Raw genomic sequence first — 41,411 nt, forward strand, 5'->3', positions numbered from 1 at the left:
CATCCTATTTCATTTAATGTAGGTCTGAAGAAGCTCCTTTGAATAAATACTTAGTATTTGTTGGTACTTTAATACCTATCAGAAGATGTAAGATTGCTAAATTTGAGTAGCTACCCTTTACTCTTATTTCGAATCAGATAAAACAATTCATTTGAAGATATATGAGAAGGCTTTGCAAAACTCTGACTGTCAACCTGAACCTGTCCGCCGAAGCTTAGCGCAGGCAGACTTGTTTCAGGATCTCCAAATACTGGCTATTAAGACGAATGGAGAATCTGAATCGAGTTCAGATTGACCGATAACCACGGTTTTGAAAACCCTTCTATGAATCATTATTTATTTGATATGTTTTTTGATTTTGCCAGTCTTGAGATTTACTTGAAATGTATCATCAGGCAAGCGATTTTTGAAAATAGACATTACCTCGAAAACAGTTCTGAACTTTTCTTTAAAAGTTTCATGAAATTTTTGTTGAGTATTTTGGTTGGTAGAAATTTTTATCGTTGATTCAAACAGAGTTTTAGCAATAAATATGTATTGATTAAATCTTTTTATAGTTATATCAGGCATTGCCAGTTCCCCGGCATTTCTTAACCTGTAAAAATCAACACTCAAATCTGTTCCATTCCAATTTTCAAAATCTGAAAGTTTAAACCCTGCTTCCTGGGCAAGGAGATCTGCTTTTGTTTTGGCTTTATTCCAATCATGAGAAAAATTGGTGGTCATGTTTTCGATATCTGAATTACTATTTTTCAGCCACCTCTTATAGTCTGCGAATAATACAGAACTTTGTAGTTGAGTTGCAATTAGCATATCTAACCCTGTCATACCTGATAGCAGAGATCTAACATCGTCCGGCCACTCTCCTGGCAAAAAACGTAATCTGGATAGTTCTTTAATATGCCAATTTGTAAACTCAGAATAGTTTTTAGATTCTAAAACAGATTTATCCCATAATCTATCATAACCAATGCTGTTCAGGTAGTTCCACTCATCTTTGTAATGTGGAAAAAGCGTATCGAAGTTGGGGACATTCTCAATAATTATCGTTTCTACTTCAACTTGATTTTGGGCTTCATCTGTCGTTCGAACAATTTTGTACGCAGGAACGTAGGCCGCTACTGATGGCACCTGGATGTTTGTCAATACATTGCCGGACAAAGAGTCTCGTACAATAGATGTTCCATTCATATGCATGTGGCCCGCCACGTGAAAATTTAACCCGGTTCTTGCAAGTGTGATACTTGTATTTTCTTTTGGTACACGTGTCAATTGAAATTCATTTTCCCCCCATAATTGTTCAATTTTGGGTTTTGCACCATTATAGAAATCAACAGCTGGGAAATGACTGAATGCAATCAATGTTTTCCCTTTTTTCTCAGCTCTGTTTGAAACATCGGTTATCCACTCTAACAAATGTTTTTTATGAGTGATTAATTTGTTGTAACCGGTATTACCGGAGCCCGAAAAATTTCTTGCAGGATTGGAATTATTTTCCTTGTGAGGGATATAAACATTTGCATCGATAGCCAGCAGCCAAAGTCCTTCTACTGGTTCAACGAGATAACTCATATCCATTACTTGTTGGCAATTCGTATAGTTAGCCTGTTTATATTGACCTCCTGATCCTTCATGGCAGATTTCATATTGACGCTGTTCAAAGCTGAAATTATTTACTTCTTGTGAAATCGAATTCCGACCATCTTGATATCTTGAAAAGGGAGTTTCATAATAGATAGTATTCTGATCTGGTATTAGTCCAAATTCCCCCATCAAGTTAAACAAATCCTGATAGCCAAGATTTTTGATCTTATCACTGCAAACAACAGTGTGAGGTGCCGGTTCAGTTGAATGAGATGTCTGTGGAGAATAGGATGATTGGTCACTGCACCGCCGATGGTTATTAGAATATATTGGCTGCGGCCTGCCATCTGTTCCTAAAAAATCACTTTCTCCAGCTTCCATTGTGAAGGGACGAACCGGATCATGATTTCCCGGTGTTACAAAAAACTTCAGGTTATATTTGTTTTGATAACGGTTTAAAATTTCCACCAAACCCTTTATGTGAACCGGTTGTCCATCATCACTAAAATCTCCCGGGAGGGCAATTAATTTGATACCCCGCTTGACGGCATCATCCAATGCAGCTACAAAAGCAAAATAGTTTTCGTTAAACAATCTTGTTGAAGTAAGCTGGGCTTCCATTGTACGGATTGAAGCTGTTCTGTTCTGACCATTATATTCGGTCCTTAAACCTTGAAATCCGTCATTGCTAAAATCTGAAAAAACATCATGGAAATGTATATCCGGCATAAATGCAATTTCAAATTGAGGAGTTGAAATAGTTTTTGACTGAGATTCCGCTTCAATACTTTTACACAAAAAAATGATAATAGAAAAGAAAAACAGAAAAACTGATGAAAATCTCATAAATAAAAGATGGTTGTAAATATATTGTTTGAATTTATGAATGTGCTATTATTCTTCGAGAAAAAGATTTTGACAACCTATTGGAGCACTGATAGGATTACAGCGAGCAATTCCATCGGTATTCGGAAATCTTACGATATATCCTGAACCGAAAGGGCTAACTTCCGGGTAATCTGTACTAAGGTATTGTGCACCACTTTCGAAAGCAATTTCCATTCGTTTCGTACTTCCCGAACGGGCTTCGTTTGTTGGAGAATCTGTTCTTGTTCTTATAAGATATCCCTGAGATATACGTTCTTTTATTAAATTAGCTTGACGTAAAGCATCATTCATTTTGATAAAACCACCTGTTGGTTCTTCTGGTACAGAACTTACAAACATAACCCGACCCTCCAGGTTTGGATTTCCTTTGAGGTACATCGATTTATGTTCATCAGTATTATCAAGTGCAAATAGCACCTTTCCCCGACTTTCTGCAAGTGTTGGCCAGCCTTCATCTTGAACAGCTTCAGTTAATGTATCATAATTATTTCTAACATCATCAGGAGTGATGATATGATTGGGTTCAAATACCTCAAGAATTTCGTTATCAATTTCATGCATTAAAGAAGTATTAAAAGCGATAGGTTTAACAAATTTCATTGCTTCCCAATCACGGCGTTCTCCATCTTTTGCTTCCACCATAATCATGATGGGCAAATGATTGGGATTTTTATCAGACCAGTCGCCAATATCTGTCAGACACGATTTGAACGTGAGGCAGGTTGACCGGTAATCGACATCAGGAATGTGGATAATTTTAAATCCTGGCTGCATCATCTCTTCTGATTCAAGAAATTCTTCATCATCTATTAAAACAGCTCCGGATGGCTTAGCATATCGGCCGCCATTCGGATCAGCATACAGATCTAATTCAAACTGACGAATACCGAGATTTTCGAGCTGAATAGCTAAAGGTTTATGCTCGTATTCAATATCTTTTGCCCAACCATCTAAGTGATTATTTAACGCGGTAATAAGATCAGGGTGGGGGAGACGCTTATAACTGTTATGAGTACCGAGTACCTGGACATGATTCAGACGAATACATTGATCCGCATTATCGGCCGTGATTATATCACAATTGATATTTGAACCCGATATATCATCCTGGTTACCCGAACATCCATAACCCATAATCGAGATTAGCAGGAGAATCGAAAATCTGAGAGACATTTTTAGAAAATACATTTGCTTAAAATTTTACATGAAATTTTTAAAAAAAGAAAAGCCCGCCAATAGATTTTAATTCCATCTGACGGGCTTTGAGGTTATTAAATCGGTGTGATGGATTAATAACCTGGGTTTTGTTCTAAGTATCCTGGCTCCGAATTAGCTAAATCAATAGCTTCTTGGGGGATTGGAAAAACCCTACGAAATTCATCAGTAATTATGTACTGATTTAGATAACAAATCAATAATAATGTAAATGAACGCCAGTGATTGATTTAGTCTAAATTGATAAATCAGGATCTGATAGTTGATATAAATCGTTTGATATTTAAAGTAAAATTATTCATTCAAGTAATGAAAACGATTTCAATTTAACAAATAAATCTTGCCAGTTTTAAAAATAATGGGAGTGATAAAGCGCTTCTATTCATCTTACATCTTAGTGTTTTGAAATCGTAGTAGTAAAAACAAATTTTATATTGATTACTTAAAATGAGCTGGATACTACTGATTTATTTTACATAAAAACAGCAAAAAAGTTGCTATTAGAAAACGTTTTCATATCTTCAGAAATATTATTACTGTAAAACAGAACGTATTTGAGCTTTACCATATGAATATTAAGATACTTATTCTCTTTGTAACTCAGATTTTAATTCATTCTACACTTTGGTCACAGAATAATTTATCCGAGTGGCAACCGGAACACACTGAAACTTGGGATCCTGTTCCTGAAAAAGTGTATCAAAATCAAAACAACGGAATTCCATCCGATGCACTGGTTTTGTTTGATGGAAAAGATATGTCGCAATGGGAATCGAATGAGTGGCAGATTCAGGATGACCTATTAATAGCAGAGCCAAAAACCGGTGGCATTACAACAAAAAAATCTTTTGGTGATGTTCAGTTACATGTGGAATGGCGTATTCCCGAAAATGTAGATGGCGAATCACAGGGCAGGGGGAATAGCGGGATTTTTCTACAAGGGCTTTACGAGGTTCAGGTTTTAGATACATATGATAATCCCACATATACCAATGGTCAGGCAGGAGCGATCTATAAACAGTACCCTCCCGAAGTAAATGCTTCATTGCCAGCCGGAGACTGGCAAAAATATGACATCTATTTTGAAGCTCCTGTTTTCAGAGAAGATGGAAAGTTACTTAAACCGGCTTATATGACGGTCTTGCATAACGGTGTTTTTATACACAACCATGTAGAAGTAAAAGGCCCCACTATTTTAACAGGCCTCCCAAGTTATGAAAAACACGCTGACAAATTACCCCTATACATTCAGGGGTCTGGTCATCCTCTTGCGTTCAGAAATATATGGGTGCGGGAATTATAATTTTTTGGAATTGAAAGATTCAATTTCTACACAATGAAAAAATCTGGTTACAAACTTTCAAGAATATGAAACCACGAAAACTATTAATGATTTCTCTTTGCATTCTGACATTTTCATGCAATAGCGAAACGCAAAAGTCAGATCCCGTTGAACTAAATATTGCCGCTTACAATGTGGAGGTAAGCAGAAATGCAACTGCAAGTGAAATCGGGGAGGCACTTCAAGAATACAATCTGGATATTGTTGGTTTTTCTGAAGCACCGGGTGGCAACTGGACAAATGAAGTTGCTGAGGTTCTTGACATGGATCATGTTGTTGTAGGACAGTATACAACTGCAGGACACGATGATAAGTATAAAAGTATAATCAGTAGAACACCTTTATATAATATTGAAGAGTTTTTAATGACTGATACACTTCATACCGTTACAGAAGCAAGAACAATGATTGATGGACGAGAGATAGCAATTTATTCCGTACACTTTCCATTTGGCTGGAGAGATCAGGCACATATTGATGAAACAACAGCTAAAATTTCATCTTTTGTGGACTACCTGAAAGAAAAACAAACAGATGAAGTTTCAATTGTAATCGGTGATTTCAACTTTATCCCATCAAATGATAATTCAGAAAGTATGTACCATGAAATGTTTAAAGATGCAGAACTTGATTTTAGTTGGGATGATTTGGGAATAGATGTCACAAATAAAAATACACATAATGCACTCGAAGCTGAAGATGAAGGTAATGGAAATGTAATTGATCACATTATGTATAATCCGGATAAAGCAGAAGCAACAGATGGATCTATTATAGAGATGGAACAACCGCTTTCTGATCATAAACCGGTATGGGCGCGTATCCGTATCAAACCGGAGTAAAAAATTTAAAATCATAACTTTGTTTAAATATGAAGCATTTTTTCATCCTTCTGATTATAGGTTTTTCTTTGAGTTTGTTTACAGCCTGTAAAGAAAAAGAAGAGGTATCAAACTACTCTGATGATAGTCTCTACCTTTGGTCTCATAATGATTATGAACAAGAAGAACCGCTATTTGGAGCTCTGAATCATGGATTCCAAATGATTGAGGTTGACGTTCATTTGATTGATGAGGAATTGTATGTAACTCATGACCACCCCCAAAATATTGAAGGAACTCCGCTTTTGGAGGATCTATACCTACAGCCGCTTGTCAAATTTATCAAGCAAAATAACGGAGAGGTTTTGCCTGGTGATTCTCTTCCATTTTATCTGATTGTAGATATCAAAACGGAAGCTGATTCTACATATCGAACCCTTTTAGATCTTCTGGAAAATTACAAAGAATATTTCTATCGGAAAGAATCCGGCCGATGGATAGATGGCCCAATCCGTCTTCTTATATCTGGAAATCGACCTGAATTAAAGGTAGATGTAGCCAACCGAATTATTTTTCTTGATGGTCGAATATCGAATTTGGGTATGGATTTTTCTTCAGATCTTTATCCATTAATTAGTGATAATTGGTCAAATTATTTCTCCTGGGATGGAAATGGAGAAATGCCAAATGATGAACTTGAAAAACTTCGCACGTATGTTTCCAGAGCACATCAAGAAGATAAATTAATACGTTTTTGGGGTACAATTGATGACGAAAATGTTTGGAGTACTCTAATAGAAAACGGGGTTGATGTCATAAATGTAGATGATATCGAAAGAATGAAAGAGTTTCTTGATGAGAATTATGATGAACTGTGATGAATCTCTTTAAATACCTATTGGATAGTTTTTTATTGAAATCCACTACAAAACATTAAACAGAATAGTAGGGATTTATTGAATTATGTCCCTGTTTGTTCCATAACCAAATAACAGCCAATTTATGAATCAATCAGAAAACACATTAGCGGGGATCCAGCGAAGTCGGATATTTACGGGGATCTGCCTGGCGTTGCTGCCGACAGCGTTTACTTTTGTACTGGTTAGCAACATCTTGCAACAGCTCAAAACCGAATTTCTTCTCACGAACGCACAAGTCGGTTACATCGGCGGAGCAGCCCTGTGGGGAATGGCGCTTTCGTTATTACTGATTGGACCAACACTGGAAAAAATTGGATTTAAAACCTCCGTGAAGGGAGCATTTATAGCGCACCTTAGTGGTGTTACATTATTCCTGGCTGCATACGGATTTAGTGGTGCTTCCTATGCATTTTGGATTTTGTTCCTCGGTGCGGTGGGGTTCGGTTTAGGAAACGGTTTGATTGAAGTAGTAGGGAACAATCTGACGGCTGCACTTTTTCCGGACAATAAAACAACCAAACTCAATCATTTTCATGCTTTTTTTCCGGGAGGGATGGTATTTGGAGGCGTACTGGGCTGGGCAATGGTCCAGGTTGGCAGTTTAGGTGGAATCAATATCGGTCACTGGAGTGTTCAGATTGCAATTGTCTACATTCCGGTACTGATCTACGGATATCTGCTGCTGCCGGTGAAGTTTCCTCCAACTTTGACCCGTGAGGCGGGAATACCTATCAAAGAGATGTTCAAGTATACATTTACTCATCCGTTGGTATGGGCACTAATCATTTTGAAGATGATCACCCTGTCACTGGAACTGGGGCCTGGCCGGTGGATTCCGGAGGTGCTGCAGGCTGCCGGTGTACATGGCATCCTGGTGTTTGCCTGGATCAGCGGAATTATGATGCTGCTGCGATTTTTTGCCGGCCCGTTTGTGGAGAGGCTTTCGCCTCCCGGGATGCTGTTTGCCGGTTCTCTTCTGACAGGCATCGGGCTGCTTCTTTTTGCCTTTTTTGAAAGCGGACTGTTGATATTAATGATTGCAGCCACGGTGTATGCGGCCGGGATCGCCTTCCATTTTCCAACGATGGTAGGATTGATGAGCGAACGATTTCCGAGGGCGGGATCGCTGGGAATCGTCTTACTGATGGGAATGGGATTTTTTGGGGCTGGAGCTTCTAATGCCATTATGGGAGGGATTGCGGATCAATACCTGCCGGATGCCCTGGATGAGCAGAAAACTGTTCAGATCCTGCAGGAGATCGATCAGCGCTTCCCCGAATACATAGCCATTGCCGAGCAGGCCGAGGGCGACCCGCAACAGATACAGGAGTTAGGCTATACCCGCACAGACCTGGAGAATATTCTAAGCCAGGCCGAACAAGCGTTGGCCTATTACGAGCAGAACGGATCTTTTGATACGGAGCATACACCAGAAGCTTTGCGGGCTTTGTTGGATGCGGCCATATCTCAGGAAAGCGATTTAACAGACCGTGCTTTTGCAGTGCTTCGACCGGCAGATAACTACGGGGGGCGAATGTCGTTTTTATACATCGCTCCGGCGGCCTTTTTATTGGCATTGATCTTTTTGGGCGTATATATCAATGACAAACGAAAAGGCGGTTATAAGATCTCAAAATTGTAAAGTAAACATTGTAAGTAATCCTACCGATGGAGAAAAGAACTTACAGGGTAACAGGTTTATCAGTTGTTATTAAATAAACTGATAAGACTAATTATAAACGCTTTGATATGCAAAGTTAATCCAAATAGAATTTCCTGGTCAAAAGAAATAACATATACATATAAAGCATATATGTCAGTAAGTGCCCGATTATCTGTATGGTTCATCTGTACAATGGTTCTATTTATATCTTGTACCGGTTCCGATAGCGAACCAGCAAGAGCTTTAGAGAGTGAGAACTATATAAATTGGAAGGTTACAGGTGGTGATAAGGCGAATACCAAATATTCATCACTCGATCAGATCAACAAAGAGAATGTACATAGACTGGAAGTAGTCTGGGAGTATCGTACCGGAGATAATACAGATCAGTCCACAATCCAAGCCAATCCAATTGTGGTAAATGGAGTGATGTACATCAGTTCACCATCGTTGAAAGTTATAGCTTTGGATGCAAAAACAGGTGAAGAAAAATGGGTATTTGATGCAGAAGGCCCGGAGCATCAAAACAGGGGGGTTGTATATTGGGAAGGTGATGAAGAGGATAGAATTCTATTTACAAGAGGGAGCTACCTGTATGCTCTGAATGCAAAAACAGGTGAACAAATTCGGAGTTTTGGTAAAAATGGAAGAGTGGATCTGAGAAAAGGTCTGGACCGTGAACCCTGGCAGGAACTGTCGGTTAGCGCGACATCTCCGGGAATAATTTTCGAAGATTTGTTGATCATGGGAAGCCGCGTCCCTGAAGGTCCACAGCAAAATGCACCGGGCCATATTCGCGCTTATAATGTTTTAACCGGAGAAATTGAATGGATTTTTCATACCATTCCACATCCGGGAGAACCGGGCTATGAAACGTGGCCGGAAAATGCGTGGCTAACGTCCGGAGGGGCCAATAGCTGGGGAGGAATGAGCCTCGATGAAGAACGCGGAATGGTATTTATACCCACGGGTGCACCTTCCTATCACTTTTATGGCGGCGACCGTATCGGTTCAAATAGATTTAGTACGTCCGTTATTGCATTGGATGCAAAATCAGGTGAGTTGATTTGGGATTTTCAGACGATCCGACACGATATCTGGGATTATGATCTTCCTACACGTCCAAACTTGATTACTGTGACCCACGACGGAGAATATATTGATGCCGTGGCCCAGGTAACCAAAACCGGAATGGTATACGTGTTGAACCGCGAAACCGGTGAGTCATTATTTCCTATTGAAGAGATGCCGGTTCCGGAGTCATCTCTGATTGGCGAACAGGCATCGCCTACGCAACCTGTTCCCGTAAAGCCAAAGCCTTTTTCACGTCAGGGATTAACCATCGAAGATCTTACAGATCTATCATACGAAAAAAATGAATGGGCCCGTGAAGAGTTTAAAAAATTCAGTGCCAGGGGATTATATGATCCTCCGGGAAAAGGCGAAGGAACCATTTTTATGCCGGGTCTCCATGGTGGTGCCTGGTGGGGAGGGGCTTCAGTGGATCCTGCATCAGGCATTCTTTACATCAACGCAAATAATATTCCGTACGTTATTTCTATGGTAGAAACAGAGGGCCTCCGGGCGAATATGTCATCCTACGGCGAGTATGTGTATACGGCTACCTGTGCCGCGTGCCATGGCATTGACCGGAAAGGCGTTGCTCCGGCACCAGGTCTTGTTGATATTAAAGAGAGGTTGACGGAGCAGGAAGTGACGACAATCATCCGGGAAGGAAAAGGAGGAATGCCGGCGATGGCATCCGTAGTAGATAACGATCTGAATGCCCTGCTTGCATACTTATTTGAAAAAGAACGTGAGGTTGCAGAAGCCGATGGTGGAAATGAGAAAGTGATGTCGCCCTATATCCATCAAAACTACTATCAATTCAGAGATGATGAAGAGTATCCAGCCATTAAACCGCCATGGGGAACACTGAATGCCATTGATCTGAATAAAGGTGAAATTCTGTGGCAGGTTCCTTTGGGGGAATATAAGGAGCTGACTGAAAGAGGTATTCCGCCAACGGGCACTCAAAATCTTGGAGGCCCTATCAACACGGCAGGAGGGTTGGTTTTTATTGCTGCCACCCGTGATAAAATGTTTCGGGCATTTGATAAAGATACAGGTGAAATTTTATGGGAAACGGAATTGGAAACGGGCGCTTTTGCTACCCCAAGTACGTATGAAATTGAAGGAAAGCAGTATATTGCACTCGGTGTGGGTGGGAATTGTAAATATTGCTCGGAAGGTCATAGTGGACAATTATCAACTCCAACAAGCGATCTGTTTGTAGTATTTGCTCTGTCAGACTAATATGTAATTTCAATCAATCTTCAGAAAACTCTATTAATTCAAATTTAATATCGCTAATTATGAAAAAATCCATCACATTATTACAGTATCTATTCATATTAGTAATGGCTGCTTTATTTACAGTTACAGGTTGTGAAAAGAGTGAAAATTTTGAGACATCAAATGCAACCTCTTCTGCAATTGAACCCATTCGTGTGATGTCCTTCAATATCCGATACGATAATCCTGAGGACGGGCCTGATGCATGGCCCAATCGCAAGGATTTTGTGGCAAGTACCATACAATTTCACAAATCAGATATTATTGGAATCCAGGAGGGACTGGTTCATCAACTTCATGATCTGGACGGATTTCTCGGAGAATTTGATCGTGTTGGCGTTGGACGGGATGATGGTAAGGAAGCGGGTGAATTTAGTGCTATTTATTACAAGGCAAATCGGTTTGAGCCGATTAAAACCGAAACGTTTTGGTTGTCAGAAACACCAGATGTAACAGGAAGCAAGAGTTGGGATGCAGCCATTACAAGAATTGTTACATGGGCCTACTTCAGAGATAACGTAAATAATGAAAATTTTTATCTGTTCAACACCCATTTTGATCACCGGGGCGTGGAAGCCAGAATAAACAGCGCGAAGCTGATTGTAGAAAAAATTGAAGAAATTGCCGGGGATGAACCCGTTGTTTTGACCGGGGATTTTAATACAACCGATGATCGGGAACCATACAGCATCCTAACCGAAACCGATAGAGAGGGATCGGATTTGGTGCTATATGATGGCTTTTATCATTCTGAAAATGGCCATCATGGCCCAACATCTACTTCCAATGGATTTGAAGAGATCCGGCCGGACCGCCGTATCGACTATATTTTTGTAAATGATGGATTTAAAGTGACCTATCACGGTATACTTGCAGATGTTAGAGATGGACATTTTCCATCCGATCACCTTCCTGTACTGGCAGAAATTGTACTCAGTCAGCCTTAATTCCAACAAAACCTCTATCAATCATGAAAAATATGATAAATCGACGTCAGTTTTTACAATCATCGGCAGCATTTACAACCGGTCTGGGATTGTCACCAATTTTTTTAGGGTCCCATCAAACAGATAGACATTCCCATTCAAAGGAAGATGGATATGTTTCTCTGTTTGATGGAAAATCTCTTGATGGTTGGCATAAAAACGGAGCCCGATGGACCGTGCAGGATGAAATGATCATAGCGGAGCAGGAACCTCCCGGTTCTGGAAACGGCGGAATATTACTTACGGACAAGACCTATAGTGATTTTGAATTGCTAATCGATGTGAAACCAGGCTGGGGATGCGATTCAGGAGTATTTTTGCGATCTCAGCCAAGCGGTGAGTCTTACCAGGTATATGTGGATTATCACAGTGAACCAAATAACGGAGGTATTGTGGGGTTTATATATGGACAAAGCACAGGTGGATGGCGTACAGAACCTTTTAGATATGATGGTGTTTTTGAGGGAGATGAATTAGTTGATCTGGAGATGAGACCGTTTACACCCTATGAAGGATACGATGAAAACCCATTACGGTATGCATGTACAGCCGAGGAATGGAGAACTGCATGGAAATTAAACGATTTCAATACGCTCAAAATCCGGTGTGAAGGCAAATATCCGATTATTACGACATGGATTAACGGTACAAAGATATGCAAGTTCGATGCAGCCGGTAGTAAGAATCCTGATTTTGATAAGGAAGAAATGTATCAAACCGTGGGAGATGAGGGACATATTGCGCTTCAGGTACACGGAACCGATACATGGTGGGGAGATGAAGTACGCTGGAAAAATATTCAAATCAAAGAGTTGTAAAAAATACCTTTGATAGAAAATAAACTGATTTCAATTTTTAAATTAACTATAAAAACAGATGAAAGATAAGAATAACGCGATAGTCAATTATGTAAGCGGAAGCTGGAAGCAACCTGAATCGGGAAAAGAATTATCGGTAACGAATCCTGCCAATATGGAGAAGATCGGTACGGTTTATCTATCCGGTAAAAGTGATGTGAAAGAAGCTGTAGAAGTTGCTGATAAAGCATTTTATGAGTGGCGCCGAACACCTGTAACAAAGCGAATACAATACCTGTTTCACTTCAAAAGTTTATTGGAAGATCATATCGATGATCTTGCAAAAATTATCACGAATGAGTGTGGAAAAACGTACAAAGAAAGTGTGGGCGAAATCCGCCGGGGTATTGAAAACGTGGAGAATGCCTGCGGAATGCCAACGCTTATGCAGGGTTATAATAATGAAGATATTGCAACCGGAGTTGACGAACATATGATTCGCCAGCCGCTGGGTGTGGTCACGGCAATTACGCCATTCAATTTCCCCGCAATGATTCCACTTTGGTTTTTACCCTATGCAATAGCAAGTGGTAACTGTTTTATTTTGAAACCAAGCGAAAAAGTGCCGATGTCGACACAGTACATATTCAAGCTGCTCGATATGCTGGATCTGCCCAAAGGTGTGGTTCAACTTGTCAATGGCGATAAAGAAGCTGTTGATGAATTATTGGAAAACCCGGCCGTCAAAGCGATCAGTTTTGTGGGTTCTACAGCGGTGGCACGAAAAATCTACAGTACAGGGACGGCTCACGGAAAACGAGTGCAGGCACAGGGCGGGGCAAAAAATATGGTTATTGTTCTGCCCGATGCTGAGATGGATATGACTTCCCGAATTGTCGGAGATTCAGCTTTTGGCTGTGCCGGCCAGCGTTGTCTTGCAAACTCGCTGGCTGTAACCGTTGGTGATGCCCGGGAACCGTTTACGGATGCTATCACAGAAAAGGCTGCAAATTTAAAAGTCGGTTACGGGTTAGAAAAAGAAACAGAAATGGGGCCGGTCATTACTCCAGAAAGCCGAGAGCGGGTGGAAACGTTTATAGAGACCGGCGAAAAAGAAGGCGGAAGAGTTTTGGTGGATGGACGTGGTAAAACCGTGGACAATTACAAAAATGGGAACTGGTGTTGCCCGACAATTATCGACGATATTTCGCCCGAGAGTTCTTTAGCGAAAACGGAAGTATTTGGACCTCTTTTTGGCTTGATGCATGTGGATACCATTGACGATGCGATTGCATTGATTAACTCTCACGAGTATGGAAATATGGCATGTCTGTTTACAAGCAGTGGGGCATCTGCACGGCAGTTTCGATATGAAGCAACGGCTGGAAATATCGGCATCAATATTGGTGTAGCTGCTCCCATGGCTTACTTTCCCTTTAGCGGATGGAAGGAGAGCTTTTTTGGTGATCTGCATGCCCAGGGAAGCCATGCCGTTGAGTTTTATACACAGACCAAAGTAGTTGTGGAGCGCTGGATTCGCGATTGGGGCCGCGTTTTTTAAACTCGACATGAATTATGATTATGTATAATCGTTTTCAGATTTCGGCCGTACTCCTGATGTTTCTCCTGATCCTGCCCGGGCATCTTTTCGGGCAGGAAAATGGGGAACTTGAGGCAAATCTCATTGCCCACAGGGGAGGAGTTGTGGATGAACATCGAGCCGAAAACTCAGCGTCAGCCATGGAAGAGGCAATACATCGTGGATACAGGATGTTGGAGGTGGATCTGCGAAAAACACGAGACGGACGAATCATTGTGCAACATGACCCGACGTTTGAAAAGGATTATGAGCATTCCGGAGCTGTTGCAGAGATGCACTGGAGTGAGATCAAACAATTGAGATCAAAAAAGGATGGTCATCGGCCCTTACTGTTTGAGGAAGTTGTACAGAAGGTGGAAGGCCAAGCGGGCCTGATGCTCGATGTAAAAGGAAATCACTACGGAGAAGATTATTACAAAAAAATCGAACAGATATTGGATCGCTACGACCTTCTCTCAGATACATTTGTATTAAGCGGATCGGAAGCACAGGCGTATTTCAAAAATAAAGTCTCACTATCGGCCGATTTTGAGAAGCTGATAGAAGAAAGGAACAACGGGGTGGATGTAAAACATGTGTATCATCTCTTTGATCTGGGAAGCAACCTGGATGAATCGATGATCAAAAAAGCAAATGAACTTGGCGTAACGGTTGTAGCTGCCATAAACGTTTTCAGGTATCGGCAAGCCGGCACTGATGTTTGGGAAGGTGCCCGCCAGGATGTGGATCGGCTGATGGTATTGGGTGTGCGCTATTATCAAATAGATTCATTTTATGAGCCATTGTTTTACGCAGAATGATTTCATCTATATCAACATATTCAACTCATACAAAACATAATTCAAATCAATTTTTCCAGATATGATCAGAACCTGTTTATTATTCATAATACTGGTCGGTATTAGTATTACGGTATTTGCACAGCCAACCCTGAAAACCGAAAACGTAATTTTAATTTCACTGGATGGATTGCGCTGGCAGGAACTATTTTCCGGGATTGATAAAAAATTGATGATCCACGAGGATTATGTCGAAAATGGCGAAGATCTCAGACAACGTTTTTGGGATGAAGATCCCGCTGTACGAAGAGAAAAACTGATGCCATATTTTTGGAATACTATCGCTGAAGAAGGACAGTTATATGGCAATCAAGAACTTGGAAGCCAGGTGCTGGCTACAAATGGCTTGTACTTTTCATATCCCGGATACAGTGAAATTTTAACAGGCTATGTTGATGAAGAAATTGACAGCAATGATAAAATCTGGAATCCTAATACTACTGTACTTGAATTTATTAACAATCAGCCAGAGTATAATGGTAAGGTAGCTGCTTTTGGGTCCTGGGATGTGTTTCCATATATCATCAATAGTAAAAGAAGCGGAATCCCAGTAAACGCTGGTTTTGAGCCTGTTGAAGGGGAGAATCTAACCGATCGTGAAATATTCCTGAATGAATTAATTCACCAAATCCCAAGCCCGTGGAGTTCGGTTCGGCTCGATGCATTCACCCACCATTATGCCCTGGAGAGATTAAAAAAAGAGACTCCCAGACTACTTTATATCGCTTATGGAGAGACGGATGATTTTGCTCATGACGGAAATTATGAAGCTTACATAAGATCGGCCCGGCAAACAGACGAATTTATATCTGATTTATGGGAGTTTGTGCAAAATCATGAATCATATCGAGATAAGACAACGTTTATCATTACAACAGATCACGGGAGGGGAACCATGCCAATTGAAACATGGAGACATCACGGAAGTGATATTGATGGGGCTGATGAAATTTGGATAGCCGCTATCGGTCCGGATACACCGGATCTTGGGGAGATCAGCAATGGTGGCGCTATTTACCAGACCCAAATTGCAAAAACAGTTGCGTATTTGTTAGGCCTGGATTACCGGAATAAAAAACCCGTAGGTGAAGTGATTGAAACAATAGTTAAACATTAAAAACTTACTACAGGGTATCTTTCATTAAAATATCTGCTTTGAACCTTATTAAATAATGTTTTTTCACATAAACATTCGCCGAGATAAATTTGACAAGCCAATTTTATTTGATTAAAATGGAAACGTTTTCAATCAGATGCATAAGTAATAATCATGATTGGTCTTGCCGGGCTTTATAAAAATATAAAAAAGCGCTTTCTTAGTGACTTAGATTTGAAGATAATTATCAAAGTGTGCTATTGAAAATGTTTCTGGTAAATGCATTAATTATGTGTTGATAGAAGACATGCTGTTTTGTTCCAGCGCATAACAAAGCAGGTGTTGAAACCTGGATCATAGACTGAGATCGAAAGTTATAAACTGCTTATAAATATAAAAGGATACGTCAATGTGGATACTTACTTCCTTCGTGGGATTTACCTTATTCGTGGCTATTTATTCCTGGTATAAGTTACGGGGTGAAAACTTATATACTTCTGACGGCTATTTCCTGGGAGGCAGATCACTCAGTGCCGGGGTGATTGCCGGTTCTATGATGCTGACAAATATCTCCTCCGAGCATCTTATAGGGATGAACGGTTCGGCCTATAAAAACGGCATGATTATTATAAGTTGGGAAACAACGGCCACTATAGGATTGATTTTCGGGGCGCTCTACCTGGTACCCCGTTATTTAAAAATGGGACTTTCAACCATCCCGAAATTTCTTGAGCTACGATTTGATCGGGCGACCAGAAGCCTGGCTGCAGTCTTATTGGTATTTTCTTTCGTGTTTACACTTCTGCCGATTGTCTTATATACGGGGGCTATTAATTTTGAAGGGATTTTCGAGATATCCGAGGTCTTAGACGTAACCCATCAGCAAAGTATCTGGATTCTCGTAGTTACCATTGGAGTTATCGGCGCATTATATTCTATACTTGGTGGTTTAAAGGCTGTAGCCGTAGCGGATACCGTGAATGGTATCGGCTTGATTATAGGCGGATTATTGATACCCATTCTGGCTCTTTGGGAAATTGGTAATGGTAATTTACTAAGTGGAGTTGACACGGTTTATACCCATGCCCCAGAAAAATTTAGTATCGTTGGAGCTCCTGATTCTGTACTTCCCTTTAGTGCAATATTTACCGGTCTTGTGATCAATCAGATATATTTTTGGAGTATGCATCAATCTATTATACAACGTGCGCTGGGTGCCAAAGATTTAGCTTCTGCACAAAAGGGATTATTACTTACAGGGCTTTTCAAGCTCCTTGTTCCCGTTATTATCGCATTACCGGGCGTAATTGGTTTTTACTATTTCGGGGATACCTTATATGAAAATCAGGATTTTATTTATCCTATGATGATTCATGAAGTGCTGCCGGTATTTTTTATTGGCATCTTTGCAGCGGTTTTTATGGGAGCTGTTTTGAGTACCTTTAATAGTGTTATAAATAGTGCCGCCACAATTTATACCATAGATATCTATAAAATATATATCAATAAAGATGCAAGTGAGAAGAGGATGGTAACCGTGGGTACATTGGTTTCTACAATTGTTGCAGTATTTGCAATTTTTGTGGCCCCGTTTATGGCCTATGCACCAGAAGGGATTTATCAATTACTTCAAACTCTGAACGGCTTATTTTTTGTACCACTGGGTACGGCAATTATTGCCGGTTTTTTCTTGAAAAGTATCTCGGCTGCCGGCGTCAAAGTTGCACTGATTATAGGTATGGTTTTTTATGGAATTACAGAATTAGCCGTAGATATTGGAATTCATTTTGTTCATGTATGGGGGATTATGTTCGTTGGAATGATCATAATTATGTATATCGTATCATATTTTTATCCGGTCGAAGAAGAATTCAAGATTACCGATGTTGAAGTGGTTGACATTAGTGAATGGAAATATGCAAAAGGCGTGTCTATTTTTCTCATTTTAGTAACCATCGGAATCTACATCCTATTGTGGGGTCCGCCAAATTGATAAAGACATCATTTCATTCATATGAAAAAATCAAGATGGTTAAATTTTGTTCTAAAATTATATTTAAAAGCGAGTTTGAAATAATGGATTAATCTGGATGTTTATTTGACTATAGTACAATTTTTGATTAAAATGATAACGTTTTCATTACTATTGTTTACTGTTTTAAAAAGTTCTGAAAACACTTTTTAAAACTCATCTGGAAACTTTCTTTTTGCATATACCTTTTTTGTTAGTAGGCGTCGCAAAACAGAATCTTACATTTTAATTAATTGGTGGAGTTACACAAACAAATTAATTACAAAATGCTTTTCAGTTAATTAACGGTGATGTTAATCAACGTAATTCAGTTAATATTAAACTGCGACGTCTGAAACCCTTGATGAATAACTTAAACTATTTTAAAGGAGACTTTTATGAACTCAAAAATCAATATAGGAATTGTCGGGTTGGGGCGACTCGGGAGTCTATATGCTGAATATCTGTCTTATCAAATACCGCGAGCAAATGTTCTGGCAGTAGTGGATGCAGATGAGGAAAAAGCCACGGGAACTGCCGTTGATTTTGGTATTAAACATTGGTTTACCGATTATAGAGATATGCTTGAACTGGATGAACTCCAGGCGGTTGTAGTTGCAAGTCCCACAAGTACGCACAAAGATATTGTCATTGATTCAGCCGAAAGGGGGTTGATGATTTTCTGCGAAAAACCTCTCTCTATCTCCCTTGAGGAAGCAATCGAAATGAAGGAGGCTGTTGAAAAGAAAGCCGTATTTTTCCACATGGGATTTATGCGTCGGTTCGACAGCGGATATGCAGCGGCTAAAAAACGTATAATAAATGGTGAAATTGGTGATCCGATTGTTTTTAAAGCTACATCACGTGACCCGGAACGACCCAGCCTGGAGTTTGCCGATCCAAAGAAAAGCGGCGGGCTCTTTCTTGATATGGGAATTCATGACTTTGATTTGGCCCGGTGGTTTATGGGGGATGTTTCTGAGGTTTACAGCATTGGAAATCGGTTGAAATATCCCGAGATGGAATCGATCAACGAAATAGATAACGCCATCACAAATGTTACTTTTGAATCAGGTACTCTTGGATCTGTTGATATGAGCCGAAGTGGTATCTATGGCTATGATATAAAAACAGAAATTTTGGGGACCGAGGGTACCATTCAGGTTGGGTATCTGCGAGAAACACCTATTTATGTGATGAAGAAAAATGCCATCACGCATGATACGGTACCATTCTTCATGGAGCGATTTGAAAAGTCATATATTACACAGTTGAAAGATTTTGTAGATAAAGCAGTGGCAGAGGAGGAACCGTCCATAACTATTCAGGATGGGGAGCGTGCTTTGCTGGTTGGTCATGCCGCCAGATCTTCCTTTGAAGAGAAGCAACCGGTAGTTATCAACAATTCAGAAATGGAATTCGAATCGAAATTTGAAACCAAAGAAAAAATGGTGAATTGAGTATGAGTAAAAAAAATGTACTGTTTAAAAACACAGCTGATCAAAATGGCAGGAACTGGATTATCACTCCGGAAAATTCTGAACTGGAGAGTCTTGGCTATGCCAGGATAATTTTAAATGCTGAAGAATCGGAAGTTGAATATAGCAATCCTGATTTTGAATCAGCTTTGATCTGTTTAGCCGGAGAAGGGGAAGTTACGCTGAATGGTGATTCCCATTCAATGAAGCCCTACGATACGCTTTTTGTACCGCCCGGAAATGAGGGAACGATTAAAACAGGCAGCAATTTTGACCTGGTGGAATGTACAGCACCATCCGATGAAACTGGCTCTGCCGTTTTCGTTCCGTTTGCTGAGCTGAATGAAGACGAAGAATTAACCCAGGATCTTGGATTTGATGGCTGTCATCGAAAAATTCATCGTTTGATTGATAAAAATGTACCTGCAAAAAGATTGTTATGTGGATTGATTTTCAGCAAGGAGGGAAACTGGACAAGTTGGGCACCGCACGAACACGCGGCGACCAAGGAGGAGATCTATTTATACTTCGAAATGCCTCCACCGTCGTTTGGAATACAGCTTGTGTATGAGGATATCGAGACCCCCGAATATCTTGGACCGGTTTATAACAATGATGCGGTTGTGATCAAAAAAGGGTATCACCCAAATGTGGCTATTCCGGGATACCCCATTAATTTTGTCTGGATTATGGCAACGCTGGATCCGTCGATGGAACGATCCTGGGGTGATGTAAATACGCAACCTGAATTTGTGGACGAATGACTGACGAACCATCATACGATCTTCTTTGCATGGGTAGAAGCTGTATCGATCTCTACTCAAATGACATTGGTGCACCATTCGAGCAGATCACGGAGTTTTCTGCGTTTGTTGGCGGATGTCCGACCAATATTAGTACCGCGGCTCGAAGGCTGGGGGTCAAGTCCTCACTTTTTACCGGTGTGGGAGAAGATCCTGTTGGCGATTTTATCCTGAACTTCCTTGATAATGAAGATATAGACCGTCGATATACCGTTCGCAAACCAGGACGTCGGAGCAGCGCAGTTATCTTAGGGATTGAACCGCCGGATAAATTTCCACTGGTTTATTACCGGGATAATTGTGCCGATATTGCACTGACAATTGAAGATGTACAGAACATTCCTATTGAAAAATTCAAAGCTCTGTTAATCAGCGGAACAGGGTTAAGCAAAGAACCCTCCCGAACCGCTACCATATATGCGGCAGAGGTTGCAGCTGAACATGATGTAGCTGTATTTCTGGATATTGATTTTCGGGCTGATCAGTGGCCGGATATTCAAACCTTTGGATCAGCCGTTCGCTCGGTATTGTCTTCGGTAGATTACTTGATTGGAACTTCTACCGAAATTAAAGCAGCCGCTTACAAAGGAACCGGTAAAGCGCAGATTGAGCACTCGCAAGTGAATGAATCCAGGGTAGAAGCCGATCTGCTTGAAAGTATACAAACACTGCTACAGAAAGGTCCCAAACGGCTGTTTCAGAAAGCGGGAACTGATGGATGCTATATTTATGAACATGGAAATAATGAGAAAATCCATGTCCCCGGATTCCCCGTAGAAGTAGTGAACACCCTTGGAGCCGGGGACGGATTTGCCGGAGGACTATTTTATGGCTTTTTAAATAACTGGGATTGGTATAAAACAGTTCGATTTGCAAATGCCTGCGGAGCCTACCTGGTTACCCAGCACGGATGTGCCAATTTTATGCCGACCCAGGAAAACATACAATCATTTATAAAAGAACATGGCGGACTATGAGTTCCTTCGATAAAGAAAAGATCATCTCAACAAATTTATTCACGCAGATAACCAAAAGACGGTTACAAAATCCAAAATATTCGTTAACGGTTGCCTCAAAACGAGAACGACGTGAAGGATTTGTTCAAACAAAAAATTTAAATATTGTTGCGGCGGATCATCCGGCCCGTGGAAGTTTGAAAGCGGGGAATGATCCGTTGGCGATGGCTGACCGTCATGATCTGCTGGCACGACTGACTCAGATCCTACAGTCTGAGTGGGTGGATGGCGTATTAGGTACAATGGATATCCTGGAAGAGCTGCTGATTTTGCACGGATTAAAAAGTGAGCAGGGAAACGGATTTCTTGACAACAAACTTTTAATTGTCAGTTTAAACAGGGGGGGACTTCCCGGATCAGCCTGGGAATTGGATGATCCGATTACCGGGACAAATGCCGATACCTGTGAGCAGTATGGTATTGATGCCGCTAAATTGTTGCTTCGAGTCAATTTTGGCGATAAAAACTCTCTGAAAACTATTCAGTATTGTGCCGGGGGCATTCGGGATATGAATAGGATTAATCGCCCGATCTTTGTTGAACCACTTCCAGTTGAACCTTCGGAGGGCGGTTATAAAGTTGTTTCCGACCCGGACAAGTTGATTCAATTGATCACCGTGTCTTCGGCATTGGGGGACAGCAGCAGGAATGTATGGCTGAAAATACCGTTTACAGAACAGTTTAACCGCGTTGTTGCATCCACGACCCTTCCAACGGTGATTTTAGGTGGTGGGAAGAGCCGATCGAAAGAAGCATTCTTAGGTAATATTCAAAAGGCATTGGATACAGGATTACAGGTTCGGGGGACGATGATAGGCCGAAATATGTTGTACCCAAAAGACTCTGAGCCGTTGGATATGGCTGAATCTATTGGCAAAGTGGTACACGGAAATAAAGTTCCTGCATTGTAATTATCAATCAAAGGGATCCATATTATGAGCAAAAAAACAAAATTAACGACTGCCCAGGCACTCATTCAGTTTTTAAAGAGTCAATATGTAGCGCGAGATGGAATGGAAACACCATTTTTGAAAGGTGTATGGGGAATTTTTGGCCATGGAAACGTAGCTGGTATTTCCCAGGCACTGCATCAATATCCACAGATGCCGTATTACTTGTGCAGAAATGAGCAGGCGATGACTCACACCAGTATTGCCTATGCCAAGGCGATGAATCGTATGCAGACTTTTGCCTGTGCATCTTCCATAGGTCCGGGGGCTACAAACATGATCACCGGTGCGGCTACGGCCACCATCAACAGGATACCATTGTTGCTCCTGCCAAGTGATTTTTTTGCACGCCGAAATGTAGGTCCTGTGCTACAGCAGCTTGAGCATCCGCTAAGCCAGGATATTTCTGTCAATAATGCGTTCCAACCTGTCTCGAAGTATTGGGACCGCATCAACCGTCCGGATCAACTTCCTTGGTCAATGTTGGAAGCAATGCGTGTATTAACTTCACCTGCAGAAACCGGTGCTGTGACGTTGTGCTTGCCGCAGGATGTACAGACTGAAGCGCATGAATACAACACCGATCTGTTTGAAAAACGAGTGTGGACAATCCACCGCAATCGACCGGATGAGGAATTATTCAGAAAAACAGTTTCACTAATTAAACAAGCTGAAAAACCGTTTATCATTGCAGGTGGAGGAGTTTTGTATAGCGAAGCAACAGAGACTCTCAAGTCTTTTGTGGATTTGACTGGAATCCCTGTTGGAGAGACTCAGGCTGGTAAAAGCAGCCTTCCGTTTGATCATCCGCTCAATCTTGGATCGGTAGGTGCTACAGGTAGTTTAGCCTCGAACCAAACAGCATCTGAGGCTGATTTGGTGATCCTGATTGGAACTCGTCTAAGTGATTTTACGACCTCATCAAAAAGTCAGTTCCAGCACCCGGATGTTAAATTTATCAGCATCAATGTGAACTCTATGGATGCACATAAACTCTCGGCCTTATCACTTATCGGAGATGCAAAAGTAACCCTTGAGATGCTGGAAGATGCCATGAGTGGCTATGAGATCAACTCATCATACCGTTCAACGATTAACGAAAGAAAACAGCAGTGGACCGAAGAGATCCATCGTGTGACCCACCTTGAAACGGATGATCAATTGCAGCAGCCGAATGTTATTGGAATTGTCAATAAAGCAGCTGGAGAAGATTCTGTAGTGATCTGTGCAGCAGGAAGTCTGCCGGGAGATCTTCATAAACTTTGGAAGGCCTATCAGCCTGGAGGATATCACCTTGAATATGGATATTCTACAATGGGATATGAGATAGCCGGGGGACTCGGAGTAAAGATGGCCAAGCCAGACAAGAGAGTTATTGTAATGGTGGGCGATGGATCCTACCAGATGCTTTCATCGGAATTGATAACGGCAATTCAGGAAGGCATTAAAATTACCGTGGTGCTTTTGGATAATCATGGATATGGAAGTATCGGATCCCTATCTGAATCGGTAGGATCACAGGGATTTGGTACCAATTACCGATTCAGGGATGAAGATTCCGAACAGCTGGAAGGGGAGTACCTGCCGCTGGATTTTGTGAAAAATGCAGAGAGCTATGGAGTTGGTGTTCACACTGCGAAGAGTTACAAGCAATTAGACCATGCTCTGAAGAAGTCATTCAAAGCGGAGAAAACGCAGGTGATTGTGGTTTCCGTGGACAAAGAGCAGAAAGTGCCCGGTTATAACTCTTGGTGGGATGTACCGGTGGCTGAAGTCGCAGAAACGGAGTCTGCTAAAAAATCCAGAAAGGAATATGAAAAAGAACGACAACGTCAGCGGGATTATTTTAAGCAAACGAAATGATAAGAATATTATAAATAACGTATTTGCCGGTTAATATTGGTTACTATAAAGGACTTTACTTAACTGAAATTAGGTCTTTTAGCGTTTGTTTGCTCCCGACAGCGACTGGAAAAGATACCCAAAATTTCCTCATCCGAAGAAGAATGGGGGATCAATTAGAAAAAATGTACCTCATTCAATTTATACGTGCATAGTTTTGTGATTTCAATAGGTAAACACGTAATAAATAGTTAATACAATTTAAAAAAAGGTAGAATTTTAAGTTTTAATACCAATATTAAATTTTGGAAAATTTCATGATTTTAATGAATTGGTCAAAGAATATTTTATTGGGTGTTTTTATAGGGCTATCAATTATATTCAGCACAGTTGAAGAGATAACTGCTCAAGAAACTCCAAATATTGTAATATTACTTTTGGATGATGTAGGGTATGGAGATTTGAGCAGTTATGGACATCCAGAGATAAAAACACCTAATATGGATAGTTTGGGTGAACAAGGTATTCGATTTACTTCTTTTGTTACAGGAATGTGGTGTATACCTTCAAGGACTCAACTTCTTACAGGCCGTTATATGCCACGGATTGAGTTTGGAGGGGAAACCGGATCTGACGGAAAAGGAGGCCTTCCTGATAGTGAGGTTACACTTGCCGAAGGTCTTAAGAAAGCAGGTTATGTTACGGGTATGGCCGGTAAATGGCACCTCGGCTACATGGAGGACAAATTTTTACCCCCAAATCAAGGATTCGATGAATGGTTTGGCCTTCCTTATTCAAATGATTATCGAAAACCATGGGTTCAAACAGAAGAACCATTGGCGTTATATCGCGATACAAATATTGTTGAATATCCATTGAATCAAAAGACACTTACAAAAAGGTATACAGAAAAAGCTGTTAAATTTATAAATGATAATAGTGGTTCTGATCAACCTTTCTTCTATTATTTAGCCTATAACATGGCGCATCTTCCAATATATACTACAGAAGAATTTCATGGATCTTCAGAGGCTGGTTTATATGGAGATGTAATGGCAGAGTTAGACTGGAGTGTAGGTGAAGTACTTCGGGCGTTAAAAGAAAATAACATTGATGACAATACCATCGTTTTTTTAGCATCTGATAATGGGCCCTGGTTAAATTTACCGGAAAGAATGTTAGCAGAAGGTGTACGTCCTTGGCATCAAGGGACCACCGGGCTCCTCCGCGGTGCAAAACATACAAGTTATGAAGGAGGAAACCGTGTGCCTGCTATAATTCGATGGCCATCTAAAATACCCGCAAAGCAGGTTAAAAGTGAACTTGTAGGTATGCCAGATATTTATCGGACACTTATGGAGGTTGGAGGTGCAGTACTACCTTCTCACGCACTTGATGGATATGATATAATGCCGTTTCTGATAGGTACAGAAAACAAATCTCCTCGAAAAGAATATGCATATTTCCGTGGTAATTTAGAAGCGATGAGAATTGGAGACTGGAAATTGAGATTAGCCAGTGGGAAGCCAGAACTATTTAACCTGAAACTCGATCCTTCAGAGCTTTACAATCGAGTCAATGAAGATCACAAAATTGCCGTTAGCATATATCAAAGAATGCTTGAACTTACCGAGGAAGTAGGAGTGGAAGTTTCTGAATCCAACATTAAAGTTTACGAATAGTTAAAATTAATTGTAAGATTGATATGAGTAAGTACAAAATCCAATCTGCCTTCATTTTTTTTACAATACTCGCTTCTATTTTTGGGGAATCCAAAGAAAAAGATTCAATAAAGCAATCATTTGAAAGCATACAAACTATTGAAATAAAAGGAGTAGTATATCCCGAGGATCAGCATACCTATCGTCTTGAACCATTTTTCGTACCTGAGGGAATTGGTGCTATAGAAATAGATTTTGATTATACCGGTAAGAATGAATTTTCAGAAATGGAAATTGGTCTATTTGATCCCAATGGATTTCGTGGTACAAGCAGATTTTCAAAACGGTCATTTTATGTGAGTGAAATCCGGGCAACGGCATCATATTTTCCTGGTCCAATTATAAATGGTGAATGGAACATTTCACTTGGATTTCCAACCATCCAAAAGCAATCTGATTATAAAATCAAAATTCGATTGATACCCGAGAATCACCCTGAATTTACAGGCCCTTCAGAAGTGTCGTTAAATGAAAGTAAAAAATGGTATAGCGGTGATTTTCATACACATACAGGTCATAGTGATGGCTTTGGATGTGAGGATATGGATAGAAATCGAGCGCCTTGTCAAGTTTACCAGGTTGTGGAAGCTGCTAAGAAGAATGGGCTTGATTTTCTATCGATAACAGATCACAACACTGTAAGCCATCATCAGGATATGAAAGTTATTCAGCCAATATTTTCAGATCTACTACTTATTAGAGGCCAGGAAGTAACGACTTTTTATGGACATACAAATGTATATGGAACAAGCATACCAATAGATTTTCGGATAGGATATAAAGGCCGAACCTTCGAAGAGATCCAAAGAGAAGTCGAAAAAACCGGTGCAATGCTATCAATAAATCACCCTGGACGTGAAACCGGCCCCAGTTGTACGGGTTGTGGATGGAGTGCAGAACATACGAATTACGATAAACTTGAAACTATTGAGATAGTAAACGGAACAAATATAGAAAATGATATTGCAGGAATTCCATTTTGGCACAAGTTATTAAATAAGGGTTTTAAAATTACAGGCATAGGCGGTAGCGACGATCACTCAGCCGGATTTGGAAATTCTAAACCGGGAATTCCAACAACTGTGGTTTATGCGAATTCGTTGTCAGAGAAGTCGATTTTGGAGTCAGTAAAAAAAGGTGAAGTATATTTAAGAACCAGAGGCCCAAATGGACCGGAAGTTTTATTTCAGGCTATTTTGAAAGGCAAAACTTGGTCGATGGGTGATACAATAAATTTAAAAGATCTAAAAGATCAACCGCTTGAAATTCTGGTGCAGTACTCGCATTCTTCAAAACAGCAAGTGGAATTTATTTTTAACGGTGAAATCATCAATCTGGATACCAAGGATAAATATGATAACGATCACATATATACTTTACTTGGTGAACTCTCAAATCCAAGTAAAGGTTGGTTACGGTTTAATTTACGTGATAATAAAGGAATTACAGTAGTTTCTAATCCTATCTACTTAAAATGATTTAATTAAATAGATAAATCTAAAAGGTTATCATATCCTTGATTGGTTCTATATGGCGATAATCCACAAAATTTCCCAACAGCTTTTAGATAAATAAATGGGTTCTGAACACATTTATATTGAAAAGCACTTATCCTTATGCTTTGTTAAGCTTAGTAAATTATTACCATGCAATAATGAAATATAATATACATTTCTCTTAAAGCAGTTTGCATTTGTAGAACAATTTTTTTAAATACACATGAAAACGTTTTCAGCTTTATATGACAAATAGTTCCTGATGCAAATTGTTAAATGGCTGTTAACGTTTTCAATGCCTTAACATTATAATCACGCTTTGATAATAATGGGGTATTACTTTTTCGTCACATTGTTTTTGTATAACTAAAAACGAACAAAATTCCGTAAACAGTATTCAGAACTGTAAGCGCTTTTTATAAATAAATAATCGTTAAAACGTAAAATCATATCAGTGATTTCACCGAAAAACGATTGAATTCTAACAAAACATAAAAATGAATGGAGTTATGATACAAACAGAAGGATTACTTCCTAAACTCAAAAGGTTAAAGCTCGTTTGGCTTGTAGGGATTTTCAGCATATATGCTGGAATGGCACAAGCTCAAACGGTGAGCGGCGTAGTTACTGACGAAGATACCGGAGACGAACTTCCAGGGGTAAACATAGTTGTCCAGGGAACAACTATTGGAACATCTACAGATTTAAATGGAGAATTCGAATTTGATGTTCCTTCACTGGATGAAACTTTAGTGATCTCCTTTGTTGGATATCAAACGAAAGAAATACCTATTAATGGCCGGGAAAATCTTGAGATAACCCTTGTATCTCAAACAGTCATGGCAGACGAACTGGTTGTAGTTGGTTATGGTGTTCAGAGAAGGTCAGATGTAACAGGTTCTATATCCTCTGCAAGTGTGGAAGAATTTAACAAGGGGGTCACTGCAAACCCCGGCCAATTGCTTCAGGGTGTGGTATCCGGTGTAAATGTTACTGCTTCAAGTGGTGAACCGGGTGCTTCACAAGACATTATTATTCGTGGTGTGGGTAGTTTGCGTTCTGGTACTCAGCCGCTTTTTGTAGTGGATGGATTTATGCTGGACAATTCGGGAACTGGAGTTGCCAACAATCCACTCAATTTCCTCAACCCTGACGATATAGAAAGTATAGAAGTGCTGAAAGATGCATCGGCTACAGCACTTTATGGTGCAAGAGCTTCTAATGGCGTGGTGGTAATCACAACCAAAACAGGACAACAAGGCGAGACCCAAATGACGCTTTCAACGTCTGCTTCCATGTCGACCCTGGCTAATAAAATTGATGTATTCAGTGCAGATGAGTTTCGTAACAGGGTACCTGATGCGGGTGGAACACTGGAAGATTTCGGAGCAAACACGGACTGGCAGGATGAGTTGACTCGGACAGCTGTATCCAGTGATGTTAACTTTTCTCTGGGAGGAGCTGTTTCTGAAAATTTGGACTACTTCGCCTCGCTTGGAGTGCAAGAACAAGAGGGAATCTTGAGAGGGAGTCATCTCGATCGCTATTCAGGCAGGTTAAATTTAAATCAGTCTGCCCTGAATGGAAGGTTAGATGTAGACTACCGTATCAATGCTGTTCATACTGAAAATCTAAGACCGAACAACAATGAAATAATTAGAGATATGTTGCAGCTCAATCCAACAATACCTCCTACAACAGATGGTTCTCCAACACCATTAAGCCAATTTGAAAATAGGTTAAATCCCCTTCAGAGATACGATATCTATTTAGATGAAGCTGTAAACAACCGCATCATTGCCAATGTTGCACCTTCGTTAGAAATCGTTGATGGTCTTCTCTATAAACTAAATCTTGGGATCGATTACTCGGTAACAGACAGAGATGTACAAACATCTCCCTTCCCACAACTTGAGGGTTTTGAAGAGGGTACGTTATCTGTTTTTAACAATAAAAACACCAACAGTCTTGTGGAAAATACCCTTACATACATTATGGACACAGACGTTCATTCTGTGAATCTGCTTGCAGGACATTCTTTCCAGCGGTTTCGCATTGAGCAAAGACGTTCCGATATGGAAGGGTTCACAAATAATGGTATCGAGCCCCGGTATCAGGACCAGATAAGTACATCAACGAATCCGACCAATATTAGCACCTTTGCGGTGGAAAATAAACTACTGTCGTTCTTTGGAAGGGTAAATTATAGCTACGACAGTAAATATTTGCTAACTGCGACCATACGGGCCGATGGTTCGTCCAAATTTGGGGAGAACAACATATATGGCATTTTCCCTTCTTTTGCTTTGGGATGGAACATATCTCAGGAAGACTTCTTCAATGTTGATTTTATTGATAACCTGAAAATCAGAGGTAGTTGGGGGCAGACAGGCAATCAGGAAATCCCAAGTAAAATCACAAAGGAAAGTTTCAACGATAGCAGAAGTGGCAATAATACCTATCCTTTAGACCCCAATGCAAGCGGCTTGGGTGATTATCCATATGGTATTATCTTTGCGCGAGTTTCGAATCCGGATATCCAGTGGGAGGTATCTACACAAACCGATATAGGCCTCGACTTTGAGATGTTCAATTCCCGTTTGGTAGGTACATTTGACTACTTCAATAAGGTTTCGGATGACATACTGTTAGAAATCGTGCCAGCTGATCCTATCCAGCCAACTACAACGTTTTGGACCAATATTCCCGATATGGAAATTCACAACTCAGGTTTTGAATTGTCGCTTGAGTATAGAAATGTTGTATCGAATAATTTCCAGTACAGCATCGGGGGTAACATTACTACGATTAATAATGAGGTTCAGGATTCTCCTTTTTCCGTTGTAACCACGGGGGCTGCCCAGGGAGCGGGGCAAACCGGGGCCACGATTAATGGTTACATTAATGGAGAGCCTATCGGAGCTTTTTATATGCTGGAACATGATGGCATTGGCGAAGATGGACTGAACCAGTTTGTAGACAGAAACAATGACGGAGAGGTCCTGGATGACGATCGTTTTGTTCCGGGCAGCGCGCTTCCGGACTTGCTCTACGGATTTCAACTGAACCTGGACTATAAAAGTTTTGGCTTGGGTTTGAAATTTAATGGTGCTTCGGGGCACAAAATCTACAACCACACCGCAATGACGCTTTTCCAAAAGGGAAGTTTGGTCGAAAGTTTCAATACCACAGAGTTTGCCACTGAATTTCCGGATGAAGCTCCCACCAACTCAAATACGGTGTCTACGAGATATCTTGAAGATGCTGATTTTCTAAGACTGAATAATGCAACGTTATCCTATAACATTATGCCGGAACAGATAGGTCTTGATGGTATGATTCGGAACATACAACTTACCTTAACGGGGCAGAACCTGTTTACGATTACAGATTACTCAGGCTATGACCCTGAAGTAAATACGGGTACAAGCACGGGCGGTATATCGACCTTTGGTATCGACCGATTCACGTATCCTACTGCAAGAACATTCACATTGGGTGTGAATCTTTCATTCTAAATAAGTGAATGGATTTTATATACAGATATCCAATTTTGGTATCATTTAAAACATTTACTTCTGTAAAAAAACAAACAATTTCTCTCAATATTTAAAGAATCAAAAAAATGAAAAAACAATCATTAATCATATTTTTTATAGGTTTATTGATCGTAACTATTTCAGGATGTGAAGACATTCTGAATGAACCAGTTCTTGACGAATCACTGACAGGAGCCGGACGTGCTGAAACCGTAAGCGGGGCTATTGCTCCTGCCTACGGACAGCTTGCCTGGACATGGAGGCATACCAATTACTTTGGTCTGCAGACGGTTGCTGCAGATGAAGGTATTCTTCCGTATCGGGGAGGTACAGACTGGTTTGACGGTGGTAAGTTTATTGCCGTACACCAGCATTTGATGACGCCAACGAATGAGTTGATAACAGATCCCTGGAATGAAGTTACCAAGAATATTTCAAGAACGGTGTCTGCTATTGAGGTATTAAGACCTCTTTCAGAAGATGGAGATGCGGAAGCCACAGGTGCTCTGCATGAAATGATTGCCTTGCGGGCTTATTTGAATATGTTGATGCTGGATAGTTGGGGACTTGTTTTTGACAAAGAGACAGCGGATGAGACATCCACTATATTAAGGGGACAAGAGGCTGTTGACTATCTGCGCAGTGAGCTTGAATCCGTAGTAGATGTGATCAACACAGACAAAGGTCCGGGCAGAATGACACAAGGAGCTGTTTGGGGGTTGTTGGCACGGCTGCACCTGAATTCAGCAGTTTACAGAGATCCTTATGGTACTCCCAACTTTACCACGGAAGATATGAATAAAGTGATCGAGTACACGGACAATATTATAAATTCAGGCAATTACTCTCTTTCTCCGGAATATTTTGATCTATTTAACGATTCAAATAACAGCAACCCGGAGCTTATATTTGCGATTGATCAGCGAGGTGTACTTAATAATGAGCATAACCGCTGGGCGTATTGGTCGCTTGGAGGTGACTTATTCCCAAGGCTTGAACATCCAAGCGCAGACGGGACGGACGCTACGGCGGCTACTCCTGATTATGTTCAAACCTGGGCAGATGCGTATGGCAGCTTTGATGAGGCTGCTGAACAAGATGCACGTTTCTTTAGTGACGAATTATTGGTCCCTGAGGAATTACAGGATCTAAGCGAGGTAGATCCTGCGAATGACGAAGATCACTATTTTTGTATCACAGCTGAAGAGTTCGAAATAGACAAAGGGTTTCTTCGGGGGTACATTTGGGGGCCCAGGAAAGGAGGGGATGGACAATTCCTTAGATGCGATGACGGAAGATATAGAATTTATCCGGTCATAAATGAAAGAACAAGAGGGGGAGACCTTCAGTATGTGGATCACACATTCAACGTAGACTTTTCAGTCGAAGGAAGATTACATAACACAGGCTTTCGCTACTCCAAATACCAATGCAGCCGTACATCTGATGATTGTAACAATTTCAGCAGTGTGGATATTGTTCTGCTTCGCTTGGGCGAAATTTATCTGATGAGGGCTGAGGCGAAATTCAGAAATGGTGATACTGCCGGTGCACTGGAAGATTTGAATGCGCTAAGAGCAGCAAGAAATGCTCGTCCGGATCAGATTCCTCCGGAATTGACATCTATCGACGAAGATATCCTGTTTCGTGAAATAGGGTTTGAACTCTACTGGGAGGGTCTCAGACGGACCAATCAGATTCGTTTTGGTAAATATGAGGATTCCTGGACCGAAAAGACGGACAGCGATCCAAATAAAAGACTGTTCCCAATTCCACAAAGTGCTATTGATGGGGCAACCAGTGCCGGTGGTGATTTCCTCACACAAAATCCTGGTTATTAATATTTAACTGCTTAAATTTTGTTAGAGGTTGTCTCAGTAATATGAGACAACCTCTTTTTTTCTATAAAGAAAAATGTAATTGAGAGTATATTGAATAACTCGATCTGAAATATATACTTTACGACTTTTAGTCAATTGAGTCTTATCTACTACTCTACCCTCATTGATAAGAACAATTTAATAAGACTTCATTTTATAACTTGTCCGCTCTGATTCAGTGTAAGAGGTGTAACTGTAAGAATAGAACGGTGATAGTAGGAGGAAGATAAACAGGTTGTTCGGTTGATGAATTATCGTCAGCACCTAATGATTTTACTAAATAAATTCAGAACGAAATAAGTAATTTCAATAGGTAATGGGGAAAGGAGGGATGCCAATGATTAATTAAAAGTGGTGGTCTGAACGGTCTGATTAGAATCGTGTTTTAATGATCCAAAATTTTACGATCCATTCGAATGGAACCTGTCAGAAATCTATAAATTCGCAGCTTCTTTCCAGCTATTCTAAATACCAATCGATCTTAAAAACTCACGATTTCGTTGGGCACTCTCTTTCGGGCTGCCCATTCCCGGTAAAATATCTTGCTCTACTACAATCCAACCATCATATTCCTGAGATTTTAACTCTTCTAAAATCTTTTCAAAATCAATAGATCCTTTTCCAAGTTCGCAGAATATTCCGTTTTTAACAGATTCAAAATAGTCCCATTCATTCTTAGCTGATTCAGCGGCAATTGATTGGCTCCAATCTTTAAAATGGACATGCTTTATTCTTTCTGAATATTTTTTTAGTCCTTGTATAGGATCACCTCCACCAAAAGCATAATGTCCTGTATCAAAACATAAACCTACCAAATCTGAATTTGTCCTATCCAGCAATTTATCTATCTCATTTGGTGTTTCGACATATCCTGCACAATGATGATGAAAAACGGATTCTACCCCCGTTTCTTCAAAAACTCTTTTTGCCACGAAATTAACACCTTCTGCAAAAGTGCTCCAATTGGAAATATTTAAACTATGCCTGGGTTCAATTCTGCCAGCCATTTTTCTTCGAGTAGAATTCTTCCCATTCTCATCAGATAGTACGATTTTTGCCTCTTCAGGATTTATAGCACTCAACAGTGAAGCTATTTTAATCGCCGTTTTGGCTCCACTTTCATGAGCAACGGCATTAATAAAATTCACAGGCACAAAGGCTCCGATGAGATCAAGATTATATTTAGACAGGATATCTTTCAAAATGGCTGGATCAGTAGGCATAAAACCCCAGTCACCTAATTCAGTACCCATATAACCGGTGTCAGACATCTCTCTTAGAACAGTTTGATAATCCGCTGTTTTACCTTCTAATCCAAATTCAAGAACTCCCCAGGAGCAGGGGGCATTGGCAATTTTCATAGTCAATCGCTTCGATTTTTATTATTTATTTGATTTATGACGTAAATAGTCAAGTCATTTTTCAACAAGATAAATCGTTTCCCATGATATCAAAGACCCGCTCACTGGCTCCGCGTTTGTTGTAGAAGGCAACAATTTCCTCCGGGGAGCTCTCACGATCGTTGGTTAGAATGGCCCGGTAGGTGTAAGCAGACTCGCTGAACAGATCGCCCTGCTGGTCGTCTCGTTTGATGCGGCTGACGATCAGCCGATAGGAGGTTTGCCCGTCAAAGGGCCGCCAGTCAGCCAGCTCGGCCACATCCATCGGCTGCCAGTTCAGTTTTACCGAGGTCCAGTCGTCCTGGTCGATCGCCGAAATCTGTCGGAGCATCTCTGCCGAGCGTTTGGCCCGGATGTAGAACTGGTTGGTATGGGGTTGCACCAGATCAACGACGTCCTGTTGATAGGAAGCTGAATCGGCCCGAAAGCGGTCAATGCTCACATCATGAGCATTCAGCCGTTCGAACAGTCGGTCGAGGGTTTCGTGCTGGGCAAAGCTCGCCTGGCTGTTGCCGCTTCGTCCTTCGATGGTTACCGGCATGCCGTCAATGCTGGCAACCCCCGGCTGGTAGCCGGTGCACTTTTTGTAGGTTCGCACCGCATCCCATTTCTCGGTTTCAATAATCTGGTTGTCATAGTCCAGAGTATAGCAACCCCGGTTGCTGAGTTGTCCGGTGGTCCGCAAGGCTTTCACCAACAATTCGTTTAGCGGCTCATTGATGTTGAACGTGTGGTTCACACCGCTGGTTGGATGAGTAAGCTGGCGGGACTCGCAGGCCAGCTGCTTGACCCCGCGAAGCAGCGTGTCGGGGCTGCACGGCGAGAGGCCCCGCGTGCGATGCAGAGGCTCGCGCAGGTGCTCGGCCAGATCCTCGGCGCAATCCCCGCCGGTAAACAATACGCTCATGAGATTGGCAACAATATCGCTGTAGGAAAACCCGGCCGTTTGACCTCTCGGGCCGAGGTGCCGGTCAATCAGTCCCGCCAGCCCGCTACGTGCGAAAACTTTCCAGGCAAAAATCTAATCCGCCAAATGGTGTTATCTTATCCGATGATTTTTTTACTTTATTAGAACTCAAAGGTTTTCCAACCGATTATAGGCTAAACGGTTATGAAAAAATTTGTATATTTATTGGTTGTAATTCAATTAATTGAAAACGTTTACACAAATACAATCTAATATAAGATAATTTTTAAGTACATTCGAAATTCTTTATAGACCTGTATTAAAAAATTGACAAAGAATAAACTTTTTCAAAGACGATTAGATCACACATTATTTATTTAACAATTTAAAATTATGTCAACGTTAAAAGAAGTAGCCAAAAAAGCAGAAGTTTCGATAACAACAGTTTCAAGAGTAATTAACGGTTCAAGTAAAGTGAATGATGAAACGAGAGAAAGAGTCCAAAAAGCTATGACAAAGCTGGACTATCAGCCAAACAGGGTGGCTCAGCGATTACGTAATTCGAATGGCCGGTCCAAGTTGCTCGGACTAATCATTCCAGACATTCAAAATCAATTCTATTCGAATATTGTCCGTGGTATTGAGGACGTAACCTATGGCAATGATTTTGCCGTAATACTTTGTAATTCTGATGAAAATCCAAATAAAGAAAGATTTTATCTGGAGGTTTTGAAATCTGAATCTGTCGATGGGATTATTTTACCACCTATTCATCAATTTGGGGATGAGATCGATAGTATTATTGAGCTTGGAATTCCAATTGTTTGTGTTGACCGAAAACTGATGCGGAAGAAAGTAGATACTGTAGTTATTGGAAATGACAAAGGAGGATATGATGCCGTGAGCCATTTAATTGAATTAGGCCATAAAAAAATAGCTATTTTGACAAGTTCACTTCAGTTCTCATCATTTGAAGAGCGACAAAAAGGGTATGAACGGGCCTTAAAGGAGAATGGAATTGAGATTGATAAACGCTTGATTAAAGAAGGTGATCCCCGAAGTTCGGAAACTGCACGTGCTTTAGCAGATGAGCTATTGAGTTTAGATACACCACCAACTGCGATTTTTGCAACAAATAATTTAATGACGTTGGGAGTACTTGAGGCTGTAAATAATCATGATCTTAAAATTCCGGAAGATATCTCCATTATTGGCTTTGATGATCTTCCTTGGGCTAAAGCAATTTCACCTTCACTTACGACCGTAAAACAACCTGCTTACGAGATGGGACAAAAAGCTGCAGAATTGTTCTTCAAACGGGTTGAGGATCCATCTCGTGAACCTGAAGTAATTGTAATGGATCCAAAACTCATAATTCGGAATTCAACGGCAAGATTAGTAGAAACATGAAATTACCCATATTAAATGAGATTCTAAGATTCCATCGTAACACTCTTCAAGTATAAAATCTATTTTTATTTCTTCTTTGGGCCATAAATCTCTGCCAGAGGGCTTTGCAAAACCGTGGTTATTGGTCAATCTGAACTCGATTCAGATTCTCCATTCGTCTTTATAGTTAGTATCCGGAGATCCTGAATCAAGTTCAGGATGACAGTCAGAGTTTTGCAAAGCCTTCATATGGAGGTTCATTACAGTGAAGAGATGCGTTGTTTTCTATTATATTTTTTACAATAGAATGATTAGTAATAAAGTAAACTTCATATTTAATTACTTCTTTATTATAATCTGCCATGGAAATTTTAGGAATTGATGTCGGTGGGACAGGTATAAAAGGGGCAATTGTTGATGTCGAAAGAGGAAAACTAATCACCGAACGCTATCGTTTATTAACTCCAAAACCGGCAACATTACCCGCCGTCATAGAAACGTTTGAAGCGATAATTAGCCATTTTGATTGGAATGGTCCTGTAGGTTGTGGATTTCCGGCAGCTGTAAAAGATGAGATCGTAAAAACAGCTTCCAAAATAGATGATTCATGGATTGGAATTAATGCTTCGGCTCAAATAGAAAAAGAAACGGGCTGCCCAACACACCTGGTAAATGATGCGGATGCTGCTGGATATGCAGAGATAGAATTTGGAGCCGGAAAAGATATTAATGGTACGATCTTTATAGCTGCATTCGGAACCGGTATTGGTACAGCCATTTTTCACAATCATCAGTTAGTGCCAAATACAGAATTGGGTCATATTCCCCTACATGGAATGGATGCTGAAGATTATGCAGCAAATTCAATTCGTGAAAAATATAATTTAAGCTGGGAAGAGTGGGGAGGTCGAGTCAATGAATATCTTCAGTTAATTGTAGCTCTGTTTTGGCCCGATATAATCATAGTGGGGGGAGGGGTAAGCAAAAGCTTTCATGAATTTAAACCTTACCTCGATGTAGATTCCAAAATAGTTCCGGCTCAAAGTCGTAATCATGCGGGTATTATTGGTGCTGCACTTGCTGCCTCGGTAAAACAGGAGATATAGGTATATTTTTAATAAAAAAGCCCCGCTAACCAAAACAAAGCGGGGCTGTGATATCTCTTGATTTGTTTTCTGCTATTAATTAGTCGCTCCTTAAGAACTCGGATTTAGGGAGATTGAAGGTGTAAAAAGCCACTGAAAGCCCCATCGAAACAAGGCTTTTTTTATTTTTTTACGCGTTTGCTCCATCCATTTTTTCAAATTCCATCCCGTCGCTGCCAGCAGAGCATTCTTATAGGGGGAGTCTTTGCCGTGCAGATAGTTCTGTTCCATACGATGATCACTCTTCAGGTGTCCGATAATTGGTTCGATCCCGGCTCGCTTGCGAAATCTGCGTCGCATCCGCCGTTTATGGTTCTCATCGGTTGATTTACCCGGCGGGTCCGGGGTGGTAACAATGACTGGATCGATGGTCTTTGCCCCTCGGCCTCCCCGGTCAAAAATGACCTCGGCAGGTTTTTCCAACTCCAGTCGATCCATGGTCTCCAGCAGCGGGGCAATGGTTTTCGAATCGTTCGGATTGCCTTCGTAGGCCGCCACCGACAAGACAAGTCGGCGAGTCGGGTGGACAATGATCCCTACTTTGTTGCCAAATTCGTATTTTTTGTGAGCTTTGCCCTTGGCGATACAAGCAGTGAAGGGTTTATGCAGACTGTAAATCTTGTCTTTATCCGTGCGCTGTTGGGTAATCGCCTGCCAGCCCACCTCCATAAACTCCTGATAGTCCTGCTGGTAGTCCTCGGGCAGGTTCCGCTCCAGCTCCCGAAGCAATCGCCCTGCAATCGTCCGCAACTTCCGGCGGGCTTTTTTGGCCTTTTTGGCCCGCCGGGGATGATGACCAAAGTAGGCCTCCCGCAACAACTGCTTGCTCACCCGCACGTAGGACTGGCGTTGGGGCAGCCCCTCCTCGTTGACAATACGGTTGCACCCGTCAATCACTTTTTTGGCCAATTTGGCGTCGGTAGGAAAGGTGGTGTTGTTTTCCTGTACGGTTGTATCGGAAGTGGCGATGGTACACCGGGCAGATTTTCCGTGAAGCTGAACCGAATGGGCAAAAATCAACTCCAGCCCTCCGGTGCCTATCCGCCCCCGAAAGTGAACCAAATCACTCGGATCACAGGGGAAACGATGCTGGAAATGGGCCTTCCCGCAGAAATACTGCATGTAGGGATTCATCACCCAGGCATCCGCCAGCGTTTCGTCACCGAGATTGTAGAGTCGTTTTAATATCAAAAATCCTACCATCTGCCGGATCGGTTCGGCCTTCTGGCCGGTGTCGGAATACAAACAGGCAAATTGTTCCTCGAACAGATTCCAGTCAATTTTATGGGCAAGTCGTACCAGATCGTGATCCATGTCGATGAAGTCCCGTAGCAGTGGCAGAAAGACATCGCGTTGGTTTTGGCAAGGGGAAGTTCCTATCATAAATTGCAAGGTTTTTGAAGGAAAATGCAGGTTTTCTTGCAAAACAAGATACGTATTTTTAATAATATATCCTATTTAAACCATTATTTATCAGTAACTTATAACAGTTCTTAAGGAGCGACTAATTATTCGTCCCCGCCAGAATGGCTCATCTCTTCATTGAGTCTCATAATATACATCCAGGAATTTTCTACAGAGTTTCTGTAATCTTCCAGGAGTTTGTCGCGAGTGTCTTCTCCTTCTTGTTCAGCTACAATGGCCCATGCACTTTCATAAGGATCATCCAATGCTTCCATGTTTTCATACGGAAATACATTCATATAGTGAAAACCATCCGGCCCACCGCCGTGTGATTCATACCATAAAGACCGTTTGCTGCCTTCTGCTTCTTCAATAATTTCCATCACTTCGGAGGCCAGTGAATTGAATAATCCCCAGTTGTTTACCCGAAAGAAGGCAACTTCCACAACCGTATTTTGTGATTCACCGGGAGTCATGCTCCATTCCGGTTTGGTCCAGGAGAAGTGATCTTCATAGCTTTCAACTGCCGGGTAGATCAGTTCTGCCGCTTGCCGGTAACATGCTTGGCCTGCCGGATCTTCAGCGGTGAATTCAGCCCAACTTGCAGAGTATGATGTCAGGTAGTAAACCGTACCCTCCCCGTTCATTCGATTCCACATATTCCAGGTCCATTCCCCATCATTTTCCAGGTAGCAAGATTTCCATGCTTTTACTCCTTCCTGGAAGGCTAAATTTTCACCTAATTTCACATGGAATTCAGTTATGCTCAACAGCATCGGTTTATTTTCAGAATCGTCCTGTGCCTGTAAATTTGTACCCATTCCCACAAACAGAAATGCACACATCACAAATTGAATTGCCCATTTACCAATCTTTAGTCTGATCATAATATCTATAGTTTTTTATTAGCCTACTCTTTAGAGATGGATTTTCGGCTTCGTCCAATTTTACTTACGTGAAGATGGGATTGGGACAGGGAAAAGTCTTGTACTTTTAGCAGAAATGTTTGGATTTTTTTAAGAGAAAGGTTTTAGGTGTCTCTCAGTTGTATATGAGTGAGATCATTTTTTAAACGGTGTTTAAAATGATGAAACCAATTTCTAAATGAATTAACTCTTTGTCTTTGTTAGTTCAATTGTATTTCTGAACAGGGAAGAAGATTCTTTGGATTGTGTAATTTTTTCATATCGAAGGGTTACATGATCCCCCTCATGAAAGGAAACCTGGTAATTAAACAGATCCTGTCCGGTTTTATAGTCTATAATCAGCTCCTTATTTTTTTGATTATAATTCCAGGTGATTGGATTGTCTACCAGTGAAACTCCCGGTACAAGAATTGTAACTAAACCAGATCCTCCATTCATAAATCGAAAGACCCCGGCATCCTCAGCGGTTTGATCATTGATAACTTCATTATCAATTTCAGTGATTATCCTGTACGATTCGATGGTCTACTCTCCTGTAAAATCGAATTTGTCATTTTGTTGATCACTGCAGGTCATCGTAAGCAGGAGAAAGCATAGTAAGAGAATAGAGCTGAGTTGAAATTTAAATTTCATAACAATAGAGGAATAACATTTTTTTCTGAATTCAGAACTACTTACCCCAAACTGTTTTCGGCATTCTTTTCTTTGATGTAAAAGTTTACGCTTGTTTACCTCTATTCATTCACTTTAAATAGTTGGATGGCTGTTTCAAGCACATCTTTCGCTGTTACTATCTCGTCTTTTTGTCACTTTTTAAAGTTTATGAACAAAACTGCTACTCCAGATTTTGTTGTGTTACTCCACCATAGGTTTGCCGGATAATTTTCCCATCCCGAATGATAAATGTATCCGTGGCAAAAACGAGTTCGAACTCTGGTGTCGAGGCTTCCCATAATATATATCCAACATCTTTTTCTACAACACTTTTATTTAAAGTGAGGGGATTTTCTTCGGATGGAAAAGCTTCAAATGCATTGACAAAATTCTGCCGTATCTCTTCAAGCCCTCTGTATGTCGTGTCTGGGGTGATTAAAATCGATTCTTCCGTGTAATCTTCCATCACACCTTCAAGGTCATTATCTCTGAACGTTTGCCAGTGGTGATCGAGGACTTGTTTCGTTACTTCGGGATTGATCGATTCATTTTCCGAAGATTGTTCATGCATACAGCCTTGAAAGAAAATGGCCGCTATGATTATGTACATAAATATTATCACTAATTTTTTCATTGTAACATCCTGTTTGTGATTATAGAGAGATCAATAAATGAACTTAAATGTCAACATTCTCAAATGATGTTCCAAATAAAGACAAATTGGCCAATATTATGGCCCTTCGG

Annotated in this window: 30 protein-coding genes; 22 read left to right on the top strand and 8 right to left on the bottom strand. The window is 40.8% G+C overall.

Annotation, left to right across the window (positions count from 1 at the left end):
• Positions 1-336: 336 nt before the first annotated feature.
• Both U5K72_00005 and U5K72_00010 read right to left on the bottom strand, forming a co-directional pair.
• Positions 337-2,430, bottom strand: a complete 2,094-nt coding sequence (locus tag U5K72_00005) for a metallophosphoesterase (GenBank protein ID MDZ7717189.1) — start codon at positions 2,428-2,430, stop codon at positions 337-339.
• Between the two features lie 48 nt (positions 2,431-2,478).
• Entirely contained in the window at positions 2,479-3,645 is a 1,167-nt protein-coding gene (locus tag U5K72_00010; GenBank protein MDZ7717190.1) for a phosphatidylinositol-specific phospholipase C1-like protein, read from the bottom strand.
• A 610-nt stretch (positions 3,646-4,255) separates the two neighbouring features.
• Between U5K72_00010 and U5K72_00015 the strand changes: the two genes are divergently transcribed.
• The 20 genes from U5K72_00015 to U5K72_00110 all read left to right on the top strand — a co-directional run bounded on the left by U5K72_00015 (position 4,256) and on the right by U5K72_00110 (position 32,803).
• Positions 4,256-4,990: a DUF1080 domain-containing protein gene (locus U5K72_00015; GenBank protein ID MDZ7717191.1), complete on the top strand. Its 735-nt coding sequence runs from the start codon at positions 4,256-4,258 to the stop codon at positions 4,988-4,990.
• 65 nt (positions 4,991-5,055) lie between these two features.
• Positions 5,056-5,871, top strand: a complete 816-nt coding sequence (locus U5K72_00020; protein ID MDZ7717192.1) for an endonuclease/exonuclease/phosphatase family protein — start codon at positions 5,056-5,058, stop codon at positions 5,869-5,871.
• Between the two features lie 29 nt (positions 5,872-5,900).
• Positions 5,901-6,728 carry a phosphatidylinositol-specific phospholipase C/glycerophosphodiester phosphodiesterase family protein gene (locus U5K72_00025; GenBank protein ID MDZ7717193.1) on the top strand — a complete coding sequence of 276 codons (828 nt, stop codon included), beginning with the start codon at positions 5,901-5,903 and terminating at the stop codon, positions 6,726-6,728.
• Between the two features lie 124 nt (positions 6,729-6,852).
• Positions 6,853-8,412, top strand: a complete 1,560-nt coding sequence (locus tag U5K72_00030; GenBank protein ID MDZ7717194.1) for an MFS transporter — start codon at positions 6,853-6,855, stop codon at positions 8,410-8,412.
• A gap of 171 nt (positions 8,413-8,583) precedes the next feature.
• Positions 8,584-10,749, top strand: coding sequence for a PQQ-binding-like beta-propeller repeat protein (locus U5K72_00035; GenBank protein ID MDZ7717195.1), 2,166 nt, complete (start codon positions 8,584-8,586; stop codon positions 10,747-10,749).
• A 59-nt stretch (positions 10,750-10,808) separates the two neighbouring features.
• Positions 10,809-11,735: an endonuclease/exonuclease/phosphatase family protein gene (locus U5K72_00040; protein ID MDZ7717196.1), complete on the top strand. Its 927-nt coding sequence runs from the start codon at positions 10,809-10,811 to the stop codon at positions 11,733-11,735.
• A gap of 23 nt (positions 11,736-11,758) precedes the next feature.
• Entirely contained in the window at positions 11,759-12,592 is an 834-nt protein-coding gene (locus U5K72_00045; protein MDZ7717197.1) for a DUF1080 domain-containing protein, read from the top strand.
• 58 nt (positions 12,593-12,650) lie between these two features.
• Entirely contained in the window at positions 12,651-14,132 is a 1,482-nt protein-coding gene (locus tag U5K72_00050) for a CoA-acylating methylmalonate-semialdehyde dehydrogenase (GenBank protein MDZ7717198.1), read from the top strand.
• A 20-nt stretch (positions 14,133-14,152) separates the two neighbouring features.
• Positions 14,153-14,971 (top strand): glycerophosphodiester phosphodiesterase family protein, encoded by an 819-nt coding sequence (locus tag U5K72_00055; protein MDZ7717199.1) that lies wholly within the window; start codon positions 14,153-14,155, stop codon positions 14,969-14,971.
• A gap of 61 nt (positions 14,972-15,032) precedes the next feature.
• On the top strand, positions 15,033-16,127 hold the full coding sequence (locus U5K72_00060) for an alkaline phosphatase family protein (GenBank protein ID MDZ7717200.1): 1,095 nt from the start codon (positions 15,033-15,035) through the stop codon (positions 16,125-16,127).
• Positions 16,128-16,515: 388 nt separating this feature from the next.
• Positions 16,516-18,099 carry a solute:sodium symporter family transporter gene (locus U5K72_00065; GenBank protein MDZ7717201.1) on the top strand — a complete coding sequence of 528 codons (1,584 nt, stop codon included), beginning with the start codon at positions 16,516-16,518 and terminating at the stop codon, positions 18,097-18,099.
• Positions 18,100-18,515: 416 nt separating this feature from the next.
• Positions 18,516-19,577 (top strand): Gfo/Idh/MocA family oxidoreductase, encoded by a 1,062-nt coding sequence (locus U5K72_00070; GenBank protein ID MDZ7717202.1) that lies wholly within the window; start codon positions 18,516-18,518, stop codon positions 19,575-19,577.
• 2 nt (positions 19,578-19,579) lie between these two features.
• Positions 19,580-20,359, top strand: coding sequence for a 5-deoxy-glucuronate isomerase (locus U5K72_00075; protein MDZ7717203.1), 780 nt, complete (start codon positions 19,580-19,582; stop codon positions 20,357-20,359).
• Positions 20,356-21,375 (top strand): 5-dehydro-2-deoxygluconokinase, encoded by a 1,020-nt coding sequence (gene iolC, locus U5K72_00080; protein ID MDZ7717204.1) that lies wholly within the window; start codon positions 20,356-20,358, stop codon positions 21,373-21,375. Before U5K72_00075 ends, iolC begins: the two co-directional genes overlap by 4 nt.
• On the top strand, positions 21,372-22,325 hold the full coding sequence (locus tag U5K72_00085; GenBank protein MDZ7717205.1) for a hypothetical protein: 954 nt from the start codon (positions 21,372-21,374) through the stop codon (positions 22,323-22,325). Before iolC ends, U5K72_00085 begins: the two co-directional genes overlap by 4 nt.
• A 24-nt stretch (positions 22,326-22,349) precedes the next feature.
• Positions 22,350-24,227 carry a 3D-(3,5/4)-trihydroxycyclohexane-1,2-dione acylhydrolase (decyclizing) gene (iolD, locus tag U5K72_00090; GenBank protein ID MDZ7717206.1) on the top strand — a complete coding sequence of 626 codons (1,878 nt, stop codon included), beginning with the start codon at positions 22,350-22,352 and terminating at the stop codon, positions 24,225-24,227.
• A 284-nt stretch (positions 24,228-24,511) separates the two neighbouring features.
• Positions 24,512-25,888, top strand: coding sequence for a sulfatase (locus tag U5K72_00095; protein ID MDZ7717207.1), 1,377 nt, complete (start codon positions 24,512-24,514; stop codon positions 25,886-25,888).
• A 23-nt stretch (positions 25,889-25,911) separates the two neighbouring features.
• Positions 25,912-27,405, top strand: a complete 1,494-nt coding sequence (locus tag U5K72_00100; protein MDZ7717208.1) for a CehA/McbA family metallohydrolase — start codon at positions 25,912-25,914, stop codon at positions 27,403-27,405.
• 527 nt (positions 27,406-27,932) lie between these two features.
• A complete protein-coding gene (locus U5K72_00105; protein MDZ7717209.1) occupies positions 27,933-30,941 on the top strand; it encodes a TonB-dependent receptor in 3,009 nt (1,002 codons plus the stop codon).
• A 107-nt stretch (positions 30,942-31,048) separates the two neighbouring features.
• Positions 31,049-32,803, top strand: coding sequence for a RagB/SusD family nutrient uptake outer membrane protein (locus U5K72_00110; protein ID MDZ7717210.1), 1,755 nt, complete (start codon positions 31,049-31,051; stop codon positions 32,801-32,803).
• Positions 32,804-33,306: 503 nt separating this feature from the next.
• Here U5K72_00110 and U5K72_00115 read toward each other — a convergent pair.
• Both U5K72_00115 and U5K72_00120 read right to left on the bottom strand, forming a co-directional pair.
• Complete coding sequence (locus U5K72_00115; protein ID MDZ7717211.1) at positions 33,307-34,203, bottom strand: TIM barrel protein; 897 nt, start codon at positions 34,201-34,203, stop codon at positions 33,307-33,309.
• Positions 34,204-34,264: 61 nt separating this feature from the next.
• Entirely contained in the window at positions 34,265-35,263 is a 999-nt protein-coding gene (locus U5K72_00120; GenBank protein MDZ7717212.1) for an IS1380 family transposase, read from the bottom strand.
• A gap of 279 nt (positions 35,264-35,542) precedes the next feature.
• On the opposite strand from U5K72_00120, the gene U5K72_00125 reads away from it, so the two are divergent.
• A complete protein-coding gene (locus U5K72_00125; GenBank protein ID MDZ7717213.1) occupies positions 35,543-36,559 on the top strand; it encodes a LacI family DNA-binding transcriptional regulator in 1,017 nt (338 codons plus the stop codon).
• Positions 36,560-36,900: 341 nt separating this feature from the next.
• Entirely contained in the window at positions 36,901-37,644 is a 744-nt protein-coding gene (locus U5K72_00130) for an ROK family protein (protein MDZ7717214.1), read from the top strand.
• Positions 37,645-37,734: 90 nt separating this feature from the next.
• Here U5K72_00130 and U5K72_00135 read toward each other — a convergent pair whose 3' ends face one another.
• The 4 genes from U5K72_00135 to U5K72_00150 all read right to left on the bottom strand — a co-directional run bounded on the left by U5K72_00135 (position 37,735) and on the right by U5K72_00150 (position 41,277).
• Positions 37,735-39,108: an IS5 family transposase gene (locus U5K72_00135; protein MDZ7717215.1), complete on the bottom strand. Its 1,374-nt coding sequence runs from the start codon at positions 39,106-39,108 to the stop codon at positions 37,735-37,737.
• An 83-nt stretch (positions 39,109-39,191) separates the two neighbouring features.
• Complete coding sequence (locus U5K72_00140) at positions 39,192-39,974, bottom strand: hypothetical protein (GenBank protein MDZ7717216.1); 783 nt, start codon at positions 39,972-39,974, stop codon at positions 39,192-39,194.
• 222 nt (positions 39,975-40,196) lie between these two features.
• Positions 40,197-40,451, bottom strand: coding sequence for a hypothetical protein (locus U5K72_00145; GenBank protein MDZ7717217.1), 255 nt, complete (start codon positions 40,449-40,451; stop codon positions 40,197-40,199).
• Between the two features lie 397 nt (positions 40,452-40,848).
• Positions 40,849-41,277 (bottom strand): nuclear transport factor 2 family protein, encoded by a 429-nt coding sequence (locus tag U5K72_00150; GenBank protein MDZ7717218.1) that lies wholly within the window; start codon positions 41,275-41,277, stop codon positions 40,849-40,851.
• Between the last annotated feature and the right edge of the window lie 134 nt (positions 41,278-41,411).

This window comes from Balneolaceae bacterium (assembly GCA_034521495.1).
Taxonomy (GTDB): Bacteria; Bacteroidota; Rhodothermia; order Balneolales; family Balneolaceae; genus Rhodohalobacter.

What these genes read in the sequence shown, in the direction of transcription:
- U5K72_00010 (MDZ7717190.1), bottom strand. Translation starts at nt 3,645, where the DNA reads ATGTCTCTCAGATTTTCGATTCTCCTGCTAATCTCGATTATGGGTTAT.
- U5K72_00150 (MDZ7717218.1), bottom strand. Translation starts at nt 41,277, where the DNA reads ATGTACATAATCATAGCGGCCATTTTCTTTCAAGGCTGTATGCATGAA.
- U5K72_00075 (MDZ7717203.1), top strand. Translation starts at nt 19,580, where the DNA reads ATGAGTAAAAAAAATGTACTGTTTAAAAACACAGCTGATCAAAATGGC.
- iolD (MDZ7717206.1), top strand. Translation starts at nt 22,350, where the DNA reads ATGAGCAAAAAAACAAAATTAACGACTGCCCAGGCACTCATTCAGTTT.
- U5K72_00050 (MDZ7717198.1), top strand. Translation starts at nt 12,651, where the DNA reads ATGAAAGATAAGAATAACGCGATAGTCAATTATGTAAGCGGAAGCTGG.
- U5K72_00005 (MDZ7717189.1), bottom strand. Translation starts at nt 2,430, where the DNA reads ATGAGATTTTCATCAGTTTTTCTGTTTTTCTTTTCTATTATCATTTTT.
- U5K72_00140 (MDZ7717216.1), bottom strand. Translation starts at nt 39,974, where the DNA reads ATGATCAGACTAAAGATTGGTAAATGGGCAATTCAATTTGTGATGTGT.
- U5K72_00015 (MDZ7717191.1), top strand. Translation starts at nt 4,256, where the DNA reads ATGAATATTAAGATACTTATTCTCTTTGTAACTCAGATTTTAATTCAT.
- U5K72_00020 (MDZ7717192.1), top strand. Translation starts at nt 5,056, where the DNA reads ATGAAACCACGAAAACTATTAATGATTTCTCTTTGCATTCTGACATTT.
- U5K72_00035 (MDZ7717195.1), top strand. Translation starts at nt 8,584, where the DNA reads ATGTCAGTAAGTGCCCGATTATCTGTATGGTTCATCTGTACAATGGTT.
- U5K72_00110 (MDZ7717210.1), top strand. Translation starts at nt 31,049, where the DNA reads ATGAAAAAACAATCATTAATCATATTTTTTATAGGTTTATTGATCGTA.
- U5K72_00145 (MDZ7717217.1), bottom strand. Translation starts at nt 40,451, where the DNA reads ATGAATGGAGGATCTGGTTTAGTTACAATTCTTGTACCGGGAGTTTCA.
- U5K72_00070 (MDZ7717202.1), top strand. Translation starts at nt 18,516, where the DNA reads ATGAACTCAAAAATCAATATAGGAATTGTCGGGTTGGGGCGACTCGGG.
- U5K72_00045 (MDZ7717197.1), top strand. Translation starts at nt 11,759, where the DNA reads ATGAAAAATATGATAAATCGACGTCAGTTTTTACAATCATCGGCAGCA.
- U5K72_00060 (MDZ7717200.1), top strand. Translation starts at nt 15,033, where the DNA reads ATGATCAGAACCTGTTTATTATTCATAATACTGGTCGGTATTAGTATT.
- U5K72_00040 (MDZ7717196.1), top strand. Translation starts at nt 10,809, where the DNA reads ATGAAAAAATCCATCACATTATTACAGTATCTATTCATATTAGTAATG.
- U5K72_00115 (MDZ7717211.1), bottom strand. Translation starts at nt 34,203, where the DNA reads ATGAAAATTGCCAATGCCCCCTGCTCCTGGGGAGTTCTTGAATTTGGA.
- U5K72_00130 (MDZ7717214.1), top strand. Translation starts at nt 36,901, where the DNA reads ATGGAAATTTTAGGAATTGATGTCGGTGGGACAGGTATAAAAGGGGCA.
- U5K72_00025 (MDZ7717193.1), top strand. Translation starts at nt 5,901, where the DNA reads ATGAAGCATTTTTTCATCCTTCTGATTATAGGTTTTTCTTTGAGTTTG.
- U5K72_00030 (MDZ7717194.1), top strand. Translation starts at nt 6,853, where the DNA reads ATGAATCAATCAGAAAACACATTAGCGGGGATCCAGCGAAGTCGGATA.
- U5K72_00125 (MDZ7717213.1), top strand. Translation starts at nt 35,543, where the DNA reads ATGTCAACGTTAAAAGAAGTAGCCAAAAAAGCAGAAGTTTCGATAACA.
- iolC (MDZ7717204.1), top strand. Translation starts at nt 20,356, where the DNA reads ATGACTGACGAACCATCATACGATCTTCTTTGCATGGGTAGAAGCTGT.
- U5K72_00065 (MDZ7717201.1), top strand. Translation starts at nt 16,516, where the DNA reads ATGTGGATACTTACTTCCTTCGTGGGATTTACCTTATTCGTGGCTATT.
- U5K72_00085 (MDZ7717205.1), top strand. Translation starts at nt 21,372, where the DNA reads ATGAGTTCCTTCGATAAAGAAAAGATCATCTCAACAAATTTATTCACG.
- U5K72_00105 (MDZ7717209.1), top strand. Translation starts at nt 27,933, where the DNA reads ATGATACAAACAGAAGGATTACTTCCTAAACTCAAAAGGTTAAAGCTC.
- U5K72_00100 (MDZ7717208.1), top strand. Translation starts at nt 25,912, where the DNA reads ATGAGTAAGTACAAAATCCAATCTGCCTTCATTTTTTTTACAATACTC.
- U5K72_00055 (MDZ7717199.1), top strand. Translation starts at nt 14,153, where the DNA reads ATGTATAATCGTTTTCAGATTTCGGCCGTACTCCTGATGTTTCTCCTG.